Annotated in this window: 42 protein-coding genes and 1 riboswitch; of the genes, 18 read left to right on the top strand and 24 right to left on the bottom strand. The window is 68.1% G+C overall.

The window, feature by feature from the left end; translation table 11 throughout:
• Positions 1 to 263: 263 nt before the first annotated feature.
• Genes ALA01S_RS17670 through ALA01S_RS17660 form a run of 3 tightly spaced genes read left to right on the top strand, consistent with a single transcriptional unit; the run spans position 264 to position 2,163 of the window.
• Entirely contained in the window at positions 264 to 1,049 is a 786-nt protein-coding gene (locus ALA01S_RS17670) for an SDR family oxidoreductase (protein WP_066338860.1), read from the top strand.
• Positions 1,050 to 1,054: 5 nt separating this feature from the next.
• Positions 1,055 to 1,708, top strand: a complete 654-nt coding sequence (locus ALA01S_RS17665) for a YceH family protein (RefSeq protein WP_066338873.1) — start codon at positions 1,055 to 1,057, stop codon at positions 1,706 to 1,708.
• Between the two features lie 35 nt (positions 1,709 to 1,743).
• Complete coding sequence (locus tag ALA01S_RS17660) at positions 1,744 to 2,163, top strand: acyl-CoA thioesterase (RefSeq protein ID WP_066338857.1); 420 nt, start codon at positions 1,744 to 1,746, stop codon at positions 2,161 to 2,163.
• Positions 2,164 to 2,215: 52 nt separating this feature from the next.
• On the opposite strand, the gene ALA01S_RS17655 is transcribed toward ALA01S_RS17660, so the two are convergent.
• Complete coding sequence (locus ALA01S_RS17655; protein ID WP_066338855.1) at positions 2,216 to 2,803, bottom strand: LuxR C-terminal-related transcriptional regulator; 588 nt, start codon at positions 2,801 to 2,803, stop codon at positions 2,216 to 2,218.
• A gap of 97 nt (positions 2,804 to 2,900) precedes the next feature.
• Here ALA01S_RS17655 and ALA01S_RS17650 point away from each other — a divergent pair, with 97 nt between their 5' ends.
• Both ALA01S_RS17650 and ALA01S_RS17645 read left to right on the top strand, forming a co-directional pair.
• Positions 2,901 to 3,602, top strand: a complete 702-nt coding sequence (locus ALA01S_RS17650) for a CoA transferase subunit A (RefSeq protein WP_066338853.1) — start codon at positions 2,901 to 2,903, stop codon at positions 3,600 to 3,602.
• Between the two features lie 12 nt (positions 3,603 to 3,614).
• Positions 3,615 to 4,253, top strand: a complete 639-nt coding sequence (locus tag ALA01S_RS17645) for a 3-oxoacid CoA-transferase subunit B (protein WP_066338851.1) — start codon at positions 3,615 to 3,617, stop codon at positions 4,251 to 4,253.
• 66 nt (positions 4,254 to 4,319) lie between these two features.
• Here ALA01S_RS17645 and ALA01S_RS17640 read toward each other — a convergent pair whose 3' ends face one another.
• Positions 4,320 to 5,756, bottom strand: a complete 1,437-nt coding sequence (locus tag ALA01S_RS17640; protein ID WP_066338848.1) for a phospholipase D-like domain-containing protein — start codon at positions 5,754 to 5,756, stop codon at positions 4,320 to 4,322.
• Between the two features lie 75 nt (positions 5,757 to 5,831).
• Between ALA01S_RS17640 and ALA01S_RS17635 the strand changes: the two genes are divergently transcribed.
• Positions 5,832 to 7,679, top strand: coding sequence for a gamma-glutamyltransferase family protein (locus ALA01S_RS17635; protein ID WP_084267680.1), 1,848 nt, complete (start codon positions 5,832 to 5,834; stop codon positions 7,677 to 7,679).
• Positions 7,680 to 7,812: 133 nt separating this feature from the next.
• On the opposite strand, the gene ALA01S_RS17630 is transcribed toward ALA01S_RS17635, so the two are convergent.
• Positions 7,813 to 8,850 (bottom strand): quinone-dependent dihydroorotate dehydrogenase, encoded by a 1,038-nt coding sequence (locus tag ALA01S_RS17630; protein WP_066338847.1) that lies wholly within the window; start codon positions 8,848 to 8,850, stop codon positions 7,813 to 7,815.
• A 41-nt stretch (positions 8,851 to 8,891) separates the two neighbouring features.
• Between ALA01S_RS17630 and rpiA the strand changes: the two genes are divergently transcribed.
• The gene (rpiA, locus tag ALA01S_RS17625; protein ID WP_066338845.1) at positions 8,892 to 9,551 is read left to right on the top strand and encodes a ribose-5-phosphate isomerase RpiA; all 660 of its coding nucleotides are present in this window, start codon (positions 8,892 to 8,894) and stop codon (positions 9,549 to 9,551) included.
• 61 nt (positions 9,552 to 9,612) lie between these two features.
• Here the strand turns inward: rpiA and mnmC are convergent, their stop codons facing one another.
• The 3 genes from mnmC to earP form a co-directional block, all read right to left on the bottom strand.
• Complete coding sequence (gene mnmC / locus ALA01S_RS17620) at positions 9,613 to 11,580, bottom strand: bifunctional tRNA (5-methylaminomethyl-2-thiouridine)(34)-methyltransferase MnmC2/FAD-dependent 5-carboxymethylaminomethyl-2-thiouridine(34) oxidoreductase MnmC1 (protein WP_066338843.1); 1,968 nt, start codon at positions 11,578 to 11,580, stop codon at positions 9,613 to 9,615.
• Positions 11,581 to 11,692: 112 nt separating this feature from the next.
• Positions 11,693 to 12,247, bottom strand: coding sequence for an elongation factor P (gene efp, locus ALA01S_RS17615; protein ID WP_066338840.1), 555 nt, complete (start codon positions 12,245 to 12,247; stop codon positions 11,693 to 11,695).
• 109 nt (positions 12,248 to 12,356) lie between these two features.
• Positions 12,357 to 13,394 (bottom strand): elongation factor P maturation arginine rhamnosyltransferase EarP, encoded by a 1,038-nt coding sequence (gene earP, locus ALA01S_RS17610; protein ID WP_066338838.1) that lies wholly within the window; start codon positions 13,392 to 13,394, stop codon positions 12,357 to 12,359.
• A 36-nt stretch (positions 13,395 to 13,430) separates the two neighbouring features.
• Between earP and uvrC the strand changes: the two genes are divergently transcribed.
• The 4 genes from uvrC (at position 13,431) to ALA01S_RS17590 (ending at position 17,526) form a co-directional block, all read left to right on the top strand.
• A complete protein-coding gene (uvrC, locus tag ALA01S_RS17605) occupies positions 13,431 to 15,413 on the top strand; it encodes an excinuclease ABC subunit UvrC (protein ID WP_084267679.1) in 1,983 nt (660 codons plus the stop codon).
• Entirely contained in the window at positions 15,400 to 15,915 is a 516-nt protein-coding gene (locus tag ALA01S_RS17600) for a hypothetical protein (RefSeq protein WP_066338836.1), read from the top strand. The genes uvrC and ALA01S_RS17600 overlap by 14 nt, the downstream gene beginning before the upstream one ends.
• A gap of 151 nt (positions 15,916 to 16,066) precedes the next feature.
• The gene (pgsA, locus tag ALA01S_RS17595; RefSeq protein WP_066338835.1) at positions 16,067 to 16,633 is read left to right on the top strand and encodes a CDP-diacylglycerol--glycerol-3-phosphate 3-phosphatidyltransferase; all 567 of its coding nucleotides are present in this window, start codon (positions 16,067 to 16,069) and stop codon (positions 16,631 to 16,633) included.
• Positions 16,634 to 16,677: 44 nt separating this feature from the next.
• Complete coding sequence (locus ALA01S_RS17590; RefSeq protein WP_066338866.1) at positions 16,678 to 17,526, top strand: DMT family transporter; 849 nt, start codon at positions 16,678 to 16,680, stop codon at positions 17,524 to 17,526.
• A gap of 22 nt (positions 17,527 to 17,548) precedes the next feature.
• On the opposite strand, the gene ALA01S_RS17585 is transcribed toward ALA01S_RS17590, so the two are convergent.
• The 9 genes from ALA01S_RS17585 to ALA01S_RS17545 all read right to left on the bottom strand — a co-directional run bounded on the left by ALA01S_RS17585 (position 17,549) and on the right by ALA01S_RS17545 (position 26,744).
• Positions 17,549 to 18,094, bottom strand: coding sequence for a hypothetical protein (locus ALA01S_RS17585; RefSeq protein WP_066338832.1), 546 nt, complete (start codon positions 18,092 to 18,094; stop codon positions 17,549 to 17,551).
• A 112-nt stretch (positions 18,095 to 18,206) separates the two neighbouring features.
• Complete coding sequence (locus ALA01S_RS17580) at positions 18,207 to 20,414, bottom strand: TonB-dependent siderophore receptor (RefSeq protein WP_066338830.1); 2,208 nt, start codon at positions 20,412 to 20,414, stop codon at positions 18,207 to 18,209.
• Positions 20,415 to 20,463: 49 nt separating this feature from the next.
• Positions 20,464 to 20,563, bottom strand: a riboswitch (TPP riboswitch).
• Positions 20,564 to 20,694: 131 nt separating this feature from the next.
• Positions 20,695 to 21,798 (bottom strand): NAD(P)/FAD-dependent oxidoreductase, encoded by a 1,104-nt coding sequence (locus ALA01S_RS17575; RefSeq protein WP_066338828.1) that lies wholly within the window; start codon positions 21,796 to 21,798, stop codon positions 20,695 to 20,697.
• Between the two features lie 11 nt (positions 21,799 to 21,809).
• The gene (gene fdxA / locus ALA01S_RS17570; RefSeq protein ID WP_066338825.1) at positions 21,810 to 22,133 is read right to left on the bottom strand and encodes a ferredoxin FdxA; all 324 of its coding nucleotides are present in this window, start codon (positions 22,131 to 22,133) and stop codon (positions 21,810 to 21,812) included.
• 72 nt (positions 22,134 to 22,205) lie between these two features.
• Positions 22,206 to 22,967, bottom strand: a complete 762-nt coding sequence (cobA, locus tag ALA01S_RS17565) for a uroporphyrinogen-III C-methyltransferase (protein ID WP_084267678.1) — start codon at positions 22,965 to 22,967, stop codon at positions 22,206 to 22,208.
• Between the two features lie 18 nt (positions 22,968 to 22,985).
• Positions 22,986 to 23,714, bottom strand: coding sequence for a phosphoadenylyl-sulfate reductase (locus ALA01S_RS17560; RefSeq protein ID WP_066338823.1), 729 nt, complete (start codon positions 23,712 to 23,714; stop codon positions 22,986 to 22,988).
• Positions 23,715 to 23,721: 7 nt separating this feature from the next.
• Positions 23,722 to 24,228 (bottom strand): DUF934 domain-containing protein, encoded by a 507-nt coding sequence (locus ALA01S_RS17555; RefSeq protein WP_066338821.1) that lies wholly within the window; start codon positions 24,226 to 24,228, stop codon positions 23,722 to 23,724.
• Positions 24,229 to 24,262: 34 nt separating this feature from the next.
• Entirely contained in the window at positions 24,263 to 25,975 is a 1,713-nt protein-coding gene (locus ALA01S_RS17550) for a nitrite/sulfite reductase (RefSeq protein ID WP_066338815.1), read from the bottom strand.
• 1 nt (position 25,976) lies between these two features.
• On the bottom strand, positions 25,977 to 26,744 hold the full coding sequence (locus ALA01S_RS17545; RefSeq protein WP_066338813.1) for a sulfite exporter TauE/SafE family protein: 768 nt from the start codon (positions 26,742 to 26,744) through the stop codon (positions 25,977 to 25,979).
• A gap of 196 nt (positions 26,745 to 26,940) precedes the next feature.
• Between ALA01S_RS17545 and ALA01S_RS17540 the strand changes: the two genes are divergently transcribed.
• Positions 26,941 to 27,873: a patatin-like phospholipase family protein gene (locus tag ALA01S_RS17540; protein ID WP_066338863.1), complete on the top strand. Its 933-nt coding sequence runs from the start codon at positions 26,941 to 26,943 to the stop codon at positions 27,871 to 27,873.
• Positions 27,874 to 28,077: 204 nt separating this feature from the next.
• On the opposite strand, the gene ALA01S_RS17535 is transcribed toward ALA01S_RS17540, so the two are convergent.
• Positions 28,078 to 28,635: a phasin family protein gene (locus ALA01S_RS17535; RefSeq protein ID WP_066338810.1), complete on the bottom strand. Its 558-nt coding sequence runs from the start codon at positions 28,633 to 28,635 to the stop codon at positions 28,078 to 28,080.
• A gap of 195 nt (positions 28,636 to 28,830) precedes the next feature.
• On the opposite strand from ALA01S_RS17535, the gene ALA01S_RS17530 reads away from it, so the two are divergent.
• The 4 genes from ALA01S_RS17530 to ALA01S_RS17515 all read left to right on the top strand — a co-directional run bounded on the left by ALA01S_RS17530 (position 28,831) and on the right by ALA01S_RS17515 (position 33,493).
• Positions 28,831 to 29,793 (top strand): histone deacetylase family protein, encoded by a 963-nt coding sequence (locus ALA01S_RS17530; RefSeq protein ID WP_066338808.1) that lies wholly within the window; start codon positions 28,831 to 28,833, stop codon positions 29,791 to 29,793.
• A 113-nt stretch (positions 29,794 to 29,906) separates the two neighbouring features.
• Positions 29,907 to 31,328 (top strand): sodium:proton antiporter, encoded by a 1,422-nt coding sequence (locus tag ALA01S_RS17525; RefSeq protein ID WP_066338806.1) that lies wholly within the window; start codon positions 29,907 to 29,909, stop codon positions 31,326 to 31,328.
• Positions 31,329 to 31,376: 48 nt separating this feature from the next.
• Positions 31,377 to 32,363 carry a 2-hydroxyacid dehydrogenase gene (locus tag ALA01S_RS17520; RefSeq protein ID WP_066338804.1) on the top strand — a complete coding sequence of 329 codons (987 nt, stop codon included), beginning with the start codon at positions 31,377 to 31,379 and terminating at the stop codon, positions 32,361 to 32,363.
• A 134-nt stretch (positions 32,364 to 32,497) separates the two neighbouring features.
• Positions 32,498 to 33,493 carry a Bug family tripartite tricarboxylate transporter substrate binding protein gene (locus tag ALA01S_RS17515; protein ID WP_084267677.1) on the top strand — a complete coding sequence of 332 codons (996 nt, stop codon included), beginning with the start codon at positions 32,498 to 32,500 and terminating at the stop codon, positions 33,491 to 33,493.
• Between the two features lie 74 nt (positions 33,494 to 33,567).
• Here ALA01S_RS17515 and ALA01S_RS33165 read toward each other — a convergent pair whose 3' ends face one another.
• The 8 genes from ALA01S_RS33165 to ALA01S_RS17485 all read right to left on the bottom strand — a co-directional run bounded on the left by ALA01S_RS33165 (position 33,568) and on the right by ALA01S_RS17485 (position 42,711).
• On the bottom strand, positions 33,568 to 34,098 hold the full coding sequence (locus tag ALA01S_RS33165; protein WP_157119091.1) for a hypothetical protein: 531 nt from the start codon (positions 34,096 to 34,098) through the stop codon (positions 33,568 to 33,570).
• A 51-nt stretch (positions 34,099 to 34,149) separates the two neighbouring features.
• Positions 34,150 to 34,668 (bottom strand): DUF2867 domain-containing protein, encoded by a 519-nt coding sequence (locus tag ALA01S_RS17510; protein ID WP_066338800.1) that lies wholly within the window; start codon positions 34,666 to 34,668, stop codon positions 34,150 to 34,152.
• Between the two features lie 74 nt (positions 34,669 to 34,742).
• Positions 34,743 to 35,177 (bottom strand): DUF4431 domain-containing protein, encoded by a 435-nt coding sequence (locus ALA01S_RS31970; RefSeq protein WP_084267676.1) that lies wholly within the window; start codon positions 35,175 to 35,177, stop codon positions 34,743 to 34,745.
• Between the two features lie 200 nt (positions 35,178 to 35,377).
• Complete coding sequence (locus ALA01S_RS17505) at positions 35,378 to 36,157, bottom strand: MOSC domain-containing protein (RefSeq protein ID WP_218011489.1); 780 nt, start codon at positions 36,155 to 36,157, stop codon at positions 35,378 to 35,380.
• A 269-nt stretch (positions 36,158 to 36,426) separates the two neighbouring features.
• Positions 36,427 to 38,454: a M3 family metallopeptidase gene (locus ALA01S_RS17500; RefSeq protein WP_066338796.1), complete on the bottom strand. Its 2,028-nt coding sequence runs from the start codon at positions 38,452 to 38,454 to the stop codon at positions 36,427 to 36,429.
• Between the two features lie 128 nt (positions 38,455 to 38,582).
• Positions 38,583 to 39,446 carry a bifunctional methylenetetrahydrofolate dehydrogenase/methenyltetrahydrofolate cyclohydrolase FolD gene (gene folD, locus ALA01S_RS17495; protein WP_066338794.1) on the bottom strand — a complete coding sequence of 288 codons (864 nt, stop codon included), beginning with the start codon at positions 39,444 to 39,446 and terminating at the stop codon, positions 38,583 to 38,585.
• A 77-nt stretch (positions 39,447 to 39,523) separates the two neighbouring features.
• Positions 39,524 to 40,159, bottom strand: a complete 636-nt coding sequence (locus tag ALA01S_RS17490; RefSeq protein WP_066338791.1) for a response regulator transcription factor — start codon at positions 40,157 to 40,159, stop codon at positions 39,524 to 39,526.
• Positions 40,156 to 42,711 carry a PAS domain-containing sensor histidine kinase gene (locus ALA01S_RS17485; protein WP_066338789.1) on the bottom strand — a complete coding sequence of 852 codons (2,556 nt, stop codon included), beginning with the start codon at positions 42,709 to 42,711 and terminating at the stop codon, positions 40,156 to 40,158. Before ALA01S_RS17485 ends, ALA01S_RS17490 begins: the two co-directional genes overlap by 4 nt.
• A gap of 164 nt (positions 42,712 to 42,875) precedes the next feature.
• On the opposite strand from ALA01S_RS17485, the gene aceE reads away from it, so the two are divergent.
• Together aceE and ALA01S_RS17475 are read left to right on the top strand one after the other, a co-directional pair.
• Entirely contained in the window at positions 42,876 to 45,587 is a 2,712-nt protein-coding gene (gene aceE, locus ALA01S_RS17480) for a pyruvate dehydrogenase (acetyl-transferring), homodimeric type (protein ID WP_066338787.1), read from the top strand.
• Between the two features lie 38 nt (positions 45,588 to 45,625).
• Positions 45,626 to 45,889: biotin/lipoyl-containing protein (locus tag ALA01S_RS17475; protein WP_305765086.1), on the top strand; the 264-nt coding region annotated here is incomplete at its 3' end.

Genomic DNA, 45,889 nt, shown 5'->3' with positions numbered 1-45,889 from the left:
CCCGCGGGGCCGGCGCCGACGATCACCACGTCGTAGTCCATGGACTCGCGCGGACCGTACTGTTCAAGCAGTTGCTGCGGCGTCATCGAATGTTGTGTTGTGCTGGAAAAACCCGCCATCTTAAGTCGGCGGCTACACCCTTTGCGCATCAGGAGCGGCTGCGCCGGCCCGGCGCAATCGGCACCCGCCAGCGCCGGGAACCCTGGCCGGGCGTGCTATCTTGGCCGCCCCCTCTTGCATGCAGACGAGGAGGCTGCTGCCTCATGAGTTACCAAATCGATTTATCGGGCCGCGTGGCCTTCGTCACCGGCGCCTCCGGTGGCTTGGGTGCGCAATTCGCTCGTGTGCTGGCGCGTGCCGGCGCGGGTGTGGTGCTGTCGGCGCGGCGCGTGGAAAAGCTCAAGACGCTGCGCGCCGAGATCGAGGCCGAAGGCGGCGATGCCCACGTCGTGGGCCTGGACGTGACCGACCCCGACAGCATCCGCGCCGCGGTCGCCCACGCCGAGACGGAGATGGGCGCCATCGACATCCTCGTCAACAACGCCGGCGTCAACGCCCAGCAAAAGCTGCTGGAAGTCACGCCCGAGGATTACGACTACGTCATGAAGTGCAACCTGCGCGGTGCATTCTTCATGGCGCAGGAAGTGGCCAAGCGCATGATCGGCCGCGCCCAGGGTGCCCTGCCCGGCACCTTCACCGGTGGGCGCATCGTCAACATCGCGGCCATGGCCGCGCAGCGCGTCCAGGCCGAGGCCGGCGCCTTCGGCATGAGCAAGGCCGGGCTGATCTACATGACGCGTGCCATGGCGCTGGAGTGGGGCAGTTACGGCATCAACGTCAACGCGATTTGCCCCGGCTACATCGACACCGAGCAGAACCACCACGAGTGGACCCGCGCCACCGCGCAGGACCTGGTGAAGATGACGCCGCGCAAGCGCATAGGCCGGCCGCAGGACCTGGACTCCGTGCTCATGATGCTCTGCGCCAATGAGAGCCACTTCATCAACGGCGCCGTCATCTCCGCCGACGACGGCTTCGGCGTCTGGTGACCGCCATGCGCGACCTGACTCACGCGCAAGGGCGCGTGCTGGCCGTGCTGGTGGAGAAGCAGGCAACCGTTCCCGACACCTACCCGCTGTCGCTCAACGCGCTGCTGGCCGGCTGCAACCAGAAGACCGCGCGCGACCCGGTGATGAACCTCACCGAGGCCGACGTGCTGGAGGCGATCGAGGGGCTGCGCGAGCTGTCGCTGATCAACGAGGTCAGCGGCACGCGCGTCACGCGCTACGACCACAACGCCAACCGCGGCTTGGGCGTGCCCGGCGCGGCGGTGGCGCTGCTGGCCACGCTGCTGCTGCGTGGCCCGCAAACCGCCGCCGAGCTGCGCGCCAACTGCGAGCGGTTGCACCGCTTTGCCGACATCTCGTCGGTGGAAGGCTTCTTGGAGGAACTGGCCGAGAAGTCGCCGCCGCGCGTGGTGCGCCTGGCCCGCGCCCCGGGTGCTCGCGAGGCGCGCTGGGCGCAACTGCTCACCGGCGAGCCCTCGCTGCCCGTGGCCGGGCCGGAAGAGCTGGCCGCTCCCAAGCCTGCGCGCGCCGACGAGATCGCCGCGCTGCGCGCCGAGGTGGCCGAGCTGCGCGCCCTGGTGCTGCGCATGGCCGCCGAGCTGGGCATGGACCCGCAGCTCAATTCCGAGTCCACCACCTGAGCGCCTGAAGCACGCCGACAGCCAAGAACGACCGCATGCGCTTTGATCTGCCTGAAGACAAAAGACTGGTGTTCGAGTCGCGGATTGCCATCCGCTGGGGCGACATGGACGCCATGGGCCATGTCAACAACACCGTGTATTTCCGCTACCTGGAGATGGTGCGCGTGGACTGGCTGCAGTCGCACGGCGTGCCGCCAGACCCGGACGGCAGCGGCCCGGTGATCGTCAACGCCTTCTGCAACTTCCATCAGCAGCTCGAATACCCGGGCGACTTGCTGGCGCGCTTCTACGTCGCCAGGCCCGGGCGCAGCAGCTTCGAGACCTACACCACGCTGGAGCGCACGGACCGCCCCGGCGACATCGCCGCCAGCGGCGGCGCCAAGGTGGTGTGGGCCGACTCGAACACCAAGCGCTCGGTGCCGTTGCCGCAATGGGTGCGGGCGCTGCTGGATTGACGCCTTCGCGCACCGCCCAAAAACGCCGCCCCGGGGCGGCGTTTTTCATGGCTCACGCGCACAGCAGCTTGTGCACCAGCTCTGGCGTGGTGGAGGCGCCGTACTTGCGCATGAGGCGTGCACGGTAGACGTCCACCGTGCGCGGGCTGATGTCGAGCTTGCGGCCTATGAGCTTGCTGGTGAGGCCGTCGATGAGCAGCGCGGCGATCTCGCGCTCGCGTGCCGTGAGCTCGCAGCCCAGGCGGCGGCGCGGCGAGAGGTCTTCGAAGCTCCAGATGCCCGCGGCGTGCGGCTGCGACGGGTCCAGGGCGCGGCCCGATACATGGCACCAGAAGAGCTCATTGCGCTGCGGGCCGCCCACGCGCTTCATCACCCGCTCGTCGGCGTACCAGCCCTGCTCGTCCAGGCTGGCCACGATGCGCTGCCCCGTGCGCTCGAACTCTTCCATGCTCGGGTACAGCACCTCGAAAGAGCAGCCTATGAGCTCCTCGCGCTCGGCGCCGAACATGGCCAGCATGCGGCGGTTGCAGTCCAGCATCTGCCGGTTGCGCGAAATCACCAGGCCGATGGGCGCCAGGTCGAATGCGGTGCGGTAGTCCAGTGGCGCCAACTCGGAAGAATTCGGCAGGGGAATTTGCATTTGTCAGGGCTCCGGAATTGGCTTTAGGCGATTCTACTTACCAACTACTTAATGCGTTAAGTAGTACATTGCGCCCGTTCCACGTAGGAGACCCCGGATGAACAAGCTCTACCCGAGCGCCGCAGAAGCGCTGAAGGGCATCGTCAAGGACGGCCAGCTCATGGCCGTCGGTGGCTTTGGCCTGTGCGGCATTCCCGAAGCCCTGATCGCCGCACTGCGCGACACGGGCGTGAAGAATCTCACCGTCATTTCCAACAACGCCGGCGTTGATGGTTTTGGCCTGGGGCAACTGCTGGAAACCCGGCAGATCAAAAAGATGATTTCCAGCTACGTGGGCGAGAACAAGGAGTTCGAGCGCCAATACCTGGCTGGCGAGCTGGAATTGGAATTCACGCCGCAGGGCACGCTGGCCGAAAAGCTGCGTGCCGGCGGCGCGGGCATCCCGGCCTTCTTCACCCGCACCGGCGTGGGCACGCTGGTGGCCGAAGGCAAGGAGACGCGCGAGTTCGACGGGCACACCTACATCATGGAGCGCGCGCTCAACCCTGAGGTGTCGCTGGTCAAGGCCTGGAAGGCCGACAAGAGCGGCAACCTGATGTTCCGCCGCACCGCGCGCAACTTCAACCCGGCCGCGGCCATGGCCGGCAAGATCACCGTGGTGGAAGTCGAGGAGATCATCGAAGTCGGCGCCTTCGATCCGGACGCCGTGCACCTGCCGGGCATCTACGTGCACCGCCTGGTGCTCAATGCCACCCCCGAGAAGCGCATCGAAAAGCGCACCACCCGTCCGGCCGCCTGAAGGAGACACGACATGCCCTGGACCCAAGACCAGATGGCCGCCAAGGCCGCCACCGAGCTGCAGGACGGCTTCTACGTGAACCTCGGCATCGGCATCCCGACGCTGGTGGCCAACCATGTGCCCGCCGGCATCGAGGTGTGGCTGCAAAGCGAAAACGGCATGCTGGGCATCGGCCCGTTCCCGACCGAGGATGAAGTCGACGCCGACCTCATCAACGCCGGCAAGCAGACCGTCACCACCATTGCCGGCTCCAGCATCTTCGGCTCGCACGAGAGCTTCGCGATGATCCGCGGCGGCAAGATCAACCTGAGCATCCTGGGCGCCATGCAGGTCAGCGAAAAGGGCGACCTGGCCAACTGGATGATCCCCGGCAAGATGGTCAAAGGCATGGGCGGCGCCATGGACCTCGTGGCCGGCGTGCCGCGCGTGATCGTCGTGATGGAGCACGTGGCGCGCAAGAAGGACGGCACCACCGACCTCAAGATCCTGCCCAAGTGCACGCTGCCGCTCACCGGCGTGGGCGTGGTGCACCGCATCATCACGGACCTGGCCGTGATGGACGTGACGCCCGAAGGCCTGAAGCTCGTCGAGCTGGCCCCGGAAGTCACCCGCGAGTACGTGCAGGAACGCACCGGCGTGACGCTGCTGTAAGCCGCCCGCGCACCCAGACGAAAGCCGCCCGCGGGCGGCTTTTTCATTGGGCCGCCGCGCCAGCGGCTACAGCCACCACGCCCACACCTTGGCCGCTTGCTCCTTGAGCCGCTCCGAGAGCGGGCGGCGCTTCCATTCCTCGGCGTCCAGGCGGCGCGAGGCCGCCAGGTCGCGGCTGAAAACCTCGCGCATGCGCGCGCCGAAGGTGGCGCCCAACACCACGGCGTTGAGCTCCTGGTTGTGCAGGAAGCTGCGCCAGTCCAGGTTGGTGGAGCCCACGGTGGACCACACGCCGTCGATCACCGCCGTCTTGGCGTGCAGCAGCGCCTGCTGGCGCTCGTACAGCTCCACGCCCGCGTCCAGCAGCGCCTGGTAGGAGGCGCGCCCGGCGGCCAGGACGAAGGCGCTGTCGCTGCGGCTGGGCAGCAGGATCTGGACCTTCACGCCGCGCCGGGCCGCCTCCTGCAGCGCTTCGAGCAGTTGAGGGTCGGGCACGAAGTAGGCCGTGGTGATGAGGATTTCGCTCTCCGCGCTGCGCAGCGCCGAGATCAGCGTGGCGTAGATGAAGCTGTAGGGCTCGTCCGGCGCGCTGCCTATGGCGCGCACCACCTCGCTGCCCTGCGGCTGCTGCGCCGGGAAGTAGTCGCGCGCGGGCAGCTCGGGGCCGTGCTGCGCGGCCCAGGTCTGCAGGAACAGGCGCTGGTACTCGGCCACGACGGGACCGTCGATCTGCACCTGCGTGTCGCGCCAGGGCAGGGCGTTCACGTCGCGCTGGCGCTGCTGTTCCTTGCGCACGGCGCGCCCGCGCGAGCCGCCGCCGGAAAGCGATCCGCTGGAGTAGACGCTGCTGATGTTGATGCCGCCCAGGAAGGCCGTGCGCCCGTCCACCACGACCAGCTTGCGGTGGTCGCGCTGGTTGACGTTCCAGCCGCGGCGGGCCTTGAGCGGGTTGACGGGGTTGAACTCCAGCACTTGGGCGCCGGCCTCGCGCAGCGGGTCGAAGAATTCCTTGGGCGTGCCCAGGCTGCCCACGCCGTCGTAGAGCAGGTTCACTTGCACGCCGGCGCGCTGGCGCTCCAGCAGCAGGGCGCGAAAGCGCTGGCCGACCTCGTCGTCCTCCAGGATGTAGAACTCGACGTTGAGGTGGTCGCGCGCCGCGCGCATGGCCGTGAACATGGCCTCGTAGGTGGCGGGGCCGTCCTGCAGCAACTGCACGCGGTTGCCGGCCACCAGCGGCGTGCCGACCAGCGCCTCTTCCAGCGCCAGGTGGCGGCCGAGCACGTCGGTGGGCGTGCCGCTGCTCTTGAGCCGCTCCAGGATGGCCTGGCTTTGCGCGCGCGACAGCGGCCCGTTGGCGCCTGCTATCTGCACCGGGCGCCGCGGCACGGCCATGTCCGGAACGATGGTGGGCAGGCCCGCGCAGCCGGCGAGCAACAGCAGCACGCACAGCCACAGCCACGGCAGCCGGTGAAGGCGCCATGGGGGCCGCGTTGCGGGCGTCATGGCAGATTCCTTGCTGTGTCGGCAGTCGGCATGCGGTGCGACAGGCAAGTGGCATGCGCAACCAAGGAGAACAAGATGCGTCCACCTTCAAGGGCGGGGGCCGCTGCGGCGCCCATCGCCTGGCCCCCGCTGCGCCGCGCGGGTCTCGCGGCCCTGGCGGCGAGCCTCGTGGCGGGCTGCGCCGCGCTGCGGCCGGGCCCCGCCGGCGAAGCGGCGATGGCGCCCTCGAACGCCCAGCCCGCGCCGTCCGCCCAACCCGCCTTCAGGCGCATGGCCGTGGCCGCCGCGCACCCGCTGGCGGCGCAGGCCGGGCTGCAGATGCTGCGCGAGGGCGGCTCGGCCGTGGACGCCGCGGTGGCCGTGCAGATGGTGCTGACGCTGGTGGAGCCGCAGGCCAGCGGCATAGGCGGCGGCGCCTTTCTCATGAGCTGGGACGGCCGGCGCGTGCAGGCTTTCGACGGCCGCGAGATGGCGCCCGCCGCCGTCACCGAAAACCTGTTCATGCGGGCGGACGGCACGCCTGTGCCGTTTGCACAGGCCGTGGTGGGCGGCCGCTCCGTGGGCGTGCCGGGCGCCGTGGCCATGCTGGAGGCGGCGCACCGCCAGCATGGCCGGCTGCCTTGGGCGCACCTGTTCGAGCCGGCCATTCAACTGGCCGAGGAGGGCTTCAGCGTCACGCCCTACCTGCACCGGCAGTTGATGAGCGAAAAGGCCTCGCTGCTGGCGCAGCCGCGCGCGGCGGCCTACTGGTTCGGCCCGGATGCGCAGCCCTGGCCCGTGGGCCACCGGCTGCGCAACCCGGCCCTGGCGCAGGTGCTGCGCAACATCGCCCTGCACGGCGCGGCGGCGTTCTACGAAGGGCCGGTGGCGACCGATATCGTGGCCCGCGTGCAGACGCATCCGACCAATCCCGGCGATATGACGCTGGCCGACCTGGACGGCTACACGCCCAAGGAGCGCGCGCCGATTTGCACGCTCTGGCGGGTGCGATACCGCGTCTGCGGCTTCCCGCCCCCGTCGTCCGGCCACTTGGCCATGATGCAGACGCTGGGCGTGCTGGAGCGGCTGCCCAACGCGGGCGAGCCGCTGCGCGCGGGCCTGCCAACGCCTGACTGGCTGCACGCGTATACCGAAGCCGCGCGGCTGGCCTTTGCCGACCGCGCCGCCTTCGTGGGCGACCCCGACTTCGTTCCCGCACCGGGCAACGACTGGAACACGCTGCTCGATCCGGCCTACCTCGCGCGCCGCGCCGCGCTGGTGAAGCCCACGAGCATGAAGACGGCGCGCCCCGGCAACCCGGGCCCGCTGCCGCTGGTTTGGGCGCCGCAGCCGCTGCAGCCGGAATACGGCACCAGCCACGTAAGCATCGTGGACGCGCAGGGCCGCGCCGTGTCGATGACGACGACGATCGAGGCCGTGTGGGGCTCGCGGCTGATGTCCGACGGCGGCACCGGGCTGGCCGGCGGCTTCATGCTCAACAACGAGCTGACCGATTTCTCCTTCACGCCGCGCGACGCGCAAGGCCGCCTCGTGGCCAACCGCGTGCAGCCGGGCAAGCGGCCACGCTCCAGCATGAGCCCGACGCTGGTGTTCGACGCGAGGGACCACCGGCTGCTGATGACGCTGGGCGCCCCCGGCGGGGCGGCCATCATCCACTACACGGCCAAGACGCTGTTCTTCACCTTGGGCGCGGGCTTGTCGCCGCAGGACGCCATAGTCCTGCCCAACTTCGGGACCTTCAACGGCCCGACGCTGCTGGAGCAGGGCCGCTTTCCGGCGGCGACCGTCCAGGCGCTGCGCGAGCGGGGGCACGACATCGACGAGCGCGCGCTGGACAGCGGCATCCAGGCGCTGCAGCGCACGGCGGCGGGGTGGGTCGGCGGGGCCGACCCGCGGCGCGAGGGGGTGGTCGCGGGCGAGTGAGGCGCCGGCGGCGGGGCGACGGCTGCGCTGCGGACGCTGCCCGCAGGCTTCATCGTTCAGCTTTTTGTACTTCGCCTTGCCTTTGAATGAGCGGCATCGTTCAGATTTCTGGACGATGCGGGCTGCAGTTTTCTCAGCCCGCCGTCGCCTGCGCCGCCTCGCGCACCAGCGCCGGGCCGCGGTAGATCAGGCCGGTGTAGATCTGCACGAGGTCGGCGCCGGCCTGCAGCTTGGCCTTGGCGTCGGCGCCGCTGAGCACGCCGCCCACGCCGATGATGGGATAGCCGCCGCCCAGGGCCGCGCGCAGTTGGCCGATGACGCGGTTGCTGGCTTCGAACACCGGGCGCCCGGAGAGGCCGCCGGTTTCCTCGGCGTGCTGCAGGCCCTGCACGGCGTCGCGCGCCAGCGTGGTGTTGGTGGCGATGACGCCGTCGATGCCGTTGTTGCGCAGCGTGGCGGCGATCACTTTCACCTGGGCCTCGTCCAGGTCGGGCGCGATCTTCACGAACATGGGCACGGTGCGGCCGTGCTGGCGCTGCAGGGTTTCACGGCGCGCCTGGAGCTGCGACAGCAGCGCGTCCAGCGCCTCGTCGCTTTGCAGCGCGCGCAGGTTCTTGGTGTTTGGGCTGGAGATGTTGACCGTCACGTAGTCGGCGTGCGGGTACACGCCGTCCAGGCAGATCAGGTAGTCGTCCACCGCGTTCTCTATGGGCGTGGCGGCGTTCTTGCCGATGTTCAGGCCCACCAGGCCGCCGCCGGCGCGGAAGGATTTCGCGCGCTGCACGTTGGCCAGGAAGGAGGCCAGGCCCTCGTTGTTGAAGCCCAGGCGGTTGATCAGCGCGTCCTTTTGCGGGATGCGGAACATGCGCGGCTTGGGGTTGCCGGGCTGGCCCTTGGGCGTGACGGTGCCGACCTCGATGAAGCCGAAGCCCATGGCGCCCAAGCCGTCGATGCAGCGGCCGTTCTTGTCCAGGCCGGCAGCCAGGCCGACGCGGTTGGGAAAGCGCAGCCCTGCCACCGTCACCGGCGCGCTCACGCGCGGCTGGGCCCACAGGCATTGCGCGGGCGTGTTCTGCAGCCGGCCCATGGTGTTGAGCGTGAGTTCGTGGGCCTGCTCCGGATCGAGGCCGAAGAGGAAGGGACGGGTGAGGGCGTAGGGGACCAGGGACATCCCGCGATTGTCGCAAACGGTGTCGCCGATAATCCGCGCCCATGAATCAGGACGAACTCAAGGCCCTCGTGGGCCAGGCCGCTGTCGCGCACGTGGTGCCCGGCAGCGTGGTGGGCGTGGGCACCGGCTCCACGGTCAATTGCTTCATCGACGCGCTGGCCGCCATCAAGGACCAGATCGCCGGCGCCGTCTCCAGCTCCGAGCGCAGCACCGAGCGGCTCAAGGCCCACGGCATTCCCGTGCTGGATGCCAGCACCGTGGAGCGCATCCCCGTCTACGTGGACGGCGCCGACGAGATCGACCACGCCGGCTACATGATCAAGGGCGGCGGCGCGGCGCTGACGCGCGAAAAGATCGTCGCCGACCTGGCGGACCGTTTTGTCTGCATCGCCGACGAGTCCAAGCTGGTCCCGGTGATGGGCAACTTCCCGCTGCCGGTGGAAGTGATCGCCATGGCCGCGGCCCAGGTGGCGCGCCGCTTCAAGGCCCTGGGCGGGGAAGCCACGCTGCGCCCGGGCGTGCTCACCGACAACGGCAACCCCATCCTGGACGTGCGCGGCCTGCGCATCACCGACCCGGCGGCCATGGAAGCCGAAGTCAACCAGTGGCCCGGCGTGGTGACCGTGGGCATCTTTGCCCGCCACAAGGCGCAGGTCTGCCTGCTGGGCACCAAGGACGGCGTGAAGACGCTGACCTTCTGACGGTGGGCTTGGCGGCGGCCTTCGCGGGCCGCCGCCGGACGTGACGTGCGACGGCGCCTCTTCAGGCGCCGTCGTCCATTTCGGCCGGCGCGGCCTGCGCCTTGCGCGCGCGCCGCACGCCAAAGCGCCCCGGGTCCACGGCTTCCACCAGGTCCGCTTCCAGCGGGAAGGGGCCGCCGCTCACCCAGGCCGCGATCAGCTCGCCCAACAGCGGCGCCCAACCGATGCCGCGCGAGGCCAGCGCCGTGCACACGAAAAGGCCGGGCACGCGCGGCAGTTCGCGCACGCGCTGCGCGGCCGCGCCCGGCACCGGCACGGCGCCGACCACGGGCAGCCGGTCGTCGGCCAGCGTGCGCCAGCCCACGCGGCCGGACAGCGGCACGCCGCGCGCATCGACCTCCAGGCCCAGGCGGCGCAGGCGCTTCAAGTTGAACGCCTGGTCTTGCGGGCGCAGGGTGGCGTCGGGGTCCTGCAGGGTGGCGGTGGCGCCACAGACGACGTTGCCGTCCAGCAGCGTGAGCGCGTAGCCGCCGCCGGCCACGGGCAGGCGCGGCGGGTGCAAGCCCGGCGTGCCGGCGGGAAGAATCGTCACCTGCCCGCGCTGGCGGCCCAGCGGCCAGCCCGGCTTTTCACCATGTGCACTCTCAAGCAACGTACAGGCTTCTCCCGCATTGGCCAGCACCACGGCGCTGGCCTGCGCGATCGCTTGGCCAGCGGCATCCAGGGCGGACCAAATGCCGTTGGACGAGCGCAGCGCGCGCACCTGCGTGCCGGTGCGCAGCGCGATGCCGGGCCGCTGCAGCCAATGTCGCACCAGCGCGCCGGGCTGCAGCCAGCCGCCGCCGGGGTAGAACCAGGCGGGCTCCTGCAGCGGCAGGGCGCACAGCTCGCTGGCGGCCTGGGCGTCCAGCGCCTGCAGGTAGTCCGGCGGCAGGCCTTGGGCGGCCAGCAGGGTGTGCATGCCGGCCAGGTCCGCGTCGGCGCCGGCCAGGCGCAGCAGGCCGTCCAACTGGCCGGGGATGGCGCCGGTGGCGATCAGCGGCGCGAAGGTTTTATGGGCCAGCAGCGCGGCCGTGCGGTTGAAGCGGGCGTGCGGGCCGTCCTGGCCGTTGACCACGCCGTGGAACAGGCCGCCGCGGTTGCCTGAGGTTTCGGCGGCGGGCTCGGGGTGGCGCTCCAGCACGGTGACCTGCCAGCCCGCGGCGGCCAGCGCCTGGGCGCAGGCGGCACCGGCCAGGCCCGCGCCGATGACGAGGGCGGTGCGCGGGGCATTCGGGTCCACTTGGGCCGACAGCGGGTGGCCGGCCGCGCGGCGCGGCGTGAACACCGGGGCGTAGCGGGCGTAGGTCATTTCCGGCTTGGGCGGGAAGCCGGGGACGCGCTCGGCTTCGAAGCCGGCCGAGCGCAGGCCGTCGCGCACGGCGCGGCCAATGCTCCAGGTGGCGGCGGTGGCGCCGGGTGCGGCCAGCCGGCCCAGTGCCTTGAACACATGAGGCGACCACAGCGCCTCGTTGCGCTTGGGCGCGAAGCCGTCCAGGTAGAAGGCGTCGGCTTCCAGCAGGAGCTGCGGCAGCCATCCGTTGGCGTCGCCCCAGGCCAGTTGCAGGACGATCCGTCCGCCGTCCAGGTGCAGCGTGTGCAGGTCGGGGCTCAGCGGCGGCCAGGCGGCGAGCAGCTCGCCGGCCAGCGCCGGCAGGGCGGAAGCGGCGTGGGCGCGCTTCAAATCGTCCAGGCGCGGCGGATGCAGGTCCACGGCGACGTAGTGCAGCCGCGCGCAGCGCTGCGGGTCGGCGCGCCAGGCGTCCCAGGTCGCCAGGAAGTTGTTGCCCAGGCCGAAACCCGTCTCCAGCACCGTGAAGCGCGGTTTCCCCTGCCAGCGCTGCGGCAGCCCGTTGCCGTGCAGGAAGACATGGCGCGACTGCCCAAGCGCGCCGGCGCGCGTGTGGTAGACGTCGTTGAAATCCGGGGCGTGGGGCACGCCGTCGGTGTCGAACGCGATGTGGGCGGGCACGACGGGAGAGCGCTTCATGGCGGCGGGCGGGAGTCGGGCAAGAGAAGGGGATTCGGAAGGCGGAAACGACAAGGGGCACCGAAGTGCCCCTTGCTGCTCGCATGCGATGTGCGCGCGTGCGTGTCTGGAATCAGACGCGCTTGCGGTACTCGTGCGTGCGGGTGTCGATTTCGATCTTGTCGCCGTTTTCCACGAACAGGGGCACGGGGATTTCGAAGCCGGTGCCGACCAGGCGGGCGGGCTTCATGACCTTGCCGGAGGTGTCGCCCTTGACGGCGGGCTCGGTCTCGATCTCGCGCACGACGGTGGTGGGCAGCTCGACCGAGATGGCCTTGCCGTCATAGAACACCACTTCCACCACCATGTTGTCTTCCAGGTAGGAGATGGCGTCGCCCATGTTCTCGGCCTCGACCTCGAACTGGTTGTACTCGGTGTCCATGAACACATACATCGGATCGGCGAAGTACGTGTAGGTGCACTCCTTCTTGTCCAGGATGATCTGGTCCATCTTGTCGTCGGCCTTGAAGACGACTTCAGCCCCGCCGCCATTGAGCAGGTTCTTCATCTTGATGCGCACCGTGGCGGCACCGCGGCCGCCGCGGCTGTATTCGGTCTTGAGCACGACCATCGGGTCCTTGCCCTGCATGATCACGTTGCCGGCGCGGATTTCCTGAGCGAGTTTCATGGCGAGATTCCAAAAGAGAGTGGCTGCACGAATTGAACGCTCGGTGCTGCCTGATAGCGCGTCGCAGGCGCGCGTCGCACGGACGCGGCTCAACGCAAAGCCCGTGATTCTACCAACGCGCCGCCACGAACTCCTGTAGCCGGCCGGTCAAATCGTGCTGCTTTTCAAGGCTTTGCCGCCAGCGTGCGCAGGCGGCACGCCACGTGGCGTCGTCCGGCAGGGCGGCCGGCGGCTCGGCCAGGCGGTTCCAGGCGCGCCACAGCGCGCGCAATTCCAGGCTGAAAGCGGCGTTGCTGCCGGCCAGAAAGCGATCCAGGAAAGCGTCCAGCTTTTCGGCGTGCACGCCGTCGTCCTGCTCGTAGATCTGCCACACGAAGGGCACGGCGGCCCATTGGGCGCGGACGAAGGAATCCTCGCCGCGGACGAAGTTCAGGTCCGCGGCCCACAGCAGGTGGTCGTAGTCGCGCTGCGTGAGCCAGGGCAGGCGGTGCAGGCGCACGTTGGCGGGCAGGCCGGGCACGTCGGCCTGCGCCGCGCCGGGTGTGGCCAGCAGCAGCGTTGGGCGGCCGTCGGCCAGCCACGGCCACAGGGCGTCGAGGCGGCGGTAGCAGAAGAGGCTGACCACGCGTTCGTCCGGCTGCCAGCCGGTGCCTTGCGCGGCCAGCCAGGCGGCGCGGTCGAAGGCGGCGCGGCGTGCTTGCAAGTCGCGCTCGCGCAGCAGGCCGCCGGTGGCGGGGGTGAAGCCGGGGTAGAAGAAGAACTTCACCAGGCCCGCGCCGGGGCCGGAGAACTGCGGCGACTGCAGGCCGTGCGAGCGCTCCACGTAGCGCTCGGCGCTGAGGTATTCGAGGTTGATCCACGCGGGCGGCTTGGGGCTGGCGGCCATGCGCGCGACGAAGCCCGCCGGCGGGTCGCAGCCGAACAGCTCCACGACGACGTCGCCGGGCTCGGGGAAGTCGCCTTCGTCGCGCCAGGGCAGCACCTGCACGCGGGCATTGCCTTGCGGCGCCATCCAGGCCAGGGCCGAGGCGTCGTCCACCCACAGCCGCGCGCGCTCGCCGCGAGCCGATAAATCCGTGGCCAGTCGCCAGGCCACACCGAGGTCACCGTGGTTGTCGATCACGCGGCAGAACAGGTCCCACAACATGGCGCGATTATCCGAAGCGTCAGAATCACGCCCTCCATGACCCAGTCCTTATCTCCCGAAGACGCTGCCGCGGCCGTGCAGGCCGCCGCCGCCGAGGAAGTTGTACATGCCGAGTCAGCCGCTGCCGCGGGCCGCGCCGCGCTGCTGGCCGAAGTGGCGCAGTTGCCCGCGCTGCCCGGCGTCTACCGCTACTTCGATGCGCACGGCGCCGTGCTCTACGTCGGCAAGGCCAAGAACCTCAAGCGGCGCGTCTCCAGCTATTTCCAGAAGGACCACGGCGGCACGCGCATCGGCGTGATGGTCAACCGCATCGCGCGCATGGAGACCACGGTGGTGCGCACCGAGGCCGAAGCGCTGCTGCTGGAAAACAACCTCATCAAGGCGCTCAACCCGCGGTTCAACATCCTGTTCCGCGACGACAAGAGCTATCCGTACCTGCAGCTCGTCTCGCACCGCTTCCCGCGCATGGCTTACTACCGCGGCGCGGTGGACAAGAAGCACCACTACTTCGGCCCCTACCCGAGCGCTTGGGCGGTGAAGGAGTCCATCCAGCTGCTGCAGAAGGTTTTCAGGTTGCGCACCTGCGAGGACACCGTCTTTGCCAACCGCAGCCGGCCTTGCCTGCTCTACCAGATCCGGCGCTGCACGGCGCCCTGCGTAGGCCTCATCAGCGACGCCGACTACACGAGCGACGTGCACAACGCCGAGCGCTTCCTGCGCGGCGAGCAGCAGGAGCTGCTGGACCAGTTGCAGCGGCGGATGATGGAGCACGCCGAGGCCTTCGAGTACGAGAAGGCGGCCGAGCTGCGCAACCAGATCCAGGCCCTGTCGCGCGTGCTGCAGCAGCAGTCGGTGGAGGAGAACAGCGCCTCGTCTGCCGGCAAGGACGTGGACGTGCTGGCCGTGAAGGTGCAAGGCGGCCGCGCCTGCGTGAACCTGGCCATGGTGCGCGGCGGGCGCCACCTGGGCGACCGCGCGCACTTCCCGACGCACGTGGAGGAGGGTGCCGTCCTCGGGGCGGTGGAAGACGAGAGCGACGACGTCGCCGCGCCCGTGCCGCCAGAGGTGCGCGTGCTGGAGGCCTTCATCGCCCAGCACTACCTGGACAGCGCCGTGCCGCCCTCGCTGGTGGTGAGCCACCCGGTGGACGCGGCGCTGATGGAGGCGCTGTCCGTGCACGCCGGCTTCAAGGTCAGCGCGCAGCACCAGCCGCGCGAGCAGCGCCGCGTGTGGCTGCAGATGGCGCAGACCGGCGCCGAGCTGGCGCTGGCGCGGCTGCTGGCGCAGGAAGGCTCGCAGAAGGCGCGCACCCTGGCGCTGGCCGAGTCGCTGGGCCTTGAGGTGCAGGATCTGGATACCTTGCGCATCGAGTGTTTCGACATCAGCCATACCGCTGGCGAAGCCACGCAGGCCAGCTGTGTGGTGTTCGAGAACCACCAGATGCAAAGCGCCCAGTACCGCCGGTTCAACATCACCGGCATCACGCCCGGCGACGACTACGCCGCCATGCGGCAGGTGCTCACGCGCCGCTACGGCAAGCTGGCCGAGGGCGTGGCCGCCGGCACGGCGCGCATGCCTGACGTGGTGCTGGTGGACGGCGGCCGCGGCCAGGTGAGCATGGCGCGTGAGGTGTTCGAGGAACTGGGGCTGGACCTGTCGCTCATCGCCGGCGTCGAGAAGGGCGAGGGGCGCAAGGTCGGCCTGGAAGAGCTGGTGTTTGCCGACGGCCGGCCCAAGGTGTACCTGGGCGCCGATTCCGCAGCGCTCATGCTGGTGGCGCAGATCCGCGACGAGGCGCACCGTTTTGCCATCACCGGCATGCGGGCCAAGCGCGCGAGTGTGCGCACCGGCGGCAGCCGGCTGGAGGACATCCCGGGCGTCGGCCCAAAGAAGCGGGCCCGGCTGCTGCAGCGCTTCGGCGGTGTGCGCGGCGTGGCCCAAGCCGCCGTCGACGAGCTCGCCAGCGTCGAAGGCATATCGAGAGACCTGGCGGAGGAGATTTACCGTGCGCTCCACTGAAGCCCCGCGCCCACTGCGCTGGTGGGCCCTGATCGCGACCGCCCTGGGATTGGGCGCCTGCACCCTGACCAAGCCGCTGCCGGATTCGACGGCCTCGTCCGCGCAGCCTGCGACCTCGCCGGCGCTGGAGCCCTCGACGGCGCGCGCGGTGGCCGCCCTGCCCAAACCGGCGCAGGCGGGCGACTGGACGTCCTATCGCATCCAGGCCGCCACGCGGCTGGTGGCGGCCAACCCGAGCATGTCCTACATGGGCGACGTGCCTGAGCCGCTGCTGGCCATTCCGGTGCTGGAGATCGAGCTCAACCGCGACGGCAGCGTGCGCAGGATCAACGTGCAGCGCGTGCCGCACCAGGCCAAGGACACGGTGCAGCTGGCCATTGACGCCGTGAACCGCGCCGCGCCCTTTGGCGACGTGTCGCACCTGCCGCGGCCGTGGAAATTCAGCGAAGTGTTCCTGTTCAACGACGACAGGCACTTCAAGCCGCGGACGCTGGATCAATGAGCGCCCCCGCCCGGCCGCTGCGAAGGGAACGTTCCGTCCCGCTCGGCGGGACCGCGCGCAGCGCGAGGGTGTACCCATGAGCGCGCGGCCGTCCGAAGAGCCCGGGTCTCGGACGGCCGGCGAGCCCTTGCGCAGCAGGCACAATGCCGGGATGTTTTTCAACCTGCCCACCCTGCTGACCTGGGCCCGCATCGTGGCCATACCGCTGATCGTGGCGGTGTACGAGCTGCCCATGCAGCACGCGACGCAAAACCTGGTGGCCACGGTGCTGTTCATCGTGTTCGCGCTCACCGATTGGGCCGACGGCTGGCTGGCGCGGCGGCTCAATCAAACGTCCTCCTTCGGCGCCTTCCTGGACCCGGTGGCGGACAAGTTCCTCGTTTGCGCCTCGCTGCTCATCCTGGTGCAACTGGACCGGGTGGACGCGCTGGTGGCGCTGGTCATCATCGGCCGCGAGATCGCCATCTCGGCGCTGCGCGAGTGGATGGCGCAGATCGGCGCCTCGCGCAGCGTGGCCGTGCACATGGTGGGCAAGCTCAAGACCACGGTGCAGATGGTGGCCATTCCCTTCCTGCTCTATGACGGGCGGCTGTTGGGCGTGGTCGATACGCACCTCTGGGGCACGGGCCTGATCTGGCTGGCCGCGGTGCTGACCATCTGGTCCATGGTGTATTACCTGCAGAAGGCGCTGCCCGAAATTCGCGCCCGCGCGCGTTGACCGCTTCGGCCCCGGCAGTGCCCGGCGCGACGCTGGTGCGCGCCATGCCCGCGGTGTTCGTGCTCATCTGGAGCACCGGCTTCATCGTGGCGCGCTACGGCATGCCGCATGCGCCGCCGCTGACCTTTCTCAGCTGGCGCTATGCGCTCTCGGTGCTGGCTTTCGGCTTGTGGATCGCGGCCACGCGGCCGGCCTTTCCGCGCAATGGCGCGCAGGTGCTGCACCTGGCCGCCACAGGCGTGCTCATGCACGCGGGTTACCTGGGCGGCGTGTGGGCCGCGGTGAAGGCCGGGGCGCCGGCCGGCACGGTGGCGCTGATCGTGGGCCTGCAGCCGGTGCTGACGGCGCTGTGGGTGTCGGCCAGCGGCCAGGAGGCGCGTGCCAGTGCCCGCCAGTGGCTCGGTTTGCTGCTTGGTCTGCTGGGCCTGCTGCTGGTGGTGTGGCGCAAGCTGGGCAGCGGGGAGATCACGCCCTTCAACTTCTTGCTGTGCCTGGGCGCGCTGCTGTGCATCACGGTAGGCACGCTGTACCAGAAACGCTTCGTGAAGCCGTGCGACGTGCGCACGGCCAGCCTGGTGCAGTTGAGCGCGGCCTTGGCCGTGTCGCTGCCGCTGGCGCTGCTGGAGCCCACGGGCATGCAATGGCATCCGGAGCTGATAGGCGCACTGGCCTGGTCGGTGCTGGCGCTGACGCTGGGCGCCAGCTCGCTGCTGTACCTGCTGATCCAGCGCGGCGCAGCCACGCGCGTGACCAGCCTGATGTACCTGGTGCCGCCGTGCACCGCGCTCCTGGCCTGGCTGCTGTTCCGCGAGCCGCTTGGGCCCACGGTGCTGGCGGGCATGGCGCTCACGGCGCTGGGCGTGAGCCTGGTGGTGCGCGGCGCGGCGCGCTGAGGCGGCTGCGCCGCCGTCAGCCTCAGTGCCTGGGCTGCGAGATGCGGCCGTTGAGCGTGAGGAAACCCTTGGCCGGCATCGTGCTGATGTCTTCGACGACTTCCAGCGTGCCGCTGCCCGTGGCGTAGGCGAAGCGGCCGGAACCCGAGGTGATGGTGAAGGTGCCGCTCATGACCAGCGGCCCGCCGTTCATGGGCTGGCTGGTGCCCTGGTAGCGGCCGATGAGCTGGTCGCCGTTGGCCGTGGTGATCATGAACTGGCGGCTGTTGAAGGCATAGGGCGGCAGGAAGTAGGGGCTGGTGGAGACCACGCAGTCCTGTGCCGAGAAGCTGAAGACGCCGATGGCCGAGCCCAGGCCCGTGCCGGAACTGGTGCCGGTGGCTGCGGCGCCGTAGGCCGGCGCCTCGCCCGCGCAGGGGTTGGTGGGCGTGGGGTCCAGCCACTCGGTGATGGTGGCCGTGGCCTTGAAGGGAATGGTCTTGGCGGCGTTGTCGGCCCAAGCCGATTGGGCCGAGCCGGCCAGGGCGGCGGCGCCCAGAGCGCAGGTCAGGGCATGGCGAAAAGTCATGGTGATCCCTCGAAGAATGGTTTTGTAACGAAAACGGGTTATGCCCCGCCCTTGAGACGGGCGGTAGGCGCCTGGGCGGGGGATTGTGTTTTGGCTGCCGATGCGGCTCGGGTCAGAAGTCCGCCTGCAGCGACACGCGGAAGGTGCGCGGCGCCATGGGGTAGAGGTAGATGTGGCCGTACTGGTAGGGCGACTCGCGCCAGGCGCGGCGGTCGAAGGCGTTGTCCACGCCGGCGCGCCAGGTGAGCGTGGTGGCGTCCACACGCTGGGTGTAGCGGGCGGCGAGGTCTACACGGGCCCAGCCGCCGATGCGCGGGCTGTCGGCCGCAGGTGTCAGGGTGCGGTCGCCTTCGTAGACCAGCCAGCCCTGCACGTTGAGCCCGGGCAGGGCGCCGACGTCGTGGCCGGCCATCAGGCGCAGGGTGCGAGAGGGGACGTTGGGCGGGCGCTGGCCGTTGCGGGCGGCGTCTGTGCTGTCCTCGTAGCGGGCTCGCAGCGCCATGGCGCCGGCTGCGAACTGCCAGGCGCCGGCGCGGCGCTCCAGTTGAGCTTCCAGGCCACGGTGGCGCTGGCTGCCGTCCACGAAGTACTCGCTGCCGGTGTCGGTGACCACGGGGCGGTTGATGTCAAAGGCTGCCAGCGTCCATTGCAGGTCGTAGGGCGTGCGGCCCTTGATGCCGATTTCGGTCTGGCGGCTCTTCTGCGCGGTGAGGGCCTGGCCGGCCTGTGCCCCGTAGCTGCTCTTGTTGGGCGTGATGTAGGACTCGATGCCCTGGCCCCAGCTCGCGTAGACCAAATGCTGCGGCGCGAAGGCGTAGCTCGCGGCGGCCCAGGGCGTGGTGAAGGACTGGCCGTAGTCGGTGGGCCGCGTGCCGTCGGTGCGCACGCTCTCGCGGTCCAGGCGGGTGTGGCGCAGGCCCAGCCAGGCGCTCCAGCGCTCGGTCAGCCGCATGGCGTCGCGCAGGTAGAGCTCGGTGGAGCGCTCGGTGCGGTTGGTATTGGGCGCGGTGCCCAGGTCCGCGGGCAGGGTGGGAATCACCAAGCTGCCGTCGTCCTTGCCGTAGCCGACCCAGACGCCATCGTCCAGGCGCGGCTGCAGGCGGCTCTTGAAGCGGGTGAAGAGCACGCCGGTGGTCAAGTCATGGCTGACGGGGCCGGTCTGCAGGCCGCCGGCAATGGCAAGGTCCAGTGCGTCGCTGCGGCGGCGTTCGTTGTCGCTCTTGAAGGCGTAGGTGTCGAAGCGGCCGTCACTGCAGTAGCGGTCGGCCCAGTACACGGTGGCCGATTCGGTGCAGCCGAAGGGGTAGGCGAGCCGGTCGTCCGTCCTGATGCGCTGCGTCACGGCGTGGGCCGTGGCCTTCCAGCCGCCTTCGAGTTTTTGCGTCAGGCGCACGGAGGCGGTGTTGTCGTTGAACACCACCGGCTGCGACCAGGGCTGGTTGTTGAGGTTGGTGCGCGGGTCCACGTCGTGGGCGTTGGGCAGCACGTCGCCGCGCATGCTGAAGCCCGGCACGCTGGGCTGCGACTGGCGGCTGTGTTCCACCTCGACTTCCAGCAGCGTGTCGCGGGTGAGCTTCACGTCGCCGGCCAGGGCCAGCAGTTGGCGCTCGCCGCGCAGGTCGCGGGTTTGCGGGCGCAGCCGCTCGGCGGCGGCGTTCAGGCGCAGGCCGTAGCGCTCGTCCTCGCCGAAGCGCTGCGACAGGTCCACCGCCGCGCCCACGGTGCCGTTCTCGCGCCAGCCCAGGGTGGCGCTGCGCACGGTGCGGTCCGGCCGCTTGACGGTGTAGTTCACCAGCCCGCCGGGCGCGCTGGTGCCGGCCTGGATGCCGCTGGTGCCCTTGAGCAGCTCGACGCTGGCCTTGTTCTCCAGGCCGATGACGGTTTCGCCGCTGATGGGCAGGCCGTCGCGGCGGTAGTTGAAGCGGTTGTCCAACACATAGCCGCGCGCGCTGAGGTTGCCGTAGTAGCCCTCGGCGTTGTAGGCGTCGGAGAACGAGGCGTCCAGCCGCGTGAGGTCGCGCAGGTCTCGTGCACCGGTGTCGCGCAGTTGCGTTTCGCCGAGCACGCGGGCGCTGATGGGCGTGGACGACAGCGGCTGCTCGCCGAAGCCGCTGACGGCGGGCGCCGGGGTGCGGCCGGTGACGGTGATGGTGGTGGTCGTGGCCGGCGCCGTGTCTGCGGCAGCGGTTGCGGCATCAACCGCCGGGGCGGCGGGCGCGGCGGCCTGCTGGGCCGCTGCCGGCAGCGACAGGGCGAGGGCGGCCGCGGTGGCCAGGGGGGCGGGCGCGAACAGGGCGCGCGGGTGGGTGCGGTGGGCCATGGCAGGTACTGCAGTGCCGCGACAGGTGAGCGCGGCTGCCGCGCAGGACGTGCGGCCACCGGTGCTTCCCTGCGCGAGGATGATCTCAATCAGGTTCAAGGGGACTCTCTCAGCCGGACACAGCGTGTCCGGCACCCCCAGCGGAAAGCGTGAATTATCCGCGCCCGCGCTCCATCGCCTGTGGCTTGGCGGCCACGTCCGGCCCCGCCCCCGATAAAGAAAAAGGCCCGCTGGGCGGGCCTTTCCTGGAGACGGGCGGGTCGGACCCGGCTCGGCGTGCTCAGTCGAACACCGGCGTTTCCACGCCCAGCACCTTGTGCAGCTTGGGGCTGGTGGTGGTGTACTGCAGGTGCACCTTCTTCTCGGGGAAGATGTAGGGCACGGCGCCGAAGGCGGCCAGCGCGGCTTCGTGGAAGCCCGACAGGATGAGCTTCTTCTTGCCGGGGTAGGTGTTGACGTCGCCGACGGCGAAGATGCCGGGCACGTTGGTCTGGAACTTCTCGGTGTCCACGACGATTTGCTTGCGCTCCAGGGCCAGGCCCCAGTCGGCGATGGGGCCGAGCTTGGGCGACAGGCCGAAGAAGACCAGCAGCATGTCCATGGGCACCACGCGGGTGACGCCATCGCCGCCCGTGACCTTCACGCCGGTGAGGGTCTGGCCGTCGGCGCTGGTGTCGATGCCCGTGATCTGGCCGACGATGAACTGCATTTCGTACTCGTCGCACAGCTCCTTCATCTTGGCCACCGAGGCGGGCGCGGCGCGGAAGCCGTCGCGGCGGTGGATCAGGATGACGCTCTCGGCCTTGTTGGGGCCTTCCTGCGCGAAGTTCAGCGACCAGTCCAGCGCGGAGTCGCCACCGCCCACGATCACCAGGTTCTTGCCGGCGAATTGGGCGGGGTTCTTGACGCGGTAGAAGACCTGCTTGTCGTTGAACGCGTCCAGGCCCTCGACCTTGAGCATGCGCGGCTGGAAGGAGCCCACGCCGCCGGCGATGAACACCGTCTTGGTCAGGAACTGCGTGCCCTTGCTCGTCTCGACGAAGAAGCGGCCGTCTTCCTGCTTTTCCACGCGGGTGACTTCCTGGCCCAGGTGGAAGGTCGCGCCGAAGGGCTCGATCTGCTTGAGCAGGTTGTCGGTGAGCTCCTTGCCGGTGCACATGGGCACGGCCGGGATGTCGTAGATGGGCTTGTCGGGATAGAGCTCGATGCACTGGCCGCCGGGGTAGGCCAGCGAGTCAATGATGTGGCACTTGATCTCCAGCAGGCCCAGCTCGAAGACCTGGAACAGGCCGCAGGGGCCGGCGCCGACGATGATGGCGTCGGTCTCGATCACGCCCTGCGCTTGCGCCGCCACGGCGGCTTCTTGGTTCACTTGCGATTCCATGGTCGTCTGGATTACTTCTTCAGTTCCGGCAGCTTGCCCGTGCGGTTCTTCCACTCCTCGGCATCAGGCAGCGCTTCCTTGCGCTTGGTGATGCTGGGCCATTTCTTGGACAGCTCGGCGTTCAGGGCGATGAACTGCTGCTGGTCGGCGGGCACGTCCTCTTCGGGGAGGATGGCGTTGACCGGGCACTCGGGGATGCAGACCGCGCAATCGATGCACTCGTCAGGATCGATCGTCAGAAAGTTGGGGCCTTCCCGGAAGCAGTCCACGGGGCAGACATCGACGCAGTCGGTGTACTTGCAGCGGATGCACGATTCGGTGACGACGTGGGTCATGACTTTTGAGTAGTGGGGTTGATCGCGTGGGGCCCAGTGGTCGGCCGTGGCGATAGACGAAAAACAGTGATTTTAAGCCCTGGGGGTTTCCACTGAAACCTGAGATACATCAAGCGGGCTCTCGGTCGTGGCCTCCGCGGCATCCAAAGTGCCGGCGCCGGCGCCCACGATGACCACCGTGGGCCGCCCCGCATGCTGCGCGGCGGCTTCGCCCAGGGTCTGGACGCTGTGCAGGCTGGTGCGCTGCCCGGCGGTGCCGGCGGCCGAGACCACGCTCACGTGCTCGGTGGCCGGCCAGCCGGCGGCCAGCAGGCGGTGCGACAGCTCCGGCAGCGCGTGGCCGGCCATGTAGAACACTTCCGTGTCGGCGCTGCGGCTGGCGCGCAGCGTGCCCGCGCGCGTCATGGCCGTGCTCAGGCTCACGTTGCGCCCGCGTCCGCGGCGCGTGAGCGGGCGCTGCGTGGCGGCGGCGGCGGCCAGGGCCGCCGTGACGCCGGGGACGACCTCGCACTCGATGCCGGCGGCCTGCAGCGCCAGCAGCTCCTCTTCCAGCCGTCCGAAGATGCTGGGGTCGCCGCCCTTGAGCCGCGCCACGAGGGCGTGCTGTTGCGCCTGCTCCACCAGCAGCGTGTTGATGCGCGCCTGGCCCATGCTGTCGCGGTAGCCGCGCTTGCCCACGTCCAGCCACTGCGCGTGCGGTGCGAGCTCGCGCAGCGCCGGATCGGTGAGCGCGTCGAACAGCACCACCTGTGCCGCGGCCAGCCGTTGCGCGCCGCGCACGGTGATGAGGTCCGCCGCCCCGGGGCCGGCGCCGATGAAGACCACGCGGCCCATCTTGACTTCAGCTTTCCTTCAGGCCGGCAAGGCGCTTTGCTTGACGTGCAGGCCGCATTCCTTGGCCGACTCGTCCTCCCACCACCAGCGGCCGGCGCGGAAGGGCTCGCCCAACGAAATGGCGCGCGTGCAGGGCGCGCAGCCGATGCTGGGGAAGAACTGGTCGTGCAGCGCGTTGTAGGGCACGTCGTGCAGCTTGATGTAGTGCCACACGTCGCCCCAGGTCCAGTCGGCCAGCGGGTTGAACTTGATTCGACCTTTGTCGTCCTGGTCCTCGAAGGGCACCGCGCCGCGGTTGTCGGACTGCTCGCGGCGCATGCCGGTGACCCAGGCATCGCGGCTGGCCAGCATGCGCGACAGCGGCTCGAGCTTGCGCACGCCGCAGCAGCCCTTGCGCAGCGGCACGCTCTCGTACATGGCGCGCTCGCCGTTGCGGGCGACGAACTCGATGACCGCTTCCTGCACCGGGCGGTAGACCTCCACCTCGATGCCGTAGCGCGCCTTGATGAGCGGCAGCACGGCCAGCGTCTCGGCGTGGAGCACGCCGGTGTCCAGCGTGCCCAGGGCGATGGGCAACTGGTGGCGGGCGATGAGGTCCGTGAGGACCATGTCCTCGGCGCCGAGGCTGTTGGCCAGGACGACGCGGCCGGCAAAGCGCTCGGCGGCGTCGCGCAGCAGGTCCAGGGCGCGCGCGACCTTGTTGTCGAAGTCGGCGCTTGGGCGGGCGTTGAGTTCGATGGCGCTCATGGCGGTATCAGCTCCGTGAGTAAGGCTGCGGGTCGTGGCGGGCGAAGACCGGTTGCGGATGCACCGTGTCGCCCTGGTAGTGGCCGCCGAAGAAGCCCAGCGCGCGGCGCGCGGACTCCAGCTTCTGGTCGGCGCGCAGCACCACGGCGTCAAAGCCGGTGCGCTGCAGCAACTGCATCATGTCCACCAGCACTTCGCCGGTGGCGCGGATCTCGCCCTTGAAACCGTAGCGCACGCGCAGCAGCCGGGCTTGCGAGTAGGCGCGGCCGTCCACCCACTTGGGGAACGTGAGCGCCACCAGCGACAGGCGGGGCAGGTCCTCGGCCAGGGCTTCGACGTCGGCGTCGTTGGGCAGCATCACGCCCACGGCCACGCCCTGCGGCCACTCGCCGCGCACGGCGTGCCACTGCTCCAGCGTCAGGAGCCGGTGCGGGGCGGGGCTGGGGTGCACCTGCGGGCCGTCCTCGCCGCTCACCTGCTGCCAGCGGTCCTGATGGGGGTCGATGAACTTCATGGCTTGAAACTCGTTTCTTCTGGGCAGGGGTCTATCAGGCGGGCTGCGCTTCGCGCACGGCGGTGGCGGTGCGCACGGCGTCGGCGGCGGTCTTGAACGGGGACAGCCCCACGCGGCGCACGGTGTCGATGAAGCGCTCGCCTTCGGCGCGCTCGGCGCGGTAGGTGTCGATGACGGCTTCGATGACGTCGGCCACCTCGTCGGCCGCGAAGGACGGGCCGATGACCTTGCCGGCCTGGGTCTTGCCCGACAGCGTGGAGCCGTCGGAGCCGCCCAGCGTGACCTGGTACCACTCGCTGCCGTCCTTGTCCACGCCGAGGATGCCGATGTGGCCGCTGTGGTGGTGGCCGCAGGAGTTGATGCAGCCGGACATGTGCAGGTCGATGTCGCCGATGTCCCAGAGCTCGTCGAGGTCCTGGAAGCGCTCGGTGATGGCCTCGGCGATGGGCAGCGAGCGTGCGTTGGCCAGGGCGCAGAAGTCGCCGCCCGGGCAGGCGATCATGTCGGTGAGCAGGCCGATGTTGGGCGAGGCGAAGCCCGCGTCCTTGGCGGCGTGCCACACGGCGTAGAGGTCGGCCTCGCGCACCCAGGGCAGCAACAGGTTCTGGTCGTGCGTCACGCGCAGCTCGCCCAGCGAGTAGCGGTCGGCCATGGTGGCGGCCGCTTCCATCTGGTTCGAGGTGGCGTCGCCGGGGGGCAGGCCCAGGCGCTTGAGCGACAGCGTCACGGCGCGGTAGCCGCTGACCTTGTGGCCGTGCACGTTGCGCTCCAGCCAGCGGGTGAAGGCCTGCTGCTGGTCGCCGTGGCGCGCGGGCTGGAAGCCGCTGGGGGCGGGGCGCACGCCGGCGGGCAGCGTGAAGTGGGCCGAGACGCGCTCCAGCTCGCGCAGCGGGATCAGGTGAGCGGCGCCTTCGGCGTCGCTTTCCAGGATCTGGCGGAACTCGGCGTTGACGGCGTCGAAGAACTTCTGGCCTTCGGCCTTCACCAGGATCTTGATGCGGGCCTTGTAGAGGTTGTCGCGGCGGCCGTAGCGGTTGTAGACGCGCACGATGGCCTCGATGTAGACGAGGATCTGCTGCCAGGGCACGAAGGCGTTGATCTCCACGCCCACCACCGGCGTGCGGCCCATGCCGCCGCCCACGAAGACCTTGAAGCCGACTTCGCCGGCCTCGTTCTTCACCAGGTGCAGGCCGATGTCATGCCACTGGATGGCGGCGCGGTCTTCGGCGGCGCCGGTGATGGCGATCTTGAACTTGCGCGGCAGGAAGGCGAATTCGGGGTGCAGCGTGCTCCACTGGCGCAGCACCTCGGCGTAGGGGCGCGGGTCCACGGCCTCGTCCGGGGCGATGCCGGCCAGCGCGTCGCTGGTGATGTTGCGGATGCAATTGCCGCTGGTCTGGATGCCGTGCATGTCCACTTCGGCCAGCAGCTCCATCACGTCGGCCGACTGGTGCAGCGGAATCCAGTTGTATTGCAGGTTCTGGCGCGTGGTGAAGTGGCCGTAGTCGCGGTCGTACTCGCGGGCGATGCGGGCGAGCTGGCGCAGCTGGCGGCTGCTCAATTCGCCGTAGGGCACGGCCACGCGCAGCATGGGGGCGTGGCGCTGGATGTACCAGCCGTTCTGAAGGCGCAGGGGGCGGAATTCGTCGTCGCCAAGCTCGCCGCGCAGGTTGCGCTCGAGCTGGTCGCGGAACTGCGCGGCGCGGGCGCGCACGAACTGGCGGTCGAAGTCGGTGTACTTGTACATGTCAGTTAATCACTTTCAGTCCGGCGGTCACCAGCGACACGCACAGCAGTGCGCGCACCAGTTTGTCGGGCAGGGCGCGGGTGAGCTTGGCGCCGAGCCAGATGCCCGGCAGGGAGCCGACCAGCAGGCTGGCCAGCAGGCCCCACTCGACGTGTCCGAGCGAGGCGTGGCCTATGCCGGCCACCAGCGTCAACGGAACGGCGTGGGCGATGTCGGTGCCGACCAGCCGTTGCGTGGGGACGCGAGGATACAGGAGCAGGATCAGCGTCGCGCCTATGGCGCCGGCGCCGATGGAGCTCAGCGACACCAGCACGCCCAGCAGCGCGCCGGCGGCCACGGTGAGCGTGGGCTTGACGGTTTCGGGCAGCCACTTCTCCAGCTTCAGGCCCACCTGCAGCCACACCTTGCGGTAGGCCACGGTCACGGCCGTGAGCAGCAGCGCGATGCCCAGCGAGAAGGTCAGCGTGCTGGCCCAGCCCTTGGTGATGCCGGTGAAATGCATCAGCACGATGGTGGCGATGGCCGCCGGCACGCTGCCGGTGAGCAGCCGCAGCAGGATTTGCTTGTCCACGTGGCCCATGCGCCAGTGCGCGAGCGAGCCGCCGGACTTGGTGATGGCGGCAAACCACAGGTCCGTGCCGATGGCCACGGCCGGGTTGAGCTTGAACACGCCGATGAGCAATGGCGTCATGAGCGAGCCGCCGCCCACGCCCGTGAGGCCGACGATCAGCCCCACGCCCAGGCCGCCCAACACCGCCACCAAGTCCATCCGTGTTTCCCGCTATTTGTTTGGATTGCGCGAAGTCAATACCTCACGCTGGGTCGTGACTGTAAGTTGCACGCTTATATTCAAGAACTACAGAAAAGTTCTTTGCTTATGGCCTGCATAAGCTAAGAAGCTTTCCAAGCTTGAGGCGTGACCGAGTGGACAAGGCGTTTGGCGGGGGTTTTCTAGAATGGACGCCATGTCGAACCGCCCCTTACTGCGGCGCCGGAGCCTGCTTTCCGTGCTGCCGCTGCTGGCGCTGGCCGCGTGCCAGACCGTGCCGCCCACCGTCTCAACGACCGTTTCCACGCCCGTGGTGCCTGTGCCGGTGCCCGTCAAGCCGGTGGTGCCGCGCGACCCGCCACGCATCGGCCTGGCGCTGGGCGGCGGCGCGGCGCGGGGCTTCGCGCACATCGGCGTGATCCAGGTGCTGGAGGAGGCGGGCATCAAGCCCAGCCTGGTGGTCGGTACTTCGGCAGGCAGCCTGGTGGCGGCGCTCTACGCCAGCGGGCTCAACGGGAAACAGTTGGGCGACCTGGCGGTGGCGATGGACGAATCCGCCATCACCGACTGGGCCTACCCGGGCCGCGGCTTGCTGCGCGGCGAGGCGCTGGCGCGCTACGTGCGCGATCACACGGGCGCCAAGGCGATAGAGCAGATGAAGCTGCCGCTGGGCATCGTCGCCACCGACCTGGACAGCGGCGCGCCCATCCTGTTCCAGCGCGGCGACACGGCCACCGCCGTGCGCGCCTCCAGCGCCGTGCCGGCCGTGTTCCAGCCCGTGCGCATAGGCAACCGCGAGTACGTGGACGGCGGGCTGGTGTCGCCCGTGCCGGTGCGCTTTGCGCGGCAGATGGGGGCGGAGCTGGTGGTCGCCGTGGACATCACCAGCCCGCCGGAAGGCCAGCCCACGGGCGACGCCATGCGCATGCTGCTGCAGACCTTTTCCATCATGGGCCGCAGCATCAACAGCTTCGAATTGAAGGACGCCGACCTCGTGCTGCGCCCCCGGCTGGACGGCGTGAGCAGCGCCGACTTCACCGCCCGCAAGCGCGCCATCCAGGCCGGCCGCGACGCCGCGCTGGCCTTGCTGCCGCAACTCAAGCAGCGGGTGGCGATGGCGAGCCAGTGACCCGCCTTGGGAGCGCTTTCGGGGCGTGTTTGGGCTTTTTCAGCGCCCCCAAAAAGAAACGCCCGGCGGGCGCCGGGCGGAAGGTACCCTGAAACCACTTTCCCCAGGTACCGAGGAGACAACCTTTCGCGGCGGCATCGAAACCGCCTCGTCAGCCGCACTGGCGTGCGGCCGCGTATTCAAGGTTGACCAAGCGGTGGATGCTCAGGCGGCGCGCTTGGCGGCCTTGGCGGCCACGGTCTGCGTGGCCTTCACGGCGTTGGTGGTCATGGCTTGGAAGTTGGACTCGGCCACTTCGGCGGCTTGCTTGGCAGCCTTTTGCACGCTTTCGTAGGCGTTGCTGGCGGCGGCCACGGCGGACTTCACCAGGGCCACGGCGTTCTCGGAGCCGGCCGGGGCGTTCTTGACGGCGGTGTCCACGAAGGCGGTGACGTTCTTCTGCACGTCGGCCAGCTGGGCTTCCACGACCTTGCTCACTTCGGCGTTGGTGGCGGCGGCGATGTCATAGACCTGGCGGCCGTAGGCCACGGCCTTCTCGGTGGCGGGCTGCAGCAGGCCGGCTTGCAGGGACAGCAGCTCTTGCGCGTCCTTCACCGACAGGGCGGCCTTGGCGTTGTCAGCGGCTTCGGCCAGCGCGGCCTTGGTCACTTGCAGGTTCAGTTCGACAACTTTTTCCACGCCTTCGAAAGCCTTGGCAGCCAGACCGAAGGCGGTCTCGACGTTGGCCTTTTGCGTAGCGATCAGTTGTTCGGTGTTCAGCATTTGCGGTCTCCGGTTTCAGGGGTGAAGAGGCTTTGAAAGCTTTTGCTGCAGTGCAGCATGAGTGCAAGTATAGGGGCGCCGCACAGGGGTGCAAGCATTTTTTGCTGCACCGCAGCAAGGATCATGGCTTTTTCGCCACGCGGGGCTTGCCGGCTCCAGAGGTGGCCGGGCAGGCACGCTGGCCACAATGGCCGCATGCAAGCTTTCTATGCCGACCAGTTCGTCCTGCCCCTGCCTGAGGGGCACCGCTTCCCGATGGCCAAGTACGCGATGCTGCGCGAGCGCCTGCTTGGCGAGCCCGGCATCCGGCTGGCACCCGCTCCCGCCGCGAGCGACGGCGAGCTGGCCCTGGCCCACGAGCCGCGCTACGTGACGGCCGTGGCCGAGGGCTCGCTCGGCCCGGCCGAGCAGCGCGAGATCGGCTTTCCGTGGTCGCCGGCCATGGCCGAGAGGGCGCGGCGCTCGGTGGGCGCCACCATCGCCGCGGCGCGCGCCGCGCTGCGCGAGGGCGTGGCCGCCAACTTGGCCGGCGGCACCCACCACGCCTACGCGCACAAGGGCAGTGGCTACTGCGTGTTCAACGACGTGGCCGTCGCGGCGCGGCTCATGCAGGCCGAAACCTTCAGGCGCGAGCGCCGCCCGCTTCGCGTTGCCGTGATCGACCTCGACGTGCACCAGGGCAACGGCACGGCGGCCATCTTCCGCGGCGACGACTCGGTGTTCACGCTGTCCCTGCACGGCGCCCGCAATTTCCCCTTCCGCAAGGAAGCCAGCGACCTGGACGTGGAGCTGGAAGACGGCACCACCGACGAGCCTTATCTCGCCGCGCTGGACCAGGCGCTGGAAGCACTCTGGGCCCACCACGGCCCACAAGCGCCCGGCCTGGCCTTTTACCTGGCCGGCGCCGACCCCCACGAGAACGACAGGCTGGGCCGCCTGAAACTCACGGCCGAAGGCATGGCCGAGCGCGACCGCCGCGTGCTGCAGGCCTGCCGCGAGCGCGGCGTGCCCGTGGCGCTGAGCATGGCCGGCGGCTACGGCAAGGACCTGGCGCGCATGGTGGACGTGCAGTTCCGAACCCTGCAACTGGCCCAGCAGAGTTGGGCGGCGTGGCAGCGGCAGGGCTGGTGGACGGGGCAGGGCTCCACGGCGGCCTGAGCGCGGCACGCCGCGCAAGGCCGCTGGGAGCGGTTGTCGGACGTCCCTAGAATCCCGCCTCCCCAGCCGACCTCGGCCGCTCCCGCGCAGGGCGCGGCCCAAAGCAGTTCCGGATGTCCATCTCCCTCGTCCCCACCGCCCGGCGGGCCGCCTGCGCCGCGTCCCTGTTCCTGCCGCTGCTGGCGCGCGCTTCTGAAATCGACGGCGCCGGCCTCTCCGCCTGGTGGGCGCTGCCCTTCGCGGGGATGCTGCTGTCCATCGCGCTGCTGCCGCTGCTCATCCCGCACGTGTGGCACCACCACTTCGGCAAGATCGCGCTGGGTTGGGCGCTGGCCTTCATCGCGCCCTTTGCCGCGGTGTTCGGCCTGGGCGCGGCGGGCGCCGCCTTCATGCACACGCTGCTGGGCGAATACCTGCCGTTCGTCATCCTGCTGACGGCGCTGTTCACCACCGCGGGCGGCATCTACGTGCGCGGCAACCTGCACGGCAGCCCGTCCACCAACTGCACGCTCATGGCCGTGGGGGCGGTGCTGGCCAGCGTGATGGGCACCACGGGCGCTTCCATGCTCATGGTCCGCCCGCTCATACGCGCCAACGACAACCGCAAGCACACGGCGCACGTGGTGGTGTTCTTCATCTTCATCGTCAGCAACGCCGGCGGCTCGCTCACGCCGCTGGGCGACCCGCCGCTGTTCCTCGGCTTCCTCCAAGGCGTCGAGTTCGGCTGGACCTTCAAGCACCTGCTGCCCGAGACGCTGTTCCTGGTGGGGGCGCTGCTGGCGATCTTTTTCGTGCTGGACGGCTGGTACTACCGCCGCGAAGGCGTGCTGCCGCAGGACCCGACGCCGGACACGCAAAAGCTCGGCCTGCTGGGCGCCATCAACCTCCTGCTGCTCGGCGCCGTGGTGGCGCTGGTGCTCATGAGCGGCCTGTGGAAGCCGGGCCTCGCCTGGGACGTGGCCGGCACCGAGGTGGAGCTGCAGTCGCTGGTGCGCGACCTGGGGCTGATCGCCGTCACCGTGCTCTCCATGGTGCTCACCCCCGCCACGGCGCGCCTGGCGAACCAGTTTTCCTGGGCGCCCATGCAGGAAGTCGCCAAGCTCTTCGCGGCGATCTTTTTGACCATGCTGCCCGTGCTGGCCATGCTCAAGGCCGGGGCGGCGGGGCCGTTCTCGGCGGTGGTGAATGCCGTGACCGGCCCGGACGGGCAGCCGCTGCCCTGGGCCTACTTCTGGTTCAGCGGGCTGCTCAGCAGCTTCCTGGACAACGCGCCCACTTATTTGGTGTTCTTCAACCTGGCCGGCGGCGACCCGCAGGTGCTCATGACCGTGCTGGCGCCCACGCTGGCGGCCGTTTCGGCCGGCTCGGTCTACATGGGCGCCAACAGCTACATCGGCAACGCGCCCAACTTCATGGTCAAGGCCATCGCCGAGGACCGCGGCATCCGCATGCCCAGCTTCTTCGGCTACATGCTGTGGTCCGGCGCCGTGCTGCTGCCGCTGTTCGCGGTGATGACTTTCATCTGGTTCCGCTGAAGCCCCCCCAGGAATCCCAGGTTTCCAACCCCTCAAGGAGACAAGCACATGGCCGACAAACCCGCCGTGCTGGTGGCGCGCAAGGTCTTCCCCGAAGTCATCGAGCGCCTGGCGCAGCACTTCGAGGTGGAGGACAACCCCGAGGACCACATCCACACCCCCGCGGAGCTGGCGCAGCGGCTGCAGGGCAAGGTGGGCGCCTTCATCACGCTGAGCGAGCGCATAGACGCCGCGCTGCTGGACGCGCAGCCGCAACTGCGCGCCGTGTGCAACATGGCCGTGGGCTACAACAACATCGACGTGGCCGCCTGCACCGCGCGCGGCGTGCTGGTGAGCAACACGCCGGACGTGCTCACGGAGACCACGGCCGACTTCGGCTTCGCGCTGATGATGGCCACGGCGCGGCGCATCACCGAGTCCGAGCGTTTTCTTCGCGAAGGCCGCTGGGACCGCTGGGCCTACGACATGTTTGCCGGCACCGACGTGCACGGCGCCACGCTGGGCATCCTGGGCATGGGCCGCATCGGCCAGGGCATTGCCCGCCGCGGCGCGCTGGGCTTCGGCATGAAGGTCGCGTACCACAACCGCAGCCGGCTGCCGGCCGACCAGGAAGGGCCGATCAACGCCCGCTGGGTGGACAAGGAAACGCTGCTGCGCGAGTCGGACCACCTCGTGGTCGTGGTGCCGTACTCGGCCGCGACGCACCACGCCATCGGCGCGGCGGAGCTGGCGCAAATGAAGCCGACCGCGACGCTGACCAACATCGCCCGCGGCGGCGTGGTGGACGACGCGGCGCTGGCGCAGGCGCTGGCCGAGGGCCGCATCGCCGCCGCGGGCCTGGACGTGTTCGAGGGCGAGCCCCAGGTGCACCCCGAGCTGCTGGCGCGGCGCAACGTGGTGCTCACGCCCCACATCGCCAGTGCCAGCGTCGCCACGCGGCGCGCCATGGCGGACCTGGCGGCCGACAACCTGATCGCCGCGCTCACGGGCGGCACGCCGCCGACGGCGGTGAATCCGCAGGTGTTGGGCGCCTGAAGGCGCGCGCAGGCGTCCCGGCAGGCCCCGTGAACCGCCCGGGAGGGCGCTGGGGCACCGCCGTTTTCGCCCGCCGCCCATGCGTAATCGCCACAAGCCCAGGGTAAGTGCCGCTTCCTAGACTCGCGTGCTTGATGCAACGAGGTCTGGACATGGGGCTGGGGATACAGCCGATACGGCGCCGGCTGCTGCTGGCCGGTTTGACTGCGGCGGCGCTGGCGCCGGTGGCGGCGCGGGCGCAGGGCAATGGCGGGACGGCGCGTCCCATCCGCCTGGTGGTGAGCGCCACCAGCGGCGGCGACGTGCTTGCGCGCCAGTTGGCCGTGCAGCTCGGCCAGCAGTTGGGCATGCCGGTGGTGGTGGAGCCGCGCGCGGGCGTGGTGGGCACGGAGTCGGTGGCGCGCGCCGCGCCGGACGGCCACACGCTGCTGCTGGCCCACACGGGCACGCTGGCGCTGCAGGCGGCCGCCGCCGGGCGTCCGGCCACGGCCAAGGGGGGCGACTTCGTGGCCTTGGGCGCCGTCGCCAGCCTGCCGCTGGTGCTGCTGGTGCCCGCGGCCAGCCCCATGCACAGCGTGGCGGACCTGCTGCTGCATGCCCGCTTCGGCTCGCAGCGCTTGGCCTACGCCTCCACGGGCACGGCCAGCGTGGGCCACCTGGCGGGCGAGCTGCTGCAGGAGAGCGCCGGCATGAAGCTGCAGCACGTGCCCTACAAGGGACAGGCGCAGGCGCTCACGGAACTGCTGTCGGCCCAAGTGGACTTGATGTTCAGCCCCTTGCCCGCGGCGCTGCCGCAAATAGAAGGCGGCAAGCTGCGCGCCCTGGCCGTGACGGGGGCGCGCCGCAGCGCGGTGCTGTCCTCCGTGCCCACCCTGGCCGAAGCCGGCGTGAAGGGCTACGACTGCGCGCCCATGTTCAGCGTGCTGGCCCCCCGCGCCACGCCGGCCGACGTCGCCGCGCCCCTGTCGGCCGCGCTGGCCAAGGTGATGGACAGCGCCCCGCTGCGCGACGCGCTGCGCCAGGAAGGCGCCGAAGCCGCACCTGCGTCAGGCGACGTGAATGTGCAGTTGCAGGCGGAGAGTGAGAAGTGGGGGAAGCTGTTGGCGAAGGCGGGGGTGCGGCCGGAGTAAAGCCCAGTGTATGAGAAATTCCGGATGGCACGAACTAATTTATTCAAGGCGCTACCGTCGACATAACCCAATTCTCAATTGGCGTAAATTTCGTCAGCTCTTTGAAGTTGATTGCTTAAAGCCGGATAAGCAGTCGCCAATTGCGCCCAAGTGACAAGGGCCATTTCCTTGAAATTGGTGCGAACATTGATAGGGTTGTATCTGGCGGAATGGATGCCCGCCAAGTGGACTTGACTGATGCCAAGTTTTTCGCTTTCGAGAAGAATGCTTTTTGCCTTCACCATGTTTTCTATTTGGTTCAATGAAAAGCATTGATGTGCTTTTGCTTCTATAAGCACCAGTGCGTCGTTTGAAAGCGTGAAAACCAGATCGAACGTCTGCTTCTCAAGCGGGGTGTAGCGATTGATAAATTTCTTATGCGCAAGGTCGCGCAGCATACAAACCTCATAACCGATGTCCTTGACTTTCACGCTCTCGGCAATGCCCAAGTGCGGGCGCAGCAGAGCCCAGAATGGTTCTGGTTCAAGAACCAGCGCGCCAAATAATACAGCCGTGAAATAGCGCTCCTCGCGCGTGTTGTCGCTCCACTTGGGGATGTTTGCCATGAACTTGTGTTGGTGAGTTTGTAGGTGTTTTGAATGGGCGGCGCCTGAATATCAAGGCGAATGCGAGGCCAGGTTTGCTAACGTCGAAGGCGCGATGATCCGATGCGCCGGCGTGACGAAAAACATGTAAACCCTGCCCAAGGCGTTGTGGACGCGTACCACGGTGGAAACGTAAACCACCGTGCGCCCGACTTCGTTTTTTCTGGCCATGGAGACTTTCACGTCCAGGTGTTTGTCCGTTTCCCCGAGGATGACTTCGTTCTCGTGGATTTCCAGCAATTTGAAGATGCCTGCCTGGTCGCCAATGCGGTAGGCGTGGCCTGGCCTGCTCCTATTAATTCCACTGAGTACGCCGACGTTTTTGAGCCCAAGCCGCGCCACGAATTTGTTGCGCAGGTTCATGAAGAAATCGATCCAGCCTGGCGTGCGGGATACAAGGTCTAGGTAAAGCTCCAGCGGGGTTCTGGAATCCGGCGGAAGGGTGAGGGCATAGCAGTCGTGGAAATAGGCGGAACACAGACTGGAGTGCAGGGCGCTGAACGTTGGGGTGTTGGTGGCTTGCGGTTTCATTTCTGGTGTTCTGCTGTGAAAAATATCAGTCGTTCACCGCGATTGAAAAGCATTGTTTGGGTAGCGGGGTAAGGTTATTGCTTTATTTTGGAGATGGACTGATCTTTCGTAACAGTCAATAGAACTGAAGTGTGGTGATGACCGTTAAATCCTTCAAAAAGTTGGCCGGATAAAGATATCGATTTTCCTAATTTGGGGCGTAGTGTGGCGTACTGCTTTATATCCAGCACCAGTTGTACTTCCTTGATGTCGTCGTGATCACTGCTCTCATCCTTCTCCTCGGCTTTGACGCAAACAGGAGATTGGAGCTTCAAATAATAGCCGGTTTCCGGTTGGTCGCCGTCCTTGATGCTTTCATAGTTTGGGGCGCCAGGGTAAGTTCTTCTTACCAATATGCCGGATAAGGCCACCACAACAGGCTCGTATCTCAGGCAATGTTGGGCTGCTGAAACATCGCGGCCTTGAGTCAAAACGCATGCTGCAAGCGCAGTGTAGAAAATTTTTTTCATTTTTGAAGCTGACTTGCCGTCACACTCTCCTGAAGAATAAGTAAATTAACGCTGCTCAATGAGAGAATTTTACTCTCTTGGGTGTGGGCTATTAAATCTTGGCTTCATTCGGAATATTGTTCATAATTTCGGCTGTCTTGATGATAAATTCTTTGCGACGTTCACCTAGATTGTTTTAATTTCTTGCGGCGGATGTGATTTCAGCCTGCCGAATCGACGTTCCCTGCCTTTTGCATCCACTTGGCCCTTTCCGTCAGGCGGCGCTGCCAGTCCGCAGCCAAGCCGGGAACCGCTGCGAGGGCGATCAATTCGTCAAGGGCAGGGCGATGCGACAACTGAATTTTCCAGAAATCATCAATTGAAAAGCTGCCGGGCTGGCGTTCCAGAAATTCGATTTTGTCCCCGGCGGACATAAAGCCGGGTTCCAGAATTCTGTAGTACCAGCCGGTAATATGCTCTTTGGCGACGAACATGGACATGCGATCGACGCCGAAGCGATGGTCGATTTTCCAGCACGGGCTGCGGGGTTGAGAGACCTGGGCCACGACGCTGCCGATGCGAAAAATATCGCCGATGTGGACGTTTTTCTCAGTCAAGCCATGGGTTGAAATATTCTCACCTATGCTGCCTAGGCAAAAATCCTTAGCGATGTCCGGATACTGGGCAGCGAAGCGTTGGTAATTTTCTGAGGCGTAATGGTGAACCGCCTTTTCAGGCCCGCCATGGACTCTTTTATCGGCGTGTTCGTCACCCGTGATGCCGTTGAGGGTAACGGCGACTTGGGAAAGAATTTGCTTCTTGAAAATGCCGCTTCGGTGCCCTTCCGGGCCAAGTATGCCTGTGCCGCCGGCAAACAGGGAATCAACAGTGGAGGAGAGGGCGGGTGTCATGGTTGAAGTTGTGATTGCGCTTGAACGGTATGGCGGCAGTGTAAACGGGCAAGCCTGCGTCAAGCGTGGCATGCTGAGTTGGATGTACATCAAGAAAATGTGTCCAGCACCGAACCAAAACACAGCAGAGCTGCGGCCATCATCAAGGCTGGTTTGACCAGGCTGCGCTTTTTTGGCGTGGGCCGGATTCCTTCAGGAAGGTCCGGCTTCCATATTGTTCAAGGGTAAAGTGCCCAATGATATTGACGAAATTCAGCCTGATGGGGGCTGGAAACACGATTAAAGGGATTGAGCCTCAAAGTCATAAAAAAGCCGGCTTTTCGGCCGGCTTTCATCGATCAAAGAAAGTGGTGGAGGTATTACCCCGCCATCCCCTGATGCCTCAACAACGCATCAATCTGCGGCTCCCGCCCCCGGAAAGCCTTGAAGCTCTCCATGGCCGGCCGGCTCCCGCCAGCCTCCAGAATTTCCCGCCGCAAGCGCCGCCCCGTTTCCGTATCGAAAACCCCGGCCTCCTCAAAAGCACTCCAGGCGTCGGCGCTCAATACTTCAGCCCACTTGTAGCTGTAATACCCCGCCGAATATCCACCGGCGAAGATGTGCGAGAAGGCGTGCTGGAAGCGGTTGAAGGCTGGCGGAATCAGCACGGCGACTTCCTCGCGCACTTCATCCAGCACCTTTTGAATGCGCCCAGGCGCGTCGGCTTCGGAGTGAATACGCATGTCGAACAGCGCGAATTCCACCTGCCGCAGCGTCGCCATGCCGCTCTGGAAATTCTTGGCGGCCATCATCTTGTCGAACAGGGCGCGGGGCAGGGGCTCGCCCGTGTCCACGTGCGCGGTCAGGCGCTGCACCACTTCCCATTCCCAGGCGAAGTTCTCCATGAACTGGCTGGGCAGCTCCACCGCGTCCCATTCCACGCCGGAGATGCCGGAAACACCCAGGTCCGCCACCTGCGTCAGCATGTGGTGCAGGCCGTGGCCGAATTCGTGGAAGAGGGTGTTCACGTCGTCGTGCGTCAGCAGCGCGGGCTTGTCGCCCACCGGCGGCGCGAAGTTGCACACCAGGTGCGCCACGGGCGTCTGCAAGCCACCCTCGGGGCGCTGCCAGCGGCCGCGCACGTCGTCCATCCAGGCGCCGGGGCGCTTGCCCTGGCGCGCATACGGGTCCAGGTAGAACTGGGCGATCAGCTCGCCGCCGCGTTCCACGCGGAAGAAGCGCACGTCGGGGTTCCACAGCGGCGCGGCGTCGGGGCGGATGGCCACCTCGAACAGCGTCTCGATGATGCGGAACAGGCCTTCCAGCACCTTGGGCTCGGTGAAGTACTGCTTCACCTCCTGGTCGCTGAAGGCGTAGCGGGCTTCCTTGAGCTTCTCACTGGCGAAGGCGACGTCCCAGGCCTGCAGGTCGGCCAGGCCCAGCTCCTTGGCGGCGAAGTCGCGCAGCTCCTGCAAATCCTTCTCGGCGAAGGGACGGGCGCGGCGGGCGAGGTCGCGCAGGAAGTCGACGACCTGCTGCGGGCTGTCGGCCATCTTGGGCACCAGGGACAGCTCGGCGAAGCTCTTGTAGCCCAGCAGCTCGGCTTCTTCCTGGCGCAGTTGCAGGATCTCCGTCATCAGCGCGCTGTTGTCGCGCTCGGCATCGCCCAGCTCGCTCGCGCGCGTGGCGTAGGCCGTGTAGAGCTCGCGGCGCGTCTCGCGGTGGGTGCCGTACTGCATCACCGGGAAGTAGCTCGGGAAATGCAGCGTGATCTTGTAGCCGTCCTTGCCTTCGGCCTGCGCGGCGGCGCGGGCGGCGGCCTTGCTGTCCGCGGGCACGCCGGCGAGCTGTTCCTCCGTGGCGTAGAGGGCGAACTTGTCGGTGGCGTCCAGCACGTGCTCGCTGTACTTCTGCGACAGCTCGGCGGCGCGCTCCTGGATCTGCGCAAAGCGCTCCTTGGCCGCGCCCTGCAGCTCGGCGCCGGAGAGCACGAAGTCGCGCATGGCGTTGGAGAGGGCCTTGCGCCGCGCCGGGTTGAGCTTCTCGGCGGCGGGGCTGGCGGCGATGGCCTTGTACTTGGCGTACAGGCGCTCGTCCGCGCCCAGGCGCGTATAGAACTCCGTGACCTTGGGCAGGTTCTCGTTGTAGGCCGCGCGCAGCTCCGGCGTGTCGGCCACGTGGTTCAGGTGGCCCACCGCGCCCCAGGAGCGGCCCAGGCGTTCGGTGGCCACGTCCAGCACGGCCGACATCGCGTCGTAGTCGGCCGCCACGTCCGGCCCCACCGCGCGCTCCAGCGCGGTGCCGGCCTGCGCCAGCAGCTCATCGACCGCCGGGCTCACGTGCTCGGGGCGTATGCGGTCGAAGGCCGGCAGCTCGGAGGAAGGGGTGTCGAGAAGCGGGTTGGTCATGGGCAGGTCAGGCGGTCTGTGAAACCGCTCAGGTGGTGGCGAAGGGGGTCAACACAACCCATCCAGGCCCAACGCGAACCGCCCGCCACGCGGGCCCAACCTGCTGCTCTCGACTGAAGTGCGGCGGATCAGGCTGCCGCGGCGGCGGCCACGCGCTCGGCGGCCTCGACGGTGTTGACCAGCAGCATTGTGATCGTCATCGGACCCACCCCACCCGGCACCGGGGTGATGGCGGAGGCGACTTCGCGCACGCCTTCGAAATCCACGTCGCCGCAGAGCTTGCCCTCGTCATTGCGGTTCATGCCCACGTCGATGACGACGGCGCCGGGCTTGACCATGTCGGCCGTCAGCACGTTGCGCTTGCCCACGGCGGCCACCACGATGTCGGCCTGCCGCGTGTGGTAGGCCAGGTCCGGCGTGCCGCTGTGGCACACGGTCACCGTGGCGTTGGCCTGCAGCAGCAGCATGGCCATGGGCTTGCCCACGATGTTGCTGCGGCCGATCACGACGGCGTGCTTGCCGCGCGGGTTGCAGCCGATGGCCTGCAGCATCTTCATGCAGCCGTAGGGCGTGCAGGGCTTGAAGCCTTCCTGGCCCACCATCAGCGCGCCGGCGCTGGCCACGTGAAAGCCGTCCACGTCCTTCACCGGGGAGATGGTCTCGATGACCTTGTGCGCGTCGATGTGCGCGGGCAGCGGGAGCTGCACCAGGATGCCGTGGATGGATGCGTCCTCATTCAAGGCGCGCACGCGGGCCAGCAGCTCCTGCTCGGTCATGCTGGCCGGGTACTGCTCCAGCACCGAGTGCAGCCCGGTGTCGTGGCAGGCCTTGACCTTGTTGCGCACGTAGACCTGCGAGGCCGGGTTGTCGCCCACCAGGATGACGGCCAGCCCCGGCGTGTGGCCGGCAGCGCTCAGCGCGGCGGCGCGCTGGGCCAGCTCGGTGCGGATCTGGCGGGAGAGGGCGACGCCGTCGATCAGCTGCGCGGTCATGGTGGGGAACTCCTGAAAAACGTGGTGAAGAAAGCAAAAAGGGCCGCTCAGCGCGGCCCCTGGGGATGTGGCGGCGCTTAGGCCGTCTTGCTGTGCGCGGCGCCGGCGCCCAGCGCGATCTTGAGCAGGTCGGCCACCGTGTTGGCGTTGAGCTTTTCCATGATGTTGGCGCGGTGCGCCTCCACCGTCTTGATGCTGATGCCCAGGTCGTCGGCGATCTGCTTGTTCAGCCGCCCGGCCACGATGCGCTCCAGCACCTGGCTCTCGCGCGTGGTCAGGCGCGACAGCAGCGCGTCGCGGCTGGCCTGCTCCTGGTGCTGGCTGAAGGTGCTGCGCGCCTGGTCGAGCATGCGCTCCACCAGCGACAGCAGCTCCTCTTCCTTGAAGGGCTTCTCGATGAAGTCCATCGCGCCCTTCTTCATGGTCGTCACGGCCATGGGCACGTCGCCGTGGCCGGTGACGAAGACCACGGGCAGCGGGCTGCGGCGCTCCAGCAAGCGGTCCTGCAACTCCAGGCCGCTCATGCCTTCCATGCGGATGTCGGCGATCAGGCAGGCCACTTCACGCGGGTCGAAGCGGGAGAGGAACGATTCCGCCGAGTCGAAGCACTTGACGCGGTAGTCCTTGCCCTCCAACAGCCACTGCAGCGAATCGCGCACCGCTTCGTCATCGTCCACGACGTACACGGTGCCTTTCTTGGGGATCAGGCTCATGGGCTGGTTGTCTCGGTCGTTGAGTTGGAATCAGCAGCGGGAGCCGCCGGCTCGATGCGGGCGCCCGGCTCCACCGGCAAGGTGAACGAAAAACGGCATCCCACGACTGCAGGCCCATTGTAAATGTTCTCCGCGCGCATCCGGCCGCGGTGCGACTCGATGATGGAGCGGCACAAGGACAGGCCGATGCCCAGCCCTTCGGCCTTGGTCGAGAAGAAGGCTTCGAACAGGCGCTTGAGCACTTCCTCCTTCATGCCCGGGCCCTTGTCGGTGACGCTGAACTCGATCACGCCGCCTTCCTCGGCCGTGTGCTTGGGCACCACGCGCAGCTCGATGTGGCGGCGCGCCGGCGCCAGCTTGGCCATGTCTATGGCCTCGGCGGCGTTCTTGAGCAGGTTGAGCACGACCTGCTCGATGAGGATGGGGTCCACCATCAGCGTGGGCAGCCGCTGCGCGACGTAGGTGTGTATCTGCACGTGGCGCCGGCGCAGCTCGATGCCGGCGAGGTCCACGGCGTCCTCCACGATGGCGCGCGCCTGCGCGGCCTGGCGCTGGGGCTCGCTCTTTTTCACGAAGGCGCGGATGCGGTGGATGATCTGCCCGGCGCGCTCGGCCTGGCGGGCGGTCTTCCTGAGCGCTGCGATCAGGTCCTCCTTGGCGATGGCGTCGGCCTCCACGCGCGAGACCATGCCGCTGCAGTAGTTGGCGATGGCCGTGAGCGGCTGGTTGAGCTCGTGCGCCACGGAGCTGGCCATCTCGCCCATGGTCACCAGGCGGCTGGTGACCTGCGCCTTCTCGGCCTGCAGCCGCTGCTGCTCCTCGGCCTGGTGGCGGGCGGTGATGTCGGTGGCGATGAGCATCTGCGCCAGGCGGCCGTCGGTCCACTGCAGGTAGCGCGAGCGCACGTCGAACCACTTCTGCAGCGACTCGATGTAGACCTCGCGCGGGTCGGAGCCGGCCTGCGTGAGCTCCTGCACGGGCAGGCCGCCGAAGGTGTCCACCACGTCCTCCACCGCACCCGGCTGCGGCGGCGAGCCCGCCAGCAGCGCGTGGCCGCGGGCGTCGGCGCCGAACCACAGGCGGTAGGAGCGGTTGGCGAAGAGCAGCTCGGCCTGCTCCACGGAGAGCACGGAGACGGCCGCGTCCAGCCCTTCCAGCACGGTGGTGAAGCGCTCGTGCGAGGCGGAGAGCTGGTCGCGGATGCGCTTGGCCTCGGTGATGTTGGTCATCGAGGTCATCCAGCCCGTCTGCTGGCCCTTGGGGTCGATCAGCGGGGAGACGTACATGCGCGCGTCGAACATCTGCCCGTCCTTGCGCATGACCTTCACTTCCACGCCGCCGGCGGGGCTGCGGCCCTGCAATTCCTGCCGCAGCAGCCGGGCGTTTTCGTCCAGCCTGTCGGGCGGCCAGTGCGGGTAGGGCGGGCGCCGGTCGATGAGCTCGGTTTCGGAGAAGCCGGTCATGGCGCAGAAGGCCGGGTTGACGTAGGTGATGCGCCCCTGCAGGTCCATGGCCCGCATGCCGGTGAGCATGGAGTTCTCCATGGCGCGGCGGAAATTGGTCTCCTGGATGAGGGCGTTCTGTATCTGCGTGCGCCGGCGCATGTGGCGCCAGGCGCCCAGCAGCATCCAGACGGTGAGCACGGACAGGGCCACCACCATCCAGAACAGCGTGTTGCTGATCAGGCCTATGGAGGTGCGCCAGCCCTGGCCGCGCAGCACCAGGCCCGTGCCCGCGGGCGTGAGCGGCACGTCGTGGACGATGGCCGCGCGCTTGGCGCTGCCGCTGCCGCCGGTGGTGGCCGGGCCGCCGCCGTTGCCCGCAAGCTCGTTGCCGGCCTCGTCGAGCACGGAGATGGCGTGGCGGCGCGTGACCTCGGCGGGCACCAGCAGCCGCTCCAGCGCCTGCACCGAGTACTCGGCCACGAGGGCGCCGACGAAGCCGTTGCGGTCTATGAGCGGCACGTAGACCTGGAACACCGGCACGCCGGCGGTGTTGCCGAACGCGCGCGAGTACACCGGCGCCTGCAGGTCGCGCGCGGTGCTGAAGGCCCTCTCGGGCTCGCTGCGGCGGCCTTCCATGGGCAGCGAGGGGTCGTCGCCGCCGTGGCGCACGGCGGTGTCCATCCCCGGCGACTGCCACTGGCCCTGCAATTGCCGGCGCGGCGTGAGCCACAGCAGTTGCGTCAATTCCGGGCGCTCGGCGGCAAAGCTGCGCGCCTGGCCTTCGAAGCCGCGGCTGTCCACGGTGCGCGTGGCCAGCTCGCGGGCAAGGCGCAGCAGTTGCTCCTGGCTGTCGATGAGCCTGAGCTGTATCTGCTGCTGCGCGATCTCGGTGTCGCGCTTGAGGGAGTCGGTCTCGCGCTCTATCTCTTCGTTGCGCAGGTACCAGAAGGCCGAGATGATGGCCGCGAGAAAAAGCAGCACGGACACCAGCGGGCCGACGGTGACGAAGCGGTCCTGGCGTGCAGGCGACTGGCTTCGCCACCAGTGGCCAAACAGGCGCCGGCGCACGGCCGGCGCGGGCCTGGGAGGAGAGGGCGGGGCAGACATCGGCCGAATTATCAAGGCCCTGGAGAGGGGTCCACCACGCTGTTTCATGGCGCAGCGCAGCATTGATTCCGCATTATGAAAATGCAACGCACTATTTGAAAAATAAAAGCCTTGTGCGACACTTCGCCACCCTTCAGCCAGACACCCCTAAAGAGGAGACCCCCATGTCGGCATTGCCTGAAAAGTTCGCCGGTGCAGCGGCGGCCAATGACCAGGACCCGCAGGAAACGCGCGAGTGGCTGGACGCCCTGTCCGCCGTGATCGAAAGCGAAGGCCGCGACCGCGGCCACTTCCTGCTGGAGCAGTTGCTGGAGCACGCGCGCCAGAACAGCATCGACATGCCCTTCTCGGCAACGACGGGCTACGTCAACACCATCGAGCCGCAGGAAGAAGAGCGCTGCCCGGGCAATCTCGAGATCGAGGAGCGCCTGCGCGCCTACATGCGCTGGAACGCCATGGCCATGGTCGTGCGCGCCAACCGCCACAACCCCGCCGACGGCGGCGACCTGGGCGGCCACATCTCCAGCTTCGCCTCGCTGGCGACCATGCTGGGTGCGGGCTTCAACCACTTCTGGCATGCCGCCACGCCCGAGCACGGCGGCGACCTGCTCTACATCCAGGGCCACTCGGCGCCCGGCATCTACGCCCGCGCCTACCTGGAAGGCCGCATCACCGAAGAGCAACTGCTGAACTTCCGCCAGGAAGTGGACGGCCAGGGCCTCTCCAGCTATCCGCACCCCAAGCTGATGCCGGAGTTCTGGCAGTTCCCCACGGTGTCCATGGGCCTGGGCCCCTTGATGGCCATCTACCAGGCGCGCTTCCTGAAGTACCTGCACGCCCGCGGCATCGCCGACACCTCCAAGCGCAAGGTCTGGGTGTTCCTGGGCGACGGCGAGATGGACGAGCCCGAGAGCCTGGGCGCCATCGGCCTGGCGGCCCGCGAGAAGCTGGACAACCTGATCTTCGTCGTCAACTGCAACCTGCAGCGCCTGGATGGCCCGGTGCGCGGCAACGGCAAGATCGTGCAGGAGCTCGAAGGCGAGTTCCGCGGCGCGGGCTGGAACGTGATCAAGCTGCTGTGGGGCGGCTACTGGGATCCGCTGCTGGCGCGCGACAAGGAAGGCATCCTCAAGAAGGTCATGATGGACACCCTGGACGGTGACTATCAGGCCATGAAGGCCAACGACGGCGCGTTCGTGCGCAAGAACTTCTTCGGCCGCCATCCCAAGCTGCTGGAGATGGTGTCCAAGATGAGCGACGAGGACATCTGGCGCCTGCAGCGCGGCGGCCACGACCCGCAAAAGGTGTTCGCCGCCTACCACCGCGCCGTCAACACGACGGGCCAGCCCACCGTGCTGCTGATCAAGACCGTCAAGGGCTACGGCATGGGCAAGATCGGCGAGGGCAAGAACACCGCGCACCAGACCAAGAAGATGGCCGAGGACGACATCCGGGCCATGCGCGACCGCTTCAACATCCCCATCCCCGACGACAAGCTGGCGGACGTGCCGTTCTACAAGCCCTCCGACGACATGCCGGAGATGAAGTACCTGCACGAGCGCCGCAAGGCCCTGGGCGGCTACCTGCCCGCGCGCCGTCCCAAGGCCGAAGAGCAGCTCACCGTGCCGCCGCTGGAGACCTTCAAGGCGGTGCTGGAGCCCACGGCCGAAGGCCGCGAGATCAGCACCACGCAGGCCTACGTGCGCTTCCTGACGCAACTGCTGCGCGACAAGGAAGTCGGCCCGCGCGCCGTGCCCATCCTGGTGGACGAGGCCCGCACCTTCGGCATGGAAGGCCTGTTCCGCCAGATCGGCATCTACAACCCCGCTGGCCAGCTGTACACCCCGGTCGATAAGGACCAGGTCATGTACTACAAGGAGGACAAGGGCGGCCAGATCCTGCAGGAAGGCATCAACGAGGCCGGCGGCATGGCCTCCTGGATCGCCGCGGCCACCTCGTATGCGACGAACAACCGCATCATGGTGCCGTTCTTCGTGTACTACTCGATGTTTGGTTTCCAGCGCATCGGTGACCTGGCCTGGGCGGCCGGCGACATGCAGGCGCGCGGCTTCCTGCTGGGCGGCACCTCCGGGCGCACCACGCTCAACGGCGAGGGCCTGCAGCACGAGGACGGCCACAGCCACATCCTGGCCGGCACCATCCCCAACTGCGTGAGCTACGACCCGACCTTCGCGCACGAAGTGGGCGTGATCCTGCACCACGGCCTGAAGCGCATGGTGGAGAAGCAGGACAACGTCTTCTACTACATCACGCTGCTCAACGAGAACTACCCCATGCCCGGCCTGAAGGCGGGCACGGAGGAGCAGATCATCAAGGGCATGTACCTGCTGGAAGAGGCGCCTGCCGAAGCCAAGGTCACCGTGAACCTGCTGGGCAGCGGCACCATCCTGCGCGAGTCCATGGAAGCCAAGAAGCTGCTGGAAGCCGATTGGGGCGTGGGCGCCAACGTGTGGAGCTGCCCGAGCTTCAACGAGCTGGCGCGCGACGGCCAGGACGCCGAGCGCTTCAACCTGCTGCACCCGACCGAGACGCCGCGCGTGGCCTACGTCACCGAGCAGCTCGGCGCGCACGCCGGCCCCGTGGTGGCCTCCACCGACTACATGAAGAACTACGCGGAGCAGATCCGCGCCTTCATCCCCAAGGGCCGCAGCTACAAGGTGCTGGGCACGGATGGTTTCGGCCGCAGCGACTTCCGCTTCAAGCTGCGCGAGCACTTCGAGGTGAACCGCCACTACGTGGTCGTGGCCGCGCTCAAGGCCCTGGCCGACGAGGGCGTGCTGCCGGCGCGCACCGTGGCTGACGCCATCGCCAAATACGGCATCAAGGCCGACAAGATCAACCCGCTGTACGCCTGACCCGGGCGCGCCTCACAACAAAAACGGAGATATTCGCCATGGCATTGGTGGATGTGATGGTCCCGGATATCGGTGACTTCAAGGAAGTTGCCGTCATCGAAGTGCTGGTCAAGCCCGGCGACACGGTCAAGGCCGAGCAGAGCCTGATCACGGTGGAGAGCGACAAGGCCTCCATGGAGATTCCCTCGTCGCATGCCGGCGTGGTGAAGGAGCTGCTGATCAAGATCGGCGACAAGGTGAGCGAAGGCTCGCTGGTGCTGCGCGTGGAGACGGCCGGCGAGGCCGCCGCCCCGGCGCCGGCC

Origin of the sequence: Azohydromonas lata NBRC 102462 (assembly GCF_001571085.1) — a bacterium.
Classification (GTDB): Bacteria; Pseudomonadota; Gammaproteobacteria; order Burkholderiales; family Burkholderiaceae_C; genus Azohydromonas; species Azohydromonas lata.
Note: the sequence above shows the minus strand (reverse complement) of the source record. Positions and strands in the feature narration are given on the sequence as shown.

Excerpts from the sequence above, each read along its gene's own strand:
- ALA01S_RS17655 (WP_066338855.1), bottom strand. The coding sequence starts at position 2,803 with ATGCAAATTCCCCTGCCGAATTCTTCCGAGTTGGCGCCACTGGACTAC.
- ALA01S_RS17505 (WP_218011489.1), bottom strand. The coding sequence starts at position 36,157 with ATGTACATCCAACTCAGCATGCCACGCTTGACGCAGGCTTGCCCGTTT.
- ALA01S_RS17540 (WP_066338863.1), top strand. The coding sequence starts at position 26,941 with ATGTCGAACCGCCCCTTACTGCGGCGCCGGAGCCTGCTTTCCGTGCTG.
- efp (WP_066338840.1), bottom strand. The coding sequence starts at position 12,247 with ATGAAACTCGCTCAGGAAATCCGCGCCGGCAACGTGATCATGCAGGGC.
- fdxA (WP_066338825.1), bottom strand. The coding sequence starts at position 22,133 with ATGACCCACGTCGTCACCGAATCGTGCATCCGCTGCAAGTACACCGAC.
- folD (WP_066338794.1), bottom strand. The coding sequence starts at position 39,446 with ATGACCGCGCAGCTGATCGACGGCGTCGCCCTCTCCCGCCAGATCCGC.
- ALA01S_RS17665 (WP_066338873.1), top strand. The coding sequence starts at position 1,055 with ATGCGCGACCTGACTCACGCGCAAGGGCGCGTGCTGGCCGTGCTGGTG.
- ALA01S_RS17560 (WP_066338823.1), bottom strand. The coding sequence starts at position 23,714 with ATGAGCGCCATCGAACTCAACGCCCGCCCAAGCGCCGACTTCGACAAC.
- ALA01S_RS17500 (WP_066338796.1), bottom strand. The coding sequence starts at position 38,454 with ATGACCAACCCGCTTCTCGACACCCCTTCCTCCGAGCTGCCGGCCTTC.
- ALA01S_RS17650 (WP_066338853.1), top strand. The coding sequence starts at position 2,901 with ATGAACAAGCTCTACCCGAGCGCCGCAGAAGCGCTGAAGGGCATCGTC.
- cobA (WP_084267678.1), bottom strand. The coding sequence starts at position 22,967 with ATGGGCCGCGTGGTCTTCATCGGCGCCGGCCCCGGGGCGGCGGACCTC.
- ALA01S_RS17515 (WP_084267677.1), top strand. The coding sequence starts at position 32,498 with ATGCAACGAGGTCTGGACATGGGGCTGGGGATACAGCCGATACGGCGC.
- ALA01S_RS31970 (WP_084267676.1), bottom strand. The coding sequence starts at position 35,177 with ATGAAAAAAATTTTCTACACTGCGCTTGCAGCATGCGTTTTGACTCAA.
- ALA01S_RS17550 (WP_066338815.1), bottom strand. The coding sequence starts at position 25,975 with ATGTACAAGTACACCGACTTCGACCGCCAGTTCGTGCGCGCCCGCGCC.
- mnmC (WP_066338843.1), bottom strand. The coding sequence starts at position 11,580 with ATGAAGCGCTCTCCCGTCGTGCCCGCCCACATCGCGTTCGACACCGAC.
- ALA01S_RS17580 (WP_066338830.1), bottom strand. The coding sequence starts at position 20,414 with ATGGCCCACCGCACCCACCCGCGCGCCCTGTTCGCGCCCGCCCCCCTG.
- pgsA (WP_066338835.1), top strand. The coding sequence starts at position 16,067 with ATGTTTTTCAACCTGCCCACCCTGCTGACCTGGGCCCGCATCGTGGCC.
- ALA01S_RS17525 (WP_066338806.1), top strand. The coding sequence starts at position 29,907 with ATGTCCATCTCCCTCGTCCCCACCGCCCGGCGGGCCGCCTGCGCCGCG.
- ALA01S_RS17555 (WP_066338821.1), bottom strand. The coding sequence starts at position 24,228 with ATGAAGTTCATCGACCCCCATCAGGACCGCTGGCAGCAGGTGAGCGGC.
- ALA01S_RS17520 (WP_066338804.1), top strand. The coding sequence starts at position 31,377 with ATGGCCGACAAACCCGCCGTGCTGGTGGCGCGCAAGGTCTTCCCCGAA.
- ALA01S_RS17510 (WP_066338800.1), bottom strand. The coding sequence starts at position 34,668 with ATGAAACCGCAAGCCACCAACACCCCAACGTTCAGCGCCCTGCACTCC.
- ALA01S_RS17670 (WP_066338860.1), top strand. The coding sequence starts at position 264 with ATGAGTTACCAAATCGATTTATCGGGCCGCGTGGCCTTCGTCACCGGC.
- aceE (WP_066338787.1), top strand. The coding sequence starts at position 42,876 with ATGTCGGCATTGCCTGAAAAGTTCGCCGGTGCAGCGGCGGCCAATGAC.
- ALA01S_RS17545 (WP_066338813.1), bottom strand. The coding sequence starts at position 26,744 with ATGGACTTGGTGGCGGTGTTGGGCGGCCTGGGCGTGGGGCTGATCGTC.
- ALA01S_RS17660 (WP_066338857.1), top strand. The coding sequence starts at position 1,744 with ATGCGCTTTGATCTGCCTGAAGACAAAAGACTGGTGTTCGAGTCGCGG.
- ALA01S_RS17640 (WP_066338848.1), bottom strand. The coding sequence starts at position 5,756 with ATGACGCCCGCAACGCGGCCCCCATGGCGCCTTCACCGGCTGCCGTGG.
- ALA01S_RS17585 (WP_066338832.1), bottom strand. The coding sequence starts at position 18,094 with ATGACTTTTCGCCATGCCCTGACCTGCGCTCTGGGCGCCGCCGCCCTG.
- ALA01S_RS17630 (WP_066338847.1), bottom strand. The coding sequence starts at position 8,850 with ATGTCCCTGGTCCCCTACGCCCTCACCCGTCCCTTCCTCTTCGGCCTC.
- earP (WP_066338838.1), bottom strand. The coding sequence starts at position 13,394 with ATGTTGTGGGACCTGTTCTGCCGCGTGATCGACAACCACGGTGACCTC.
- ALA01S_RS17485 (WP_066338789.1), bottom strand. The coding sequence starts at position 42,711 with ATGTCTGCCCCGCCCTCTCCTCCCAGGCCCGCGCCGGCCGTGCGCCGG.
- ALA01S_RS17575 (WP_066338828.1), bottom strand. The coding sequence starts at position 21,798 with ATGGAATCGCAAGTGAACCAAGAAGCCGCCGTGGCGGCGCAAGCGCAG.
- rpiA (WP_066338845.1), top strand. The coding sequence starts at position 8,892 with ATGAATCAGGACGAACTCAAGGCCCTCGTGGGCCAGGCCGCTGTCGCG.
- ALA01S_RS17530 (WP_066338808.1), top strand. The coding sequence starts at position 28,831 with ATGCAAGCTTTCTATGCCGACCAGTTCGTCCTGCCCCTGCCTGAGGGG.
- ALA01S_RS17635 (WP_084267680.1), top strand. The coding sequence starts at position 5,832 with ATGCGTCCACCTTCAAGGGCGGGGGCCGCTGCGGCGCCCATCGCCTGG.
- ALA01S_RS33165 (WP_157119091.1), bottom strand. The coding sequence starts at position 34,098 with ATGGCAAACATCCCCAAGTGGAGCGACAACACGCGCGAGGAGCGCTAT.
- uvrC (WP_084267679.1), top strand. The coding sequence starts at position 13,431 with ATGACCCAGTCCTTATCTCCCGAAGACGCTGCCGCGGCCGTGCAGGCC.
- ALA01S_RS17535 (WP_066338810.1), bottom strand. The coding sequence starts at position 28,635 with ATGCTGAACACCGAACAACTGATCGCTACGCAAAAGGCCAACGTCGAG.
- ALA01S_RS17590 (WP_066338866.1), top strand. The coding sequence starts at position 16,678 with ATGCCCGCGGTGTTCGTGCTCATCTGGAGCACCGGCTTCATCGTGGCG.
- ALA01S_RS17490 (WP_066338791.1), bottom strand. The coding sequence starts at position 40,159 with ATGAGCCTGATCCCCAAGAAAGGCACCGTGTACGTCGTGGACGATGAC.
- ALA01S_RS17645 (WP_066338851.1), top strand. The coding sequence starts at position 3,615 with ATGCCCTGGACCCAAGACCAGATGGCCGCCAAGGCCGCCACCGAGCTG.